Source organism: Neisseria sp. HMSC055H02 (genome assembly GCF_001813335.1).
Classification (GTDB): Bacteria; Pseudomonadota; Gammaproteobacteria; order Burkholderiales; family Neisseriaceae; genus Neisseria; species Neisseria sicca_C.
Genome location: NZ_KV812089.1, coordinates 1 through 44465, shown reverse-complemented (window position 1 = coordinate 44465; position 44465 = coordinate 1). Strand labels below are relative to the sequence as shown.

Sequence of the window (44465 nt, the reverse complement as noted above, 5' to 3'; positions counted from 1 at the left end):
GTCAGAGTTGTTGAAAGCTGATTATCCGTTTCAAGGGACTCCCAGTTTTCTTTCAAAAAGAGGGGTTGGAAATTACTTCTTAGATTTGAAAGAAGTAGATTTTACGGGAGAAAGGGCTGAAACCTATTATCGCAGATATATTATTAATAACTGTGGATTATATCTTCCCGAAAAATATTCCTCTGTAACGGGAAATTATACAAAACATATGACTACAAGTTACGGATTTCTTCTTACACAGGATTTTACAAAATCCGTATCTACCCCCCCTACTGGTTGCTGGAAATGGATTGATGGCAAACCTGATGATTCTGTAATGAACTCCCTTTCAAAATCATTTGATTATATGTTTTATTACCAAACCCTTTGGGATGGTAGTTTTTTTTACAGTTGCCCTAAGAACCCTTAAATCACACGAGGAAATGCAATAATGCCTCAAACTAAAAAATTTGTTTTGGATTTGTCTGGAAATTATACAAGTGAAGTACTGTCTTATTATTTATGGGGACAGAAAACACCTCCGTCTAAAACGGATATTTTGTCAGATAAATGGATAAAACGAGCCAATGAAGAAGCGGTTGTTTTGCATATTGACAGTAAGCAATTTTTGGATAAAACCGGATTAGAGAAATTTCATCCTTACAAATTTAGGCTAATTGAACGTTTTTTCAATACCGAACATGAATCTGGAAGTATGAATATTAAGGAGGTTATTAAACAGTTCCCCAATCAAATAAAATATCTGTCTAATGGGGAGATTTCTCTTTCATATGAAGCTGCAAGAAATTTTATTTATCTTAAAGATAGTACATTATTTAAGGACTCTGCACTTCTTTTGAAGGACTACTATTTTTATTGGGACGAAATTTTTAATGCTGAAAATATCAGCAAAAATGCTTTTGTCTTTGGTTCAGTTAAAATGACCTTAGATAAGGATAATATCCGCTTTGTTGTAGATAAAGATGGAAATCCTTTGCGCATTGAAAACTTTAAAATATTTCCCTATAGCAACATAGATACAGTAGAAGGAGATAATGAAAAAAAAGACTTTCAAGATAACTTTGATTTTAAGGGAAATGGCAGCTTAACAGATGTTGTCAACACTTTACTTGACCGTATAACTGATCCTTTCAGCATTGGTAAAAAAGTCTTGTTTCAATATATCGGTGTTGATGCACTGGAAGGTAAAACTATTCACCCTATGGAATATGATAATACTATTATTCATCCCTATATTGATCCTTATGTTCGACCTAAATTTGAGGCTTATGTCCAACCTCAAATCAATAAGATGAGGATGATATCAAGATTATTAGGTTTCTTGAAGGAGTTTCAATCTATTCAAAATTCAGGCGTAATTGATTATTTGAATGATGCTAATCAATTGGTTATCTATGGAACTCAGTCGAAGGATACTTTGAATGATTACAAGATCAAAAAGATTTTGAGTGTGGATATCGAAAAAACTGACACTCAGGAGCAGGAGTTGGATTTAAGTAAAAATATTGATTTGAATACTATCAGTACCCAGATAAATACTTTAATTAGTTCATTATTCCCTCCCAGTGTCAATATAGCGAAAGAGCTGGGACTATTTAATGAATTGATGCAACAGATAACCGAGTTAAACCATTATCAGAAATATACGAAATATGGTGCAACCTATATTGCAGGAGAAGGTAACGATACCCTTATCGGTACTGAATATTCAGACCGTTTCTTAGGCGGCAACGGCGACGATACCTACCGTATCAACGGTTTAGACAATGTCTTCGACAGCGACCACAAGGGGTCAATCGTGTTTTCAGACGACGTCCGCGCGTCCCGTTTTATCCGAAACAGCGAAAGCGACGATACTTGGTTGAGCGTGGGTGCGGACGGTAAGCCTGACGGTTTGATGACGGCGGTGCGTCCTGCTCTTTCCCATTCGCTGCTGGTGAAGCACGGCAAGGATATGGCGGTCATCCGCGGTTTCTTTGAAGGCGAAAAATCGGATGTTTCGGCTTTGGGAATCACATTGGCGACCAAAGAGAAGCCTGCCATGCCCGATTCGGAAGCCGGGGAAGGCGCTTTGGTGCGTACCGACGGGGTCGGAGCAGCGGACAAGTACAATGTGTTCTATGCGAATGCGCAAGACCGTTGGTTTAATCTGACGGGCGGCAATAAGGATGATGTGCTGTTTGCGGGCGGGGCGGGCAGGCTGACGGTGTCGGCAGGTGCGGGCAACGACCGTGTGTACGGAAGCTACGGCGCGGACGTCATCAACGGCGGCGAGGGCAACGATTTGTTGAACGGGAGCAATTTTGCGGGCAACAAAACCGAGGCGCAGAAGGCGGAAGACCGCGACATCATCATCGGCGGCGCAGGCCGGGATTTGATTTACGGCGGCGTGGGCGACGATGTGATTTATTCGGAGCTGACAGACAGCCATCTGTCGGAAACGGGTTCGTCCGAACGCGGCGACTGGGTTGCTGCGGGCGAGGGTGATGATGAGGTTTTCGGCAGCGCAAACCGCGATTTGATTACGGGCGGCGAAGGCAGCGATACGGTCTTCGGCGGCGCGGGCGACGATGTGATTCTGGGCGACGGCTTTTTGCGCGCCGGCAGCCGGGGACATTATATTTCCACGGGTGGCGGGGACATTTATTTCAATTACGGTACGGTTGCGCCCGTCATGCCGTTGGTGCCGGGCTTGGTCATGCCGCGTCCGGTGCGGATTCCTGCCGGTACGCTGAGCTACGAATATACTTGGGGCGACGGTAAATGGGATCCGAACTTTCTGAACAGCGCAAGCCGTACGCACAACGATACGGATGCTTGGGATGTTGTGATTGACGCCGAGACCGGCGATTACGCGCTGACGGCGAAAATTGCGCCTTCGGACAATGTACACCGCGTTGCTGCGGGCGGTGCGGCGGATGTGCTGCATGGCGGCGCGGGCAATGATTTGCTTGTCGGTCAGGACGGCAACGATGTGCTGTACGGCGGTTCGGGCAATGATATTTTGTGGGGCGACGACAACCGCGACGCTGCGGTATCGGGAGACGATTATCTGGACGGCGGAGAGGGCGACGACAGGCTCTACGGCGGCAAGGGACACGATACGCTGGCAGCGGGCGCAGGACGCGACCTGCTCGACGGCGGCGAGGGTTTCGATTCTTATCTCTTTGCGTCCCGCGATTTGCAGAATGCCGATGATGTGAAAACCATACGCGATGCGGGCGGGGAAGGTGCGATCTTTATCGACGGCGTTGCGCTCGACAGTACGGTTTGGACGGTGGATGCCGATAAGCCTGATGTCTGGCATTCGGCTCAAGGTTGGACGCTGGCTTTGATGGGCACAACCCTGGTTTTGACGGGCGCGACGTTCCAAGGACAGATTGCGATAGAGAATTTCCGCGATGGAATGTTTGGATTGGCGTTGCCTGCGCCCAATGCTGCGCCGCAGGCGGATAAGGCGGTTGAAACTTTGTCGGTATCGGCGGATAAGCTGTTCAGCCATCAGCTTGCGGATGATTTGTTCCGCGACGACAAGGGTGTCGTGCGCTATGAATTAACTTTGGCGGACGGCTCGCCCCTGCCCGAAGGTTTGGCGTTTGATTCGGCAAGCCGTACTTTGAGCGGCAAAGTGTCGTCTGAAACGGATAAATTGGTTCTGAAAATCAGTGCGTTCGATGACGAGGGTTTGTCGGCGTCCCAAGATTGGACGTTGGCAATCGGGGCGGAAAACCATGCGCCCGAAGTGCAGGGTCGTCTGAATACGCAATACGCACGCGCGGGACAGGAATGGAAGTTTGCATTGCCGGAGGGATTGTTTGCCGATAAAGACGGTGATGCGCTGACTTACCGCGCGACGCTTGCCGATGGTGGCAGACTACCTGAAGGCATGGATTTTGACGGTAAACGCGGCGTATTCGGCGGCAGGGTTCTGCAATCGGGCAGCTTTGATTTGAAAATTACGGCAGCCGATACGCAGGGTGCAACGGCAGAAGCCGCTATGCGCTTGGAAGTATTGGGACGTGCGTCGGGACAAGACAGGATTTTGACCGGAACGGACGGCGAAGATCTGCTGCGCGGCGGCTTGGATAGTGATGTGCTGGCAGGCGGTGCGGGCAATGATACGCTGTATGGCGGTATAAACAGCAGCGATGTTTACCTTTTTGCAGCGGGACACGGACACGATACCGTCAGGGATGCGACTTATCAGGGCGGTAAATTTACCGATACGCTGCGCTTCGATGGCGCGGTTTCCGGTTTGGTCAGATTTATCCGCAGCGGCAACGATTTGACCGTCAAGGCATACGGCGAAGACGATTCGGTAACGGTCGCCAATTATTTCCAGTCGGTTGCCAACCGTCATGTACGTTTCGAGTTCGCTGATAAAACCTTGGATGCGGAAGCCATGAAAACGGCGGCTATGGAAATATATGGCTCCGATACAGGCGCGACGCTGACGGGCTGGCACGGCAACGATACGATTCATGGCGGCGCGGGCAACGATAAAATTTACGGCGGCTACGGCAAAGACACGATTATCGGCGGGAAAGGCGATGATTATCTGGCAGGCGGTATCAACACTGCGGATACTTACGTTTTCGCGGCGGGACACGGCAAAGATACAGTAGCCGACGGCTCAACCCGCGCGGGCGTGTTTACCGACCGTTTGGTGTTTGAAGGGGGGAAACAGGCAGATGCCGTGTTCGCACGCGCCCAAGACAGCCTGCTGATCCGTGCTTTCGGTGAAGGGGATGAGGTGAAGGTTGAGCATTACTACGCTTCGGCACAATCGCGAGACCTCAGTCTGAGTTTTGCCGATCAGATGGTGAATCCTGCACAATTGTACGAACGAGTACAGCATATTGTCTGATTGAAGGCTTGGGGAATGTGTAAAGGTCGTCTGAAAACCTGGAAACGGGTTTCAGACGACCTTTTCTGTTTTTGAGATTTAGACTGGGGCTCATTCGATAATGGCGGTATTTTGTCTCATAAAGCGCCGTCTTCCGCATTAAAAATGCTCGTAAGATGTTCAATCTTGCTGTGCTTTTTGCCTTGAATCCGGCATTTTCTGTGCCCAAAACCGACTCATTTCAAATTGTCAGTCTGCCCTGAAGCAGGTCTTTGCTATAACGGAGTTTGCTTATCACGACTTATTTTTCGTATTGGAAGCCGGTCTTGATTTGTAATTTCAATATGGGGAATTATTAAAAACTATCATATCGGTTTGTTGCATTGTTAAATAAAAATACCATATCTTGTGTTCTTATGATTTAATTCACACCATATATTGTATTTATGCGTGGCAAGTCATGGCAGCGTTGAAATTCACAATCGAGCAAATTGTCTGGCAGGAAGTGCCGGGTGAAGTGTCGCTGGCGTTTCTGTTTTCCGGCTGCCCGCTGCGCTGCAAGGGCTGCCATAGTGCCGATGCGTGGAAAGAGGGTGTCGGCACGGAATTGACCGAGGATTATTTGAGAGGTCGTCTGAAACGCTATCGCGGGCTGATTAGCTGCGTGTTGTTTATGGGCGGGGAATGGCAGCCGGAAGCCTTGCAGAAAATGTTGGGCATCGTGACGCAGGCGGGGTTGAAAGCCTGTTTGTACACCGGTTTGGAGTGTGAGGAGCTGGAGGCGGTTTCAGACGGCATCCTGCCTTATCTGACGTATCTGAAAACCGGCCGTTGGCAGATGGAGCTGGGTGGCTTGGACAGCCCGACAACCAATCAGAAATTTATCGATTTGCGCACGGGCGAGGTGTTGAACCGCTTGTTTATCAAAGACAAACCCGCGCCCAAAATCATCCCGATTACGACTCAGCCGCAGGCGGCCGCTTTTCAGACGGCCTGAGGCTTTTTATCCAACCCACACAGGAGGAATTAACATGATTCGGCTGCATCCCGAACAGTTAAACGGCAAACTGCAATTCATGCACGACTACATCAGCGCGCAAAACGCGGCGGACGGCTCGAAAATGGACGCCAACGCCAACGTTACCCAGAAAAACATCGCCACGATGGAAGCGGAAATCATGAAAGACTTTTTCGTGCAGATTAACCGCGCCCAAGTGTCGCGCAAAATCGCCGAAATTTTCGACCAATCCGTCGCCGACGAATACATCCGCCAGATTGAGGCGCATGAGATTTATGTGCACGACGAAACCAGCCTCAAGCCTTATTGTGTGTCGGTTACGCTGTATCCTTTCCTGCTTGACGGCTTAAGCAAACTCGGCGGCGAATCCAAAGCGCCGCAGCATTTGGCATCGTTTTGCGGCTCATTTATCAATCTTGTGTTTGCCATCAGCGCGCAGTTTGCCGGCGCGGTGGCGACGGTGGAGTTTCTGACCTATTTCGATTACTTCGCCCGCAAAGACTACGGCGACGATTATTTGGAAACCCACGGCAAAGAAATCGCCAACCATATGCAGCAGGTGGTGTACAGCATCAACCAGCCCGCTGCCGCACGCGGCTATCAGAGCGTGTTTTGGAATATTTCCGTTTACGATCAATACTATTTCGATGCGATGTTCGGCGATTTCGTCTTTCCCGATTTCAGCAAACCGGTGTGGGCGAGCGTAGCGAAGCTGCAAAACTTCTTCCTCAAATGGTTCAATCAGGAGCGCAGCAAAGCCGTTTTGACCTTCCCCGTCGTGACCGCTGCGATGCTGACCGACGGTGGCAAATGCAAAGACACCGTGTTTGCCGATGAAATGGTGAAAGAGTTGGCGGAAGGCAATTCCTTCTTCGTCTATCTTTCCGACAACCCCGACTCGTTGGCTTCCTGCTGCCGTCTGCGCAACGCCATTGAAGACCGTACCTTCAGTTACACCCTCGGCGCGGGCGGCGTGGCAACCGGTTCCATCAATGTCATCACCATCAACATGAACCGGTTGGAACAAGACGGGCGCGACCTTGCCGTCGAAGTCGCCAAAATCCACAAATACCAATACGCCTACCGCAAACTGATGGAAGAATACCAAGCCGCCGGAATGCTGCCCGTTTACGATGCAGGTTTCATCACGCTGGACAAACAGTTCCTCACCATCGGTATCAACGGTATGGCGGAAGCCGCCGAATCGCAAGGCATCAAGGTCGGCTACAACGACGACTACATCAACTTTGTCCAAGGTCGTCTGAAAACCATATTCGAAGCCAACCAAGCCGCCAGCAAACACTACGGCGTGAAGTTCAACACTGAGTTTGTTCCCGCCGAAAACCTTGGCGTGAAAAACGCCAAATGGGACAAAGCCGACCGCTACAAAGTCAGCCGCGAATGCTACAACTCCTATTTCTACGTCGTCGAAGACGAAGAAATCAACGCGCTCGACAAATTCCTGCTGCACGGCAAAGAACTGGTGGACTGGCTCGACGGCGGCTCCGCGCTGCACCTGAACCTTGACGAAGCCCTGCCCGAATCCGGCTACCGCTCGCTCTTGGACATCGCCGCGCAAACCGGCTGCAACTACTTCTGCGTGAACGTGCGCATCACCATTTGCAACGAATGCGGCCATATCGACAAACGTACCCTGCACGCCTGTTCCGCCTGCGGTTCGCACGACATCGACTACGGCACCCGCGTTATTGGTTATCTGAAACGCGTATCCGCATTCAGTAGCGGACGGCGCAAAGAACACGCACTACGGCATTACCACCGCAAAGCGGCTTGATGGTATTGAATAGATAAAGGTCGTCTGAAAACCGGTTTGGGTTTTCAGACGACCTTTTAGGTTTTATCTATGACTTAATAAAGGATGGACAAGTTTAAACTGCGGTATTTAGAAAGTTTAAACTCAATTAGCCTATGAGGCTGAGAATAAGAAAAACGACCGATACGCTGTACCGGTCGTTTTTTACGAATACCTGCTAAATTAGAACCAAGCTTTGATCAAAGCGGCAGTACCTGCGATACCGCCAATCAGACCGACAGCACCGGCAGCGGTACCCATTGCACCGTTGATTTGGTCTCGTTTGTTGGCGCGTTTTTCACGTTCCAATGCCAGCTCTTCGGAAACGTTTGTACGTTGGCGACGGTGTTGTTCCAGGTTGTTCCGGTTCTGCGCGGGAAAGTTGGGCAGAGACGCGGTTATTTCTTGTTTTGAGGGCAGCAGAGTCCTTGCTGACAATAAAATCGCCTACGGAGCTTCTTTAAAATTAACTGCGTAAGTAATTAAGTGTCAACAGGCTTGCATACAAAGGTTTGTATCGTTTAGTCGAGCCATATTTCATAGACAAAAAGAAATTGTCCCAGCAATTGAGACAATCTGAAATAAAAATATAATTAAGCCGGAAGACAGGTAGGCTGCCCATAGCTAAGATTTCTTTGGACTGTTTAATTTATGCTGCCGAATTTGCCGCTTTTGAAATCGCTGATGGTTTGGCGGATTTCTTCGGCGGTGTTCATCACAAACGGGCCATAGCCGACGACAGGTTCGTCAATTGGGACGCCGGAGAGCAAAAGGATTTTGACTTCTTCGCTGCCGGCTTCTATGTGTACGTTGCCGCCGCTTTTCTCAAAGCCGACCAGTTGTCCTGCGCCTGCCTGCTCTTTGCCGTTTAGGGTAACGTTGCCCCGCAGGACGACCATGGACAGGTTGTGGGTTTCAGGTATTTCCAATACGGCTTTTTTACCGTCATTCAAAACGATGTCCCAGACGTTCATTTCGGTGAAGGTGTCGGCTGCGCCTTTTACGCCTTTGTATTCTCCGGCAATCAGCCGCAGGCAGCCTGCTTCGTCAGGGAACTCAACCACGGGGATACCGGCTTTGGCGAGATGCTGATAGCGCGGCGGCGTGTTTTTGTCTTTGGCGGGCAGGTTGACCCAAAGTTGGACCATTTCAAACAGTCCGCCTTTTTTGCTGAAGTTTTCGGAGTGGAATTCTTCATGGATGATGCCCGAGCCTGCGGTCATCCATTGCACGTCGCCTTCGTAAATGATGCCGCCTCCGCCGCTGGAGTCGCGGTGTGCCACTTCGCCGTGGTAGGCGATGGTAACGGTTTCAAAGCCTTTGTGCGGGTGTTGGCCGACACCGCGCGGGCTGCGGGCTTCGTTGGGGGAAAATTCATAGGGTGCGGCGTAGTCGAGCATCAGGAAAGGGTTGGTGCCGCGGTCGTCCCCCATGTGGGAGAACAAGGGTTGGACGAGGAAGCCGTCGCCGACCCAGTGTTGGCTGTTTGCACGGTAGATTTGTTTGACGTTGCGCATGATGAGGTTCCTTCTTGCGGGGTCGTCTGAAACCTTTTCAGACGACCTTTGTGTAATGAAATTAATAATGTCATGGTTGCCATACTTTGTTGCATGTATTATATGGGGTACAAACTTATTCGCAAGTACGCACAATTTTTATACTGTTATTCGGAGGTCAATAATGGCGGAAACAGAACCGACACACGGCGCCTGCTGTCCGGTCGTTAATACTTTGGATATTATCGGCGGCAAGTGGAAGGTGTTGATTTTATATTATTTACACGGGGAAACTCGACGATTCAACGAATTGCAGCGTCTGCTGGCGGGCGTTACCCAGCGGATGTTGACGTTGCAGCTGCGCGAGTTGGAGCACGACGGTATTGTCCATCGCGAAGTGTATCCGCAGGTGCCGCCGAAGGTGGAGTATTCGTTGACCGCGTTCGGACGGACATTGATGCCCGTCATCGAGGCGATGCACCGCTGGGGTGAGCAATATGCCGCAGAATGTGTGAAACACAGAAAGCAGCCGCAGGAATAAGTCGTTTCAGACGACCTTTAGTCCGTCCGAGCAGGACAAGGTCGTCTGAAAGGGGCATATATCATGCTGTTCTTTTGTTTTATAATGACAACAGCCGATGTAAATAAAGTAATCAGGGATGAATATGAAAAAAACAGTTATTGCATTGCTTCTTGCCGTATGTGCAGGTACTGCGGGGGCGGCGGATACTTATGGCTACTTGGTCATGTGGCAGAATCCTGCGGATGGCGGCAGTGCCGTACAGCTTAAAACAACCAAAGAAAATGCTTCGCAACTGGAAGCAAATGCCGAATTGGAGGCTTTCTGCCGCGCACAAGATACCCTTTCGGGCGTGCAGCAGGGGCAGGCGACGGGGTGTAAGTCGGTTATTCCGCTTCACAATACCTGTATTGCGCTCGCTTATCCGAAAGCGCAAGGCGGTCTGACGGCGGAAAATGTAGTTGCCATTACTTCTCCGCGTTTTAAAAGCGTCCATCAGACTGCGTTGAACCAATGTATTAAAAAATATGGGACGCAAGGTCAATGTGGTTTGGAAATTGCGTATTGTACGTCCGCTGATTTATATAGCGGTCAGGTCAGGGCGTTTTGGAACCGCTTGAAATCGTTGTAAGTCATTGAGTTGATTTTTATGGTGCAGCGATTTAAGACAAAAAAAGGTCGTCTGAAAAATCGGATTTCGATTTTTCAGACGACCTTTGCTATGTCCCGGTCATCTCTGCGTTTTCATTTAAGGTAGCAAGGCGCAGGCAAAACAGAACGCCATTCCCTTTGAATCTGCGCGCAGCACCATCATTGCGAATATCAAGCCGAATCATGATGCGGATGATAAAGAGAGTCGTCTGAAAGCAGAAAAGAGCAGCTCATCCTCCTTTTCAGAGGATCTTTGCTTGAAAAATGATGGTTTTACGGCTTCCTTTATCCGTTTCGGAATAAGCGTTATAAGAAAGTATTCTTTGTGTTTGCCGTAATTTCACTTAGAATGCTGCCCTTGCACACTTTTTCTTCAGGAGAGGATTATGTTGAAAAAATTCGTACTCGGCGCCATGACCGCATTGGTTTTGGCGGCCTGCGGCGGAGAGGGCGGCAGCGCGTCTTCTTCTGCTCCCGCCCAAACTGCCAGCGCTTCAGGTTCTTTAATCGAGCGTATCAACAATAAAGGGACGATTACCGTCGGCACCGAAGGCACTTACGCGCCGTTTACCTACCATGACAAAGACGGCAAGCTGACCGGCTACGATGTGGAAGTTACCCGCGCCGTTGCCGACAAACTGGGCGTAAAAGTCGAATTTAAAGAAACGCAATGGGATTCGATGATGGCAGGTTTGAAGGCAGGACGTTTCGACGTGGTGGCAAACCAAGTCGGTCTGACCAGCCCCGAACGCCAAGCGACATTCGACAAATCCGAACCTTACAGCTGGAGTGGTGCGGTTTTGGTTGCGCGTAACGATAGCAACATCAAATCCATTGACGACATCAAAGGTGTCAAAACCGCGCAATCCCTGACCAGCAACTACGGCGAAAAAGCCAAAGCTGCGGGTGCGGAACTCGTACCGGTGGACGGTTTGGCGCAATCGCTGACCCTGATTGAACAAAAACGCGCCGATGCAACGTTGAATGATGAATTGGCAGTTTTAGACTATCTGAAGAAAAACCCGAATGCCGGCGTGAAAATCGTTTGGTCTGCGCCAGCCGATGAAAAAGTCGGTTCCGGCTTGATTGTCAATAAAGGCAATGACGAAGCCGTGGCGAAATTTAGCACGGCAATTAACGAGCTGAAAGCCGACGGCACGCTGAAAAAACTGGGTGAACAATTCTTCGGAAAAGACATCAGTGTTAAATAATTTTCTTGCTTCGCTGCCGTTTATGACGGAAACACGCGCCGATATGATTGTCAGCGCGTTTTTGCCTATGGTCAAAGCCGGTTTTATGGTCTCGCTGCCGCTGGCGGTGGCGTCGTTCCTGATCGGGATGGTGATTGCCATCGCCGTGGCTTTGGTGCGGATTATGCCTTCGGGCGGCATCGTGCGGAAAATCCTGCTGAAACTGGTGGAAACTTATATTTCCATCATCAGGGGGACGCCGCTGCTGGTGCAGCTTGTGATTGTGTTTTACGGGCTGCCGTCCGTCGGTATTTTCATCGATCCGATTCCCGCCGCCATCATCGGCTTTTCGCTTAATGTCGGCGCATACGCTTCCGAGACTATACGCGCGGCGATTTTGTCCGTACCGAAAGGGCAGTGGGAGGCGGGTTTCTCCATCGGCATGACCTATATGCAGACTTTCCGCCGCATCGTCGCGCCGCAGGCATTCCGCGTTGCCGTGCCGCCTTTGAGCAACGAGTTTATCGGTTTGTTTAAAAACACCTCGCTCGCAGCGGTGGTGACGGTAACGGAATTGTTCCGCGTCGCTCAGGAAACGGCAAACCGTACCTACGACTTCCTGCCCGTCTATATTGAAGCCGCTTTGGTTTACTGGTGTTTCTGCAAGGTTCTGTTCCTGATTCAGGCGCGCTTGGAAAAACGCTTCGACCGCTATGTCGCCAAATAAGGGAAAGCCATGATTAAAATCCGTAATATCCGCAAAACCTTCGGCGAAAACACCATTTTGCGCGGCATCGATTTGGATGTCGGCAAAGGGCAGGTGGTCGTCATCCTCGGACCTTCCGGCTCGGGTAAAACGACGTTTCTGCGCTGCTTAAACGCGCTGGAAATGCCTGAAGACGGACAAATCGAGTTCGACAACGAGCGACCGCTGAAAATCGATTTTTCCAAAAAACCGACAAAGCACGACATCTTGGCTCTGCGCCGCAAATCCGGCATGGTGTTCCAACAATACAACCTTTTCCCGCACAAAACTGCGTTAGAAAACGTGATGGAAGGTCCGGTTGCCGTACAGGGTAAGCCTGCCGCCCAAGCGCGCGAAGAAGCTTTGAAATTGCTGGAAAAAGTCGGCTTGGGCGACAAGGTTAACCTTTATCCTTACCAACTTTCCGGCGGTCAGCAACAGCGTGTCGGCATCGCCCGCGCACTGGCGATTCAGCCCGAACTGATGTTGTTTGACGAACCCACTTCCGCGCTGGATCCCGAATTGGTGCAAGACGTATTGAACGCCATGAAAGAATTGGCGCAGGAAGGTTGGACGATGGTCGTCGTGACCCACGAAATCAAGTTTGCGCTGGAAGTTGCCACTACCGTTGTCGTCATGGACGGCGGCGTCATTGTAGAGCAGGGCAGTCCGAAAGAATTGTTCGAACACCCTAAACACGAACGGACGCAGAAATTCCTGCGGCAAATCCGTAAGGATTCGGCGGATTATCAAAATTAAGCCGTTTCGTTACATCAAAGGTCGTCTGAAAACGAGTACAGCGGGTTTCGCTAAAGCTTCTGCCGTTTTCAGACGACCTTTTTCCATCATGGATTCACGTTGAAACGCTACGGCACCAACGAACGGCGACATCACGCTGTTTTCGCTATAAAATACCGCCTTTCCCATTTTTCCGCCCGTCCCTTACCATCATGATTGAAATCAAGAACCTCACCCTGCAACGCGGTTTGAAAGTCCTGTTCGACAAAGCCAACGCCACCGTCAATCCCGGTCAACGCGTCGGTTTGATCGGTAAAAACGGGACGGGCAAATCCAGCCTGTTTGCCTTAATCAAGGGTGAAATCACTCAGGACGGTGGCGATATCTCGATTCCGAAAAATTGGCGGATGGCTTCCGTTTCCCAAGAAACGCCCGACTTGGACATCTCCGCGTTGGACTACGTTTTGCAGGGCGATGCCGAGTTGCAGGCTTTTCAGACGACCTTGGCGCAGGCGGAAGCACAAAATGACGGCATGAAGCAGGCGGAATACCATGCCAAATTGGAAGAAATCGACGCCTATACCGCGCCGGCCCGTGCGGCGAAATTGCTGAACGGACTGGGTTTTTCGCAAGAAGAACACAGCCGTCCCGTCAAATCCTTTTCCGGCGGCTGGCGTATGCGCCTGAACCTTGCGCAAGCCTTGATTTGCCGCGCCGATCTGCTCTTACTTGACGAACCGACCAACCACTTGGATTTGGAAACCGTTTTGTGGCTGGAAAACCATCTTGCCTCTTTACCCTGCACGCAAATCATCATTTCCCACGACCGCGATTTTCTCAATGCGGCCACCACTCAAACTATTGAATTGTCGCAGCAAAAACTCACGCAATACGGCGGCAATTACGATTTTTACCAAACCGAACGTGCGCAGCGTCTCGCGCAGCAACAAGCTGCTTATGTCAAACAGCAGGCGCAAATCAAACATCTGCAATCGTTTATCGACCGCTTCAAAGCCAAAGCCACCAAAGCCGTTCAAGCGCAAAGCCGCATGAAGGCATTGGCGAAGCTCGAGCGCATCGCTCCCGCGCATCTGGACAGCGAGTTTTCCTTCGAGTTTTACAATCCCGACCATCTGCCCAATCCCTTGCTGAAGCTGGAACACGCTGATTTGGGTTACGAAGGCAAAACCGTCCTGCACGACATTACTCTGTCGCTGGAAAGCGGTGCGCGTTACGGGCTATTGGGTGTCAACGGCAGCGGTAAATCTACATTTATCAAAGCCTTGGCAGGCAAAATCGATTTGCTCTCCGGCAGCATCGTCCGTTCCGAAAAACTCAATATCGGCTATTTTGCCCAGCACCAGCTCGACACCATCCGCGCCGACCAAAGCCCTGTTTGGCATATTCAGCAGCTTTCTCCCGAAGTACGCGAACAAGAAATCCGAAATTTCCTCGGCGGCTTCAACTTTGTCGGCGACATGGCGTTGCAGAAAACCGAGCCGTTTTCCGGCGGAGAAAAAGCCCGTCTCGCCCTTGCCATGATCATCTGGCAAAAGCCAAATCTGCTGCTGCTTGACGAGCCGACCAACCATTTGGACTTGGATATGCGCCATGCTCTGACGCTCGCGTTGCAAAGTTTTCAAGGCGCATTAATCGTCGTGTCGCACGACCGCAGCCTGCTCGAAGCTACTACCGACAGCTTCCTCCTGATTGACAAAGGTCGTCTGAAAAACTTTGACGGCGATTTAAACGATTATCGTCAATGGAGGTTGGCGCAGGAAAACGCCACCGCCGCACCTGCCGCTTCCGCGCAAAGCCAAAACCGCAAAGACACCAAGCGTATCGAAGCACAAATCCGTCAAGAAAAAGCCCGACGCGGCAAGCCGATACAGCAGAAAATCGACAAAGCCGAAAAAGAAATGGCACAGCTTTCCGAAATTCAAACGGCATGTGAAACATTTTTGGCACAAGAAGAAGCCTATTCGGACGAAAATAAAACAAAATTACAACAAACCCTCGCACAATTAACAGAAATTAAAGTAAAATTAACACAAATAGAAGAAAACTGGCTTTTGTGGCAGGAAGAGCTGGAGCAAATCCTGACGGAAATCGACGCAGAATTTACATAACTATAAATACTTCGCAGCGAGGGTTTCCGTACTTGCCTTCAGAAGCCGCCAAAAAATACAGTTCGGCATGGTCATTTCAGACCGTCGGACTGTATATAGTGGATTAACTTTAAATCAGGACAAGGCGACGAAGCCGCAGACAGTACAGATAGTACGGAACCGATTCACTTGGTGCTTCAGCACCTTAGAGAATCGTTCTCTTTGAGCTAAGGCGAGGCAACGCCGCACTGGTTTAAAGTTAATCCACTATAAAAACAAAAATAGGTCGTCTGAAAACTCAAACTACGGAAAATACATGCGTTCACGAATCAAGCAAGGGGCACTTATCGTCGCATCCTCCCTCATTTTGGGCTTATCCCTCCACACCGCAGCAGCCGTCTTCAGCTGCCATTCCGGTAACAGCAAAACCTACACATCGGAACCATCTGGAAACTGCACAGGCGCGGATCTGCCCAAAATCAGCAGCCACCAAGGCGGTGCATACCGTCTGAAAATCAACAAATTAAGCAGCGATACCGAAGAAAAGGCGGCCAAGCCCAAGAAGGCGCGTTCAAAAGAAAAATCGCGGGAAAAGGCGCAAGAGCAGGAGACAAAGAGCAAAAACGCCAAATCACGCGCCAAAAAATCGGATAAAGCCGCAAAAACGTCGTCTGAAAACGAGTGAGGCAATTTTCGCTATAACGAATGAGACGGTTTGGTTTGAAATTAAAAAAGTCAGCCGTCCTATTTGAGAGAATATGCTGGCATTGTTATACTATTACAACTGAATTCAATATCTATCGAACAATTACTTATTCCACATTACGACCTTACCATGAAACAATCATTCCACGCATTGGCAGCTTCATTGCTGATGTTTGCCGCCGCATCAGGCACACAAGCTTCCTCTAAAATCTATACCTGCACAGTCAACGGCGAAGTTGTCTATACTTCGCGCCCATCCGGAAACTGCCATTCGGCAGATTTACCGACCATAGGCAAATACAGCAGCACGCGCTACGATGCTCCCGCTTTAGAAATGCCCGAGCCTGCTGCCGAAGCTCCGTCAAAACGAGCCGGCAACGCAAAACCTGCACCTAAAAATACCGCTAAGGCAAATCCTGCACCTGCGCCCATCCGTCCGGCTCCTGAAGTCGCAGCAACGCCTGCGCCCAAGTCGCCCGGCAGCACTAGCCGCCGTTCGATTTTGGAAACAGAGTTGAGCAACGAGCGTAAAGCATTGGGCGAAGCGCAAAAATCTCTGGCGCAAGCCCGCGTAGCCAAAGGCGGTCATATCAACCAACAGGAAATCAGCAGCCTGCAAAGTACGGTGCTCGACCGCCAGCAAAACATCCAAGCCCTGCAAAGGGAGTTGGGGCGACTGTGATAATTCAGTCAACCGGGTAGAAGATTTAAACTGAATATAAGAAGGACGTTACACTTGTCCTAAATGAAGTTCTATGAAGTCAATCCACGACACAAAAGGTCGTCTGAAAACTGATTTTCCGGTTTTCAGACGACCTTTCCGATTTTTTTGCTTGTTTAAGGATAAGCAATATAAGCGTAAGCCGAGTGGTTGTGTATCGACTCGAAGTTTTCGCTCTCGACGATGAAGCTTTCGATGCGTCCGTCGGCAATCAGCGCGGTGGCTACGTCGCGCACCATGTCTTCTACGAATTTCGGGTTTTCATAGGCTTTTTCGGTAACGTATTTTTCATCGGGGCGTTTGAGCAGGCCGTAAAGCTGACAGCTTGCCTGCGCTTCCACGCAGTCAATGATTTCCTCGATACCGACTTCGGCGTTGGCGGTCAGGCTGACGGTAACGTGCGAGCGTTGGTTGTGCGCGCCGTATTGGGAAATTTCTTTGGAGCACGGGCACAACGAGGTTACGGGTACCATGACTTTCAAATTGTGGCTGTATGCGCCGTTTTCAATTTCGCCCGTCAGGGTAACGTCGTAGTCGAGCAGAGATTGGATGCCGGAAACAGGGGCGGATTTTTTGCGGAAGAAAGGGAAGGAAACGCTGATTTTGCCGGAATGAGAGTTTAAAAGGGCAACCATTTCGGCGGTCAGTTTGTGCAGCCTGTCGAAATCCAAAGCCTCGGTTTGTTGCTCCATCAACGCCACGAAGCGCGACATATGCGTGCCTTTTTGGTCGGCGGGCAGGAAAACCGTCATGGTCAGGCGGGCGACGGTGGATTGGCTGCCTTCGGCGGTATTCAAAGTAATCGGAAAGCGCAGGTCTTTAATACCAACCTGGTTAATCGGCAGATTGCGTAAATCGCGGCTGGATTGCACGTCTGCAATGGCGTTCATGCGTTGTTTGTCCTTAATTGTCGGATTGCTGGGATGTGTGTCGTTTGGAAACGGATTCATGCCGTCCGTTTTGCAAATGCGAGATTATATCACTTGCAAACCGTGTCCGCATTGATTGTTTCTATTTTTCGGATAGTGATAAAATCCTGAATTATTCATATCTTTATAAGGTTGAACCGAGATGAAATTCGCCACCAAAGCCATTCATTCCAGCTACGATTGCGACGAACACAACCGCGCGCTGATGCCGCCGATTTATCAGAACAGTATGTTCGCGCTGCACGAAATCGGCGAGCAGGTTCCCTACCGCTATTCGCGCCTGAGCAATCCGACCCGTCAGGTTTTGGAAGACACGGTTGCCGACTTGGAACGCGGGGCGGCGGGTTTTGCCTTTTCCAGCGGTATGGCGGGCATTGATGCCGTGTGGCGTACCTTCCTGCGCCCGGGCGATACCATCGTTGCCGTCGCCGACATTTACGGCGGCGCGTATGACTTGTTGGTTGACGTATATAAAGAATGGGGCGTGAACGTCGTCTTTGCCGATTTAGGCAACCCCGACCGCTTGGACGAATTGCTTGCCGCGCACAATGTGAAACTGGTTTGGCTGGAGACCCCGTCCAATCCGCTATTGAGATTGGTGGACATCAAAGCACTTGCCACCAAAGCCCACGCCGCCGGTGCATTGGTCGGCATCGACAACACCTTCGCCACGCCGTATCTGCAACAGCCGCTGGAGATGGGCTGCGACATCGTGTTCCACTCCGCCACCAAATACCTTTGCGGACACTCCGACGTATTGATGGGCATCGTCGCTGTCAAAACCAAAGAACTGGCGAAACCGCTGCACGACATGATGGTGCATACCGGCGCGATTGCCGGCCCGATGGACTGCTGGCTGGTGTTGCGCGGCATCAAAACGCTCGCCTTGCGTATGGAGGCGCACTGCAAAAACGCGCTCGACATCGCCCGCCGCCTCGAAGCCCATCCCGCCGTAGAAAAAGTGTTCTATCCCGGCCTGCCGTCGCACGAACATTACGAACTGGCGAAAACCCAAATGCCCAAAGGCATCGGCGGCGTGGTAACGGTTTACCTCAAAAACGACACGCGCGAAGCGGCAAACAGCGTGATTAAAAACATGAAATTGGTCAAAATGGCGTCCAGCCTCGGCGGCGTCGAAAGTCTGATCAACCATTGCTATTCCCAGTCCCACAGTGGCGTGCCGCATGATGTGAAAATGGAAATGGGCATCAAAGTCGGCCTGCTGCGCTTCTCCATCGGTATTGAAGACGCGGATGATATTTGGAACGATATTTCCAAGGCCTTGGATACGACGCTGTAAAGACAAATAGGTCGTCTGAAAAGTGCATGGCAGGTTTTGCTAGAGCGGTTTCAGACGACCTTTTAGCTAACCCCACGTTAGAAAGGCAAAATCATGAAAACCCTTCTCCCCTCCCTGATGACCGCAATGATGCTGACCGCCTGTACTTCGCCTGCTGAAAAACCGCAGCCGTCCCAGCCTGTCACGTCGTCTGAAAAACCATCCGAACCGCGTCAAGCGTCAACGCCGGCTTTGGCAGCGAAATGGTTTGTGGTTTCTTTCGACAAATTCACCGAAAAAGATTTGGCGGGCAGAACGGCTTTTTTGGATTTGAGCAAAATGCCCAAGGCGCATGGCAAGATGGGTTGCAATCATTTGACGCTTCAAGCGCAGGAAGCCGGAGCGGGTAAAATTGATTTTGGTCCGATTGCCACGACGATGATGCTGTGTGAAGACATGAAGCTGGAAGAGGCTTTCTTGAACATGAAAAGCGTGTGGAACTATCGTTTTGACGGCAATGATTTGATTTTGGAGCAAAACGGCAAAACCATGCGCCTGCGCCGTCAGCCGTAAATTTTGAGTTTTATAGTGGATTAAACTTTAAACCAGTACGGCGTTGCCTCGCCTTACCGTACTATCTGTACTGTCTGCGGCTTCGTCGCCTTGTCCTGATTTAAAGTTAATCCACTATAGTTCCGCTTTAAGGTCGTCTGAAAACCGGGCAATCAGGTTTTCAGACGACCTTTCGTCAAGCGAACGGGTATAATACCTCTCGTTTCCCATCCCGCACACACAAGGAATCCCATTATGGCAGCCTCGCCCGAAGCCAAGTTTACCGAAGAAAAAGTCTTGTGGATCAAACACCATACGCCCAAACTGATGACTTTTGCCATCAGCCGCCCCGAATCCTACCGCTTCTCGGCGGGGCAGTTTTCGCGACTCGGTTTTCGCGACGGCGAAGGCTTTATCTGGCGCGCGTATTCCGTCGTGTCCGCCGAATACGCCGACACGCTTGAATATTTTGCCGTTTTGATCGAAGGCGGCCCCATGTCCGCGCGGTTCGCCGCCATGAAAGAGGGCGACACCATACTGCTCGACAAAACCGCTACGGGCTTCCTCCTGCCCGAACGCTTCCCCGACGGCAAGGACTTGGTCATGCTCTGCACCGGTTCGGGCATCGCACCTTTCCTCTCCATCATCGAGCAACCCGAAATCTGGCAGCGTTTCGACCGCTTGATTTTGGCGCACTCAGTTTCTTTCGCCGATGAACTGATTTTCAGACGACGTGTTGAAGCGTTGAAAGACCATCCGCTGATTGGCGAGTATTTCCACAAATTCCGCTTCGTCCCCATTACCACGCGCGAGGAAACCGAAGGCGCGTTGAGCGGCAAGCGCATTCCCGAGCTGCTGAAAGACGGCAGCCTCGAAACATACGCGGGATTCAAGTTCACCAAAGCGGACACGCGCTTTATGGTCTGCGGTAATCCCGCCATGGTCAAAGACACGTTCCAAGCATTGATGGACTTGGGCTTCGCCATGCACCGCAACCGCATCCCAGGCGAAATCATGATGGAAAACGGGTTTTCAGCCCTTTGAAAAAGAAAGGATTTTCCTTGTCCAAACGCAACATTTTCCCCGTCGACAAATCTTTGGAGCAACCCGAACGCGTGATGCTGGTCGGGGTGATGTTGAGTGCGGATTATTCGGGCGCGAACGAAGTGCGCGAGCGGACTTTTCAGACGACCTTGGACGAGGCGGCGGAATTGGTCGCGGCAGCGGGCGGCGAGCTGGTGTTGCGGGAAACCGCCAAGCGCGACAAGGCGCATACGGCTTATTTCGTCGGCACGGGCAAGGCGGAGGAGCTGGCGGCGGCGGTGAAGCTGCACGACATCGGCTTGGCGGTGTTCAACCATGAATTGACGCCGACGCAGGAGCGCAATTTGGAAAAAATCCTGCAATGCCGCGTCCTCGACCGCGTGGGTCTGATTTTGGCGATTTTTGCCAAACGCGCCCAATCGCAGGAGGGTAAATTGCAGGTGGAGCTGGCGCAGTTGAACCATTTGAGCGGGCGGCTGGTGCGCGGCTACGGGCATTTGCAGAGCCAGAAGGGCGGTATCGGCTTGAAAGGGCCGGGCGAGACGCAGTTGGAAACCGACCGCCGCTTAATCGGGCAGAAAATCACGGCGTTGAAAAAACAGTTGGCGCAAGTGAAAAAACAACGTGCCACGCGCCGCAAATCGCGGATGGAGGGTCGTCTGAAAACCTTTGCCATCGTCGGCTACACCAACGCGGGCAAATCCAGCCTGTTCAACCGTCTGACCAAGGCGGACGTGTTGGCGAAAGACCAGCTTTTTGCCACGCTGGATACGACGGCGCGGCGTTTGTTCCTGTCGCACGAGGCGGGCGTGATTCTGACGGATACAGTCGGTTTCGTCCGCGATTTGCCGCACAAGCTGGTGTCGGCGTTTTCGGCGACGCTGGAGGAAACGGCTTTGGCGGATGTGCTGCTGCACGTTGTCGATGCGTCCAATCCCGATTTCGAGCGGCAGATAGACGATGTGAATGTGGTTTTGGAGGAAATCGGTGCGCATGAAGTGCCGCAGCTTGTCGTGTACAACAAAATCGACCTGCTGCCGGAAGGCGTACGCGGGGCGGGCGTGTTGCGGGACAATTCGGGACGCGCCGTCGGCGTGAATATTTCGGTTGCGAAAAGTCTGGGCTTGGACGCTTTGCGCGAGGCGATGATTGAACGGGCATTGGAAAACGGCGGGAAGAGGTCGTCTGAAAACTTTGAGTCCGAATAAAAACAAGGTGTTTTGACTGTCGTTGTTTCTGTATATAGTGGATTAAAATTGCAATGATACGGCGTTGCCAACGCCCTTATGTACTACCCGTACACGGCGGGCGTTGCCGCCTTGTCTCATTTTTATTTTAATCCACTATAGAAAGGGCGGCGGGTCAAATTTCGATTTCGATCATCGTTTGCCGCCGCGTGTTTCAAAAGGTCGTCTGAAAAATAAAGGCCGTTTGGAAAACAAAGATAAATCAGGGAGGGTTTATCTTTATTTCCAAACGGCCGTTTAAAAGGTTTCCCGCTTAGAGGGGGAGGAGGCGGCGTTTTTTCAAAACGTTTTCGTAAATCATCCATGCCGCCAAGCTCAGGTAGGCGACGCTGGACAGGATGCCGATAACGGCAAAAATAGGTAGCAGGCGGTCAATCATGATGTTTTCCCGAGTAAGTAGTTAATGGAAATTTTTGTGTAAAAGCGTAATGTTTTGTATTTTTTACCGCACTGTTTGTACGGAATATGCGCATAGTATGCAGCTTCAAATTGAGTCGGTCAACAAAAATGTTGTGCGTTTTTTCAAAAAAGTTCCATTTTTACATTAAAATAATCGGTAAATTCGCACGATATGCGGTATCAGAACGTAACCGTTCGTCTGTTGATGAGCGGTTATATTATTGAAAAATATAAATAAAAGCAATAAAAATATGCAAATTGTTTTAAAATAAACGTTTTGTAAAATATTTTTAAAAATCTGCTGAAAAGCGACACTTTAATAAAGTTTACATTTTTAAACATTTCAAATCCAAGTTTCAAGCGGCAAACCATCTGCCGGCACACCATCAGGCACATATTATGAATCAAACGGAAAGAACCTGTTTCCATTGCGGTCTGGAAGTCCCCGAACACCTCCATTTGACCGTCCGCTACGAAAATGAAGACCATGAAACCTGCTGCGCGGGTTGTCAGGCGGTGGCACAGAGCATTATTGATGCAGGTTTGGGCAATTATTACAAACAGCGTACCGCCGATGCGGAAAAATCCGAATTGCCGCCGCCGGAAGTGTTGTCGCAACTGAAATTGTACGATTTGCCCGAAGTGCAGGCGGATTTTGTCGAGGTCGGGGAAGGGGATGAACGCGAAGCGGTGTTGATGCTGGGCGGTATTACCTGCGCAGCGTGCGTGTGGCTGATTGAGCAGCAGCTTTTGCGGACGGCGGGCGTGGTGCGCGTGGATTTGAATTACAGTACGCACCGCTGCCGCGTGGTGTGGGACGAGGGCAAAATCGCGCTGTCGGACATTCTTTTGAAAATCCGCAAAACGGGTTATACCGCCGCGCCTTACGATGCGCAAAAAGTCGAGGCGCAGGCGCAGAAAGAGCGCAAACAGTTTATCGTCAGGCTGGCGGTGGCGGGTTTGGGCATGATGCAGACGATGATGTTTGCCGTGCCGACTTATCTTTACGGCGGCGATATCGAGCCGCTGTTTTTGGAAATCCTGCACTGGGGCGGCTTTTTGATGGTGCTGCCCGTCGTGTTTTACAGCGCGTTGCCGTTTTACCGCGGCGCGTGGCGCGATTGGAAAAACCGCCGCGTCGGCATGGATACGCCGATTGCGATTGCGGTCGTAATGACTTTTGTCGCGGGCATTTACAGCCTTGCCGTCAATGCAGGGCAGGGGATGTATTTCGAATCCATCGCCATGCTGCTGTTTTTCCTGTTGGGCGGGCGGTTTATGGAACAAATCGCAAGGCGCCGGGCGGGGGATGCGGCGGAACGGCTGGTGAAACTCGTTCCCGCGTTCTGCCACCGCCTTCCGTCTTATCCCGACAGCGAGGAAATCGAAGAAGCGGCGGTTGTACAGCTTCAGGCGGGCGACGTGATCGTCGTCAAACCCGGCGAAGTCATCCCTGTGGACGGCACGGTGTTGTCCGGCGAGAGCGAAGTGGATGAAGCCATGTTGACGGGCGAGAGCCTGCCTGTCGTCAAAAGGTCGTCTGAAAACGTTACCGCAGGCACGCTCAATACAGGCAGCCCGCTTGTTATCCGAACCGACCGCACCGGCAACAACACGCGCCTGTCGCACATCGTCAAACTGCTCGACCGCGCGCTCGCCCAAAAACCGCGCGCCGCCGAGCTTGCTGAGAAATACGCCTCCAGCTTCGTGTTCGGCGAATTGCTGCTTGCTATCCCCGTCTTCATCGGCTGGACATGGTATGCTGACGCGCAAACCGCCTTGTGGATTACCGTCGCGCTGCTCGTTATCACTTGCCCCTGCGCACTTTCGCTTGCCACGCCGACCGCACTTGCCGCCTCCACAGGCGCGCTTGCCGACGAAGGCGTGTTAATCAGCGGCAAACAAAGCCTCGAAACACTCGCCCAAATCGACGATGTCGTGTTCGACAAAACCGGTACGCTGACCAAAGGACAGCTTTCCGTCAGCCGAATCATCAACTTAGGTCGTCTGAAAACAGCAGAAGCGCTTGCCGCCGCACAAGCCTTGGAACATCAATCCGAACACCCCATCGCCCGCGCCATCTTGAACCACACGCTTTCAGACGACCCCGCCCCTGCGCCCGAATACACAGTTTCCCAACGCGTCAACCGCATCGGACAAGGCGTCAGCGCGCAAATGACCTATAAAGGCGAAACCCAAGTCTGGGCATTGGGACGCGCCGATTTCGTCGCGGGAATAGCCGGCGTGTTGCCTGACGAAGCCGCCGACATCGAACACGCAGGCAGCATGGTATTCCTCGGCAACCAAAGCGGTTTCCAAGCCGTCTTCCTGCTCGAAGACCAAATCAAAGACAGCGCCGCCGCCATGCTCGACACCCTCAAACAACAAGGCATCCGCACCCACCTACTCAGCGGCGACCGCACAAATGCCGTCGCACAAGTCGCGCAGGCACTCGGTTTGGACACCTACCGCGCCGAAGCCGCGCCCGAAGACAAGCTCGCCTATGTTGAAGAATTGCAGAAACAAGGCAGAAAAGTTTTGATGGTCGGCGACGGCATTAACGACGCCCCCGTCCTCGCCCAAGCCGACGTATCCGCCGCCGTCGCAGCAGGCGCTGATGTCGCCCGCGACGGCGCCGATTTGGTCTTGCTCAACGACGACTTGAACATCCTGCCCGCCACCATCGCCCAAGCCCGCCGCACACGCGAAATCATCCGTCAAAACCTCGCCTGGGCAAGCGCATACAACATCATCGCCGTCCCACTCGCCGTCTTGGGTTACGTCAAACCCTGGATCGCCGCATTGGGCATGAGCCTCAGCTCGCTGTTCGTAGTGGGCAACGCGTTGAGGCTGCTGAAGAAGAGGAAATAGGTGGTGTAGAGAAGGAATAGGTCGTCTGAAAAACCGGATTTTGAGTTTTCAGACGAAGTTTTTATTTGGGTGTCGGATTCGGATTTGAGTGTAACTTTCCTGTAAGAAATATTGCTATGGGCGACACATAGCTGACCCAAGACGAACGATACCCTATCCAATACCTGTCCCGCTACTGCAACATCGACGAAATCACCAAACAGCTCAACCGACACGAAAAAACCATCAGCCGCGAAATAAAACGCCACTCCGCCCAAGGGCAGCAATACGGCGCCGAGAAAGCCCAACGACAAAACCGGCTGACCAAACAACGCCGGCGAAAACCCTATAAGCTGATTTGCAGCTGATTCGGCGCATCGACACCTTTATCCGCTACAAGCCCAGAGGCAAAGTGCCCAACCGTGTCGGCATAGAAACGACCAAAAAATCCGCATCGGCGATTGGGAGACCGACACCATCATCGGAAAAGATCAGAAAAAGCGCATTATTGACCTTGGTAGAACGTGTTACCCGCTGCACCATCATCTGCAAATTGAAGAACCTCAAAGCCGAAGACACTGCCCGGGCAGCCCGTTAGGGCATTAAAGGAACATAAGTCGGAGTCCACACCACCACCATGGTTAACGGCAAAGAGTTCTGCCAACATACCAAAATAGCCAAAGCATTAAAGGCGGAAACCTATTTTTGCCGCCCTTACCATTCGTGGGAGAAAGGGCTGAATGAAAACACCAACGGACTCATCCGGCAATATTTCCCCAAACGGACCGATTTCCGAAACATCGGCAATCGGGAGATACGCAGGGTTCGAGATGAGTTGAACCATCGGCCAAGAAAAATACTTGGCTGCGAAACGCCAAGTGTTTTATTTTTGACCTGTTCCAACGACCTGTACCCTAGTGTTGCACTTGAAATCCGAATTCAAGGACCTTTTTAGTTAAGGACTTCAAGGTTTGACAGGTTTGCCGTTGATGCTGACGGAAGTCAGTTTCAAATCGTAGGTTTTGCCGTCGTCGGTATAGCTGATTTGGGCGGGGATGTTGCCCAAGGAGGTGGCGAAGGAATAGGTTACAGTGTCGTCGCCGCGTTGTACGCGGTATTTTTCGACGGGTATGGCTTTGCCGTTCAGGGTATAGCTGCCGCTGCCGATTTTGCTCATACCGCTGACGGGATAGATTTTTTTGCCGTTGGTGATGCTCAGGCGGGCGGGCAGTTTCGCATCGTTGGCGGCAAGCTGCCATGCCAGCGTGAATAAATCACTGATGTTGCCGCCGACGGTTTCGGTTTGCAGCTCGCCTGTTTTACCGTAGGTAACCTGATTGCCTCGGAATTTGGCTTCGGCATAGGTTTTGCCGCCGCGGACATCTTTATAGTAACTCGGGCGGATGGTGTTGCCGCTGATGCTGCCGCCGGATTCGAAACGGATATGGTAGAGCGGGACTTTGATGGTTGAGACGACTTTGTAGCCTTTACCGTTGCGGGTAAAGGTCATGGTCGCGGGCAGGGTGAGTCCGTTGTAGTGTCCGGCATATTGCAGGGAGACGGATTGCGGTAAGTTGGCGGCATGAGCGCTAGAGATAAATACGGGTGATGCAAATGCAGCTATCGTTAGGTTTAGGGATAAAGCTCGAAGATAGGGTTTCATGGCATATCTCTATATATCTGATGTCGTGAAAATACGTTGTTTCCGAATCGGTGAAATTAGCTATTATAAAGTTTGGTTTGTTAGGATATGAATAATTATTTATAGAAATGCAAAAGAACATTATAAAAAAGGCCGGAGTTTATCCGGCCTTTTAAGGGTTTTAAGCCAAGAGGGTTTGTCCTTCGGCGTTGCGTTCTGAGTTGAACACGCGGTTACCTTCGATTTTCAGACGACCTGCGACAAAATCGGCAACGGCTTGCGGGAAAAGGCGGTGTTCGACGGTCAGGACGCGTGCGGCAATGTCGTCGGGCGTGTCGCCGTCGAGGATCGGGACGATGCCTTGCGAGATAATCGGACCGCAGTCCAGCTCGGGGGTTACAAAATGGATGGTGCAACCTGCGACGCGGCAGCCGGCTTCCAGGGCGCGTTCGTGGGTGTGCAGGCCGGTAAATGAGGGGAGGATGGACGGGTGGATGTTGATCAGGCGGTTTGGGTAATGGGCGCAGAATTCGGGCGTGAGGATGCGCATAAAGCCTGCGAGGACGACCAAATCGGGTTGATAGACGTCGATTTTTTCCATCATGGTTTGGTCGAAAGCGAGGCGGCTGGGGAAGTCTTTGTGGTTGAGGCTTTCGGTGGCGATGCCGCGTTCGGCTGCCCAAGCCAGTCCGGCGGCGGTTGTGCTGTTGCTGAGGACGGCGGCGATGCGGGCGTCTGGAATGGCGGCATTGACGATGGCCTGCATATTGCTGCCGCGGCCGGAGATGAGGATAACGATGTTTTTCATGGTGTCGGGCTTTCGGGTTTTTCAGGCAGCCATTGTATAGCAAAATAAAATCGGAATGCTATGCATGATACGGATGGGAATCGGATTTGCGAAGGTCGTCTGAAACGGATAAACCGTACCATTGCTGCCTGAGAACAGATAACGGCAGTTGGTGTGGATTCGTAATGAAAAATGCCCGAAACGGATTGTGTTCGGGCATTGGGTTAAAGCGCGGGCTTATTGGACTTTTTTGATGTCAACTTGACCGGGGGCAGGTTGGAAGTCTTCGGGTTTGCCGATTTTAACCAGCTTCACGTCGAATACCAAAGTGGAATTCGGACCGATTTTCCCACCGGGAACTGTCTGATCGCGGTAGGCAAGTTTGGACGGGATATAGAAGGTGGCTTCGCCGCCTTCTTTCAAAAGCTGGATACCCTCGGTCCAGCCGGGGATGACTTGGCTGACAGGGAAGGTAACAGGACCACCATTGGCTTTGCTGCTGTCGAAGACGGTACCGTCAATCAGGCGGCCTTCGTATTCAACGACGACGATGTCGTCTTTCTTAGGCTGTTTGCCGTCCCCTTCTTTGGTGATTTTGTATTGCAGGCCGGAGGCGGTGGTTTTCACGCCTTCTTTAGTCGCATTTTCTTTGAGGAACGCTTCGCCTTTTTCCAGGTTGGCTTTGGCGTCAGCTTGAAGTTTTTCTGCGGCTTTGGTTTGTTGTTCGGTCAGGAATTTCATCATGACTTCCTGCGCCTGGGCTTCGGTCATTTTGTTTTCTTTGCCTTCATAAGAAGCCTGCATGGCTTCGATGAAGACTTTCATATCAATTTCCGCACCTTGATCTTTCATTTGTTTTAAAGATCTGCCGATGTCCATACCCATTGCGTAGCTGGCTTGTTGGGCCGGTGTACCGATAGAAGATGCGTCTGTTGCGGCAGAAGCTGCGGATGCGGGAGCAGAGCCAGCCGCAGGTGTATTGGCGTCTTTTTTGTCGCAGGCGGTCAGTGCCAATGCGGCGGCGATTGCCAATGCGCTGAATTTGAAAGTTTTGTTCATGGTGTTTTCGTCTTTTAAAAGGGTCAGTAAAAGAAAGTCGGGATTATAGCCCAGTTTGATTCAAAAGGAATCAAAGCTGTTTAAATTTTTGGCTTGAATTGTAAAGCTGTTTTCAGACGACCTTCGTTTTCAGGCTTTTCCGGTCATATTGTGGTGTTCGATGGTAAAGCCGCTTTTTTTGTATGCGCTGAAGCGTTCGCGGGCGTCAGCGAGTGCTTCCAAACTGCTGCCTACGATTTCGAGTACGCGGGCGGGAATGACAGGGGCTTCGTTCCAAAAGTCGGGCGAGAGATTGAGGATGGTAGCGTTTTCAGGGACGGTGGGCAAAGTATCGCCGAACGCGAGCCATACGGGTATTTCAGACGACATGGGTTGGTCGGGTTGCCAAATTTCGTGCGGAATGAAACTTTCAGGGATTTGCTGCCAAAGGTCGCGGTCGAGGCGGCGGATTGTCTCGGCAGAATCCGACCACACCAATATTTGTCCGCCGTCGCGTATGGCGCGCGCAATCAGGCGGCAGGCGAAGGCGGCGGGATCGGCGGCGTGGGTGTAAAAGGTGGCTTTGGGCATGGCGCGGGAGTGGGGCGGGAAAATAGGGATTATAGTGAAAACGGGTTGAAAGGGCTATCGGGCTTCCTGTATTGGATTTCAAACCTTTTATCTTTGTTTTTTCAGACGACCTTTTTTGCGGCAGTCAGCCCCGTTCCAACACCTTCCTCGCCGCTTCCACGCCCCAATACAAAGCTTCTTCAAATACCGAATATCCGCTCAAATCGCTGTGGGCAAACAGCAATCCTGACGCTCGGTTTCTGATTTTTAACAAAGATTCGTCGTTCAGATAACCCACTTTCGGTACGCTCATGCCGTGTCCGCGCACCGTAACATCAACGTGGGAAACGTGTTGCCAGAAGCCTTCTCCGTAGGCGGCGATCAAGTCTTTGGCGGCGAAGTCGCGCAGTGCTTCGTCGGAGGCGTCGAGCAGTTGGCGGCGGACGGCTTGCGGGGTGTCGTGGTTGAGTGCGGCATAGGCGGTGAAGATGGTACGTTCGGGGCGGGCGACGCGGATGAGCTGGTTGGTGGCAACGACGTAGCCGAGTCCTTGAGTGCCGTAGATGACGTTATCCCACGCGGTTTCGCTGTTGTTTTTTTCTTTCGGGAAGCTGTGCAGCTCAAAATTGGCGACCAACCACGGCGCGTATTCGGGAATGTTCAAAGCGTATTGCGCGGGATTTTCGACGATGCGGGCAGCAACCATCAGCGGCATGGCGGAGATAACGTGTTGCGCAGTCAGGGCAACAGTTTCGCCGCTTGAATTGTCGCGCAGCCAAACTTCGATACGGTCGTCTGAAAGAGGCTTGATTTTGACGGCAGATGCGTTGACGGAAGCGGGTTTGTCGAAGTGGATGCGGTTTTCAAACGACCATTGCCAACCTTCCTGCAAACCGGCATGGCGGCGCAGGTTTTCGGAAAGGTGCGCCAAACCTTCGGGCCAGGTCAGGACAGTTTCCGCGCTGTTGCGGGCGGCGAAGTAATGCAGTCCGGCAAAGGCGGATACTTGCGCTATGCCCTGCCCATAATCGTCGCGGCAGCAGTAATCGAGATACCACAAAAGTTCGGGCGAGGAATAGCCCTCTTGCGCAAGCCATTGTTTGAACGTCAGTTTATCAAGTTTGCGCCACGTTTCGTCCGCCGATGACAGGGCTATCGGAATGGCGAAAATCTTTTTGCCGTCGCTGCCGTAAGCCTGTTTCAGACGACCGATTAAATCAAAAAAGCGTTTGGAATCAGCATCTTCTTTCGGCAACAGGTGTTCCTGCCATTTATCCTGATACAAAAGGCGCGACTCGGGCGCGTAAACCAAATCGGTTTCCCTGAAACTGCCGTCCGATTGCAAAATACCAAAATCCGCCAGCATCTCGCGCACATACGCACTCTCTTTCGACGGCAACGCAAGATAATGCGCACCACTCGGCGCTTGCAGGCCGTCTGAAGCGGCGTAGGCGGCATTGTTGCCGTTGCGCTCGAACCCTTCCGCCAGCAATACATCACGATGACCGTGTTTCGCCAAATACCACAACGCCCCCAAACCCGCCGCGCCGCCGCCGAGTATCAGCGTATTGCATTCGTAACGTCGAGTCGGCGAGCTGAGCAATTTCCCGTCGCGCAACAAATGCCCCAACGGCAGCCCGACGCGGTTGACGGAAACCGGCGGTTTGCGGTTGAGGCGGTTGTAAGTCAGCCAAGAGAAAGAGGAAGCGGCGGCAAGCGCGGCGGTGTAACTGAGGAATTGACGGCGTGTCGGCATGGGGTTGGATGTCGGTTTAGGGTTCTGACAGGTCGTCTGAAACATCAAGACGGTTTCAGACGACCTTTACAGGTTTTGTTGTTCTACTGGCGGCTGCGTATCGTCCAATATTCCTTCGCCACGTTGCGCTACCGTCCAAACCGCACGTTCCGCCGCCAAGTTCCTGCACAATACTTCCTTTACTCTTTCCAACTTCATGCCGCCGCAGATAAATGCGTCTATGGCGGCGAAGCGGTGTTCCGGCCAAGTGTGGATGCTGATGTGGGATTCGGCGAGCAGTAACACGCCGGTAATGCCGCCTGCCCCGCCGAAGGTGTGGAAATGCTCGGCGAGGATAGTGGCTTCTGCGGATTGGGCGGCGGCTTTGAGGGCGGTTTTCAGACGACCCTCGTTTTTTAAGACAGCTTCATCACAGCCATATAAATCTAAAAGACCGTGGTTGCCGGGGATATGGGTCATTTATGGCCTCCGGAATAACCGCTACCGCCGTAATAACCGCCGCCGTAATAGCCGCCGGAGTGCATACGCGAACCTTCGGAATCGGAAGAACCGTAGCTGATGATCATGGAGATGACGATGATGATGGTGCTGAAAATGATGTAAGTGGTTCTCGACATGGTTTAATCCTCGTCCTCGTCTTTTTTGCCCATAGTCCACATTAACCAGGCTCCTATGAAGATGACGGAGGGGGTGGCAGGATTGTCGCTGATTATCAGAGCAGGGAGGTTGACGACAACCAAAATGGCGGTCATTACGATTCTCAGTGATTTATCAATACCGTCTGCCGCCATTTTTGCGGTGTAATGCGGTGCGCGGCTGCTCAGGCTAAATGACTCGGCAACTTCGCTGTAATCAATTGGCACGCTTTTGCTCCATGCCATTTCGTGCGTGTTCAATTCGGCAGAAAGTTTGCGGTTTTGTCCGTCACGGTAGTCGCTGTAATAGTTCAAATCGCCCCTTCGGATGCGCCAGTAGAACGCGCCGGCCGCGACTTCGACCCTGCCGCCGTAGTCGTAAAGTTTGCCGCAGCCTTGCGGTTGGCGGTTGCGGTCGAGGCGCGGCCATGTATTTTGGGTTTGGGAAAGGCTCCAGCCGTCATCGGATTCGACCAGCCACAGGAAACCTTGCGTCGGGTTGTAAAGCAGATATTCCGACCATTGGCCTTCGGGCGTGAGCACGCGGTTGGCGCCGTTAAACAGGTTGTCGAATGTTTCCTGTGCGTCGGTTTCGGCGTATCTGACTGCGCCCATAACGTAAAATTCGCGGTTTTTCAGACGACCTTGTCTGCCGACGGGCAGGGTAAACAGGCTTTGCTGCGACGTGCGCATGGCGTTGGCGGTAATGAGTTCGGCTTTGTCTTTGCCGATTGCCAATTCGCTGCCGCAGCTTGGGCAGTTGAGATGGGAGGTGAGGCCGTTGACCCAGTGGACGGACGAGCCGCAGTTGGGACAGTTTTCTGAGGAAATACTGCCTTTCAGACGGCCTGCGCTTTCTTTGATTTCGTCTTCGCTGCGGGTGTTTTCCAGCTTCAAATCATCCAAGTTCACCATGCGGCCGAAGAAGGTTTCGGGGGTGTCGCCGCTGTAATCGAGCGTGATGAAAAGGTCTTCGCAACGCCAGTCGGCGACTTTGTTCTGACGGTCTCCGTTCAAAACAAACGGCAGCTCGCCCTGCGCGGCAGCGCGTTTCAAGCTGATGTGGCGCACGTCTGAGGCGACATAGCGTTTGTTTTGGAAAGTCAGTTCGCTAAATCCCGCCCGAATGTCCTCAAAGCGCGGCGGGTTGTCGGTTTCGACGGGCATGGTCATCACATACAAATCGCCTGCTTCCGAAAGCCAGCCCGTCCTGCCGTCGTCAAACAGCGTGTACCATTCGTTCCATGCGCCGTCTTCGTATTGCACCTGAAGCCGTCCGACCAGGGTGAAGCGTTGCGTAACGAATGTGCCGGCCGTGCCGATTTGCAGCGGGCTGAAATCTTCCAGCAATGCGGAATCGCGGCCGGAATCGACGATGCCGTCATCCTGCCGCACCAGCATGCTGTTGCAGTAGCCGCACACCAGCGTAACGGCTGAAGCGGAATGCGCTTCGACAGGCGCACCGCAGCTCGGGCAGTCGGTTTTGAAGAAGGGGGTGTTTGACATGTTTGCTTTTTCGAGTGGAGAGGAAGGTTTCAGACGACCTTTTTTACAGCAGATTTGAATAAACACTTACCGTGTCGTCATTCCCGCGCAGGTAGGAATCCATTTTGGAGATTCAGAAACGGTTTTTCAAATCAGGGTTTCTTAAGTTTGACGATGGATTCCCACCTGCGCGGGAATGACGACACTGAGTTTTGATGTAAAAACGAATTTTCAAAACCACCGACAGGCCGTCTGAAAACCCGCAATCTGTTTTCAGACGACCTTCTTAATATCAGCCGATCAACTGCTTCAACACTTCCGCTTTGGCTTTATCGTAATCCTCTTGAGAAATCAAACCGCCGTCCAGCAAAGATTTGAGTTTCGCCAATTTTGCCTGCGGGTCTTCAGAGGTCGTCTGAACGTTTTGCGCTGGTTGTGCCGCCGGCTGCATCATGCCCGCCATCGCGCCTGCCATTGCCTGACCGACGCCTGCGCCCACGCCCAAGCCTGCGCCGATTCCGGCAAGTCCGCCTTCGTTTTGCGCGGCGAGCGGGATGGATTCGGCGGTTTGGTATTGGGTGTAGCGTCCCAAGTCGCCGATGACGCCCATGGAAATTTTCTTATCCAAGGCTTCTTGGATGGCGGCAGGCAGAGTGATGCTTTCAACGGTGAAGTTTTCCAGCGTCAAGCCGAGTTTGGCAAATTCCGCGCCGAGCAATTCGCCGATTTTTTGCGACAGCAAAACTTGGTTTGCCGCCATATCTAGAAACGGAATGCCTGAGCTACCGAACGCCGCCGCAAGTTGGGTAACGGCGATATTGCGCAACTGGGTTTCCAACTCGACGCCGCTGTATTCCGCCGCTACGCCGCTGACTTCTTTGAAGAATTTTGCCGGATCGCTGATGCGGTAGGCGTACATGCCGAACGAGCGCAACTGCACCGCGCCGAACTCGGCATCGCGCACGGTAACGGGTTGCGACGTCCCCCATTTCCGAGCAAGCTGTTGTTTGGTATTGAAAAAGTAAACGTCGGATTTAAACGGGGATTCAAAGAGTTTGTCCCAGTTTTTCAGGTTGGTCAGCAGCGGCAGCGTTTGTGTGTTGAGCGTGTAACGCCCCGGTCCGAACACGTCGGCGGTTACGCCCTCGTCAACAAACATCGCCATCTGCGCCTCGCGCACGGTCAGGCTCGCGCCGTTTTGGATTTCCTCGTCGGCAATCGGGAAACGCCACATCAGCAGGCTGTCGTCGGGATTCGGCCATTGGATGACGTCGATAAACTGTTTCTTGATAAAGTTGAACATTGCGGTTCCTTATTTTGAAGAATGGGAGAATACGGAGCGGGGAGGAAATGCGGCCAGCCGTAAATTTTGCAAACTGTTTATAAAAATCAGGTCAAACAAGCGGCATTCAAGATACCTATGGACACGGACACCGCGCCAAACAGCGCGCCGACGGCGACGTTGTTGCCGATAAGTTCTTCCGTTGCGCCTTTAATCATCATCGTGGCGGCAAAATACACCAAAATCTGAATCACTGCCGCGGCAAGGGCCCACAGGATAAAATCGACGAAACTGACGCTGTGGGCAATGCTGGACGCGAGCGTCAGACAAAATCCGACCAGCGCGCCGCCGAACGACAAGGCGCAGGCAAGGTTGCCGTTTTTAATCAGCCGCAACTCTTCCGCAGGCGTAATACGCAGATACACCGCGCCGAAAACGGCAGTCATCGCTACACCCGCAAGCATATATTGCAGGTAAAGCAGGTATTGGGGCAGGGAAATACTCACGATAGGGATTCCTTGTCAGATAATTTTGATGTTTTTGATTATGCCATATTTCAATAGCAAAGGTCGTTTGAAAAGGGTTTCAGACGACCTTTTACTGTTTTTTGCTTTGTTTTGGGTTATCAGGCCGGCGGAGGCAGAAGAGGAAATGAGACTATAGTGGATTAACTTTAAACCAGTACGGCGTTGCCTTGCCTTACCTTAGCTCAAAGAGAACGATTCTCTAAGGTGCTGAAGCACCAAGTGAATCGGTACCGTACTATCTGTACTGTCTGCGGCTTCGTCGCCTTGTCCTGATTTAAATTTAATCCACTATATAACCTGTCCCGCACCATTCTCGATAAGGCCTCAAAAAGCTCTAAAAATCGTCTGAAAAAATGCGCGGAGTTTTCCGCGCATTTTGCTTAAAACATACTCTCGTTTTCAGACGACCTTTTACAAAGCGGCGAGTACCGCGTCGCCCATTTCGGAGCAGGAAACGAGTTTTGTGCCTTCTTCGTAAATATCGCCGGTGCGCAAGCCTTGTTGCAGCACTTTTTGGACGGCGCTTTCAACTTGTTGCGCGCGGGCTTCGTCGTTCAGGCTGTAACGCAGCAGCATGGCGAGCGAGAGGATGGTGGCAAGTGGGTTGGCTTTGTTTTGTCCGGCGATGTCGGGTGCGGAGCCGTGTGACGGTTCGTACAGGCCTTTGCCGTTATCGTCCAGCGAGGCGGAGGGCAGCATACCGATGGATCCGGTTAGCATGGAGGCTTCGTCGGAGAGGATGTCGCCGAAGATATTGCCGGTGGCGATGACGTCGAATTGTTTGGGCGCGCGCACGAGTTGCATGGCGGCGTTGTCCACATACATGTGGGAGAGTTCGACGTCGGGGTATTGTTTGCCGATTTCTTCAAAGATTTCGCGCCAGAGTTCGGTGGTTTCCAAGACGTTGGCTTTGCCGACGGAGCAGACTTTTTTGCTGCGTTTTTGGGCGGATTGGAAGGCGACGTGGGCGATTCGGCGGATTTCGCTTTCGCTGTATTTCATGGTGTTGTAGCCTTCGCGTTCGCCGTTTTCCAAAACGCGGATGCCGCGCGGTTCGCCGAAGTAGATGTCGCCGGTGAGTTCGCGCACGATGAGGATGTCGAGGCCTGCGACGATTTCGGGTTTTAGCGTGGAGGCGTTGGCAAGCTCGGGATAGAGGATGGCGGGGCGCAGGTTGGCAAACAGGTTCAGGTCTTTGCGGATGGCCAATAGGCCGCGTTCGGGGCGCAGCGGGCGGTCAAGGTTGTCGTATTGCGGGCTGCCGACCGCGCCGAGCAGGACGGCATCGGCTTTGCGGCAGAGGTTTTGCGTGAATTCGGGATAGGGATGGCCGTATTCGTCGTAGGCTTCGCCGCCTAATGGGGCGTATTCGTAGCCGGCGTCCAAGCCTTGGGCGATGAGTTTGTCGAGTACGCGGACGGTTTCGGCGACGATTTCGGGACCGATGCCGTCGCCTCGGAGGATGGCGATATGTTTGGTCATGGCAAAATCCTTATGAGGGTTTGGAAAAGGGAAGGTCGTCTGAAAACGGCGAAGCGTTTTCCATTTTTTAGGATGGTGTTTTCAGACGACCTTTTGTGTCTGTTTGCAGGTCGGTTTGCTTGAACGAGGCTGATTGTACCATTGCGGCATCGAGAAAGCTGCGTGGAAATCATGCAGGCGGATTCGTTGGGAACGCGATGGGCGATATAGCCGAGTTTTACAGTATTTCCGAAGGATTGAAGGAAATCAGTAGCGTTCTGCTTCGATACGGATTTTAAATACGGCTTTGCGTATGGACTTTTCTTCGCCCACCAATGGGGCGTGCGCGTCGTTGGGAAAGAAGAGGGCGAACTCGCCCGGTTGGAGCGTGAGCCAAGTTTCCGGTTCGCAGTCGAAAAATTCGATGTCGCGCTTTTCGTCGTAGCCCAAACCGTTTTTCAGACGACCTCTGTCTATCCAGCCGTAGGTTTCTTCCCCGCTGATGGGGGCTTGGATGTCGATATGTTTCAAATGCGCTTCCGGCTTGGCATCGGCTTTGCTCCTCATCAGTTCGCTGCCGATAAAGAGGCGGATGTTTGGGTTTGCGCACGGCACTTGTCCGTCGGGCAGGGCGGCGAAATCCAGCGTTTGCAACAGCCGGACGGCGTCGGCGAAGTCGGGGTGCAGTGCGGCGTAGCGGGTGGCGTTGGTGAGGGTGTCGGTAATCATGTTTTGAAGGAAGAGATGAAAAAAGGTCGTCTGAAAACTGTTTTTCCGTTTTAGCGAAACTCGCTACGCTCGTTTTCAGACGACCTTTTTGTGTATCAACCGTTAAACAGCCAAGGCTGGCTTTGGCGGCGTTTTTCTTCGAAATCGCGGATTTCTTCGGCGTGTTGCAGGGTCAGGCCGATTTCATCCAAACCGTTTAAAAGGCAGTGTTTGCGGTGTTCGGTAATGTCGAATTTAAATGTCTCGCCGCTTGGTGTGGTCAGGGTTTGTTCGGCAAGGTCGATGGAGAGCTGATAGCCTTCGTTTGCTTCGACTTCTTTGAAAAGTTGGTCGACTTGTTCTTCGGTCAATACGATGGGCAGGAGGCCGTTTTTGTAGCAGTTGTTGAAGAAGATGTCGGCGAAGCTGGGGGCGATGACGGCGCGGAAACCGTAGTCGTCCAATGCCCAAGGGGCGTGTTCGCGCGAGGAGCCGCAGCCGAAGTTTTTGCGCGTCAGTAGGATTTGCGCGCCTTGGTAACGCGACCGGTTCAGCGAGAAATCGGGGTTCAGCGGGCGTTTGCTGTTGTCCATGCCCGGTTCGCCGTGGTCGAGGTAACGCCATTCGTCAAAGGCATTGGGACCGAAGCCGCTTCGTTTGATGGATTTTAAAAACTGTTTGGGGATGATGGCGTCGGTATCGACGTTGCTGCGGTCGAGTGGGGCGACGATGGCGGTGATTTTGGTAAAGGCTTTCATGTTCTGTACTTTTCTGTTTGTCGGATGATTACAAAATGCCCCGTCATACGGGGCATTTGGGATTGAATCAAGACAATTTAGTAAGTTTTGTCTTTTTCAGCGGTATCACTAACGGCAGTGCCGGCAGCTTTGACATCTTTGCCCATACCGGAAATAGTGTTGCATGCTGACAAAAGGGTTATAGCGGTCAAGGCAATAAGTGCGAATTTTTTCATAATCATAGTTCCTTACGGGTGGTCAATGTTCAATTAGTAGCTTTTTACAGACTCGGCAGAACCGCTGACGGCAGATCCGGCGGCGCTGACATCTTTACCTACACCGGAAACGGTGTTGCACGCTGACAGCAGGGTCATAGCGGTCAAAGCAATAAGTGCGAATTTTTTCATTTGAAGCTCCTAAATTAATCAATCAATCAAAAAGTACAGTATGTTTTGCTGCGTTGTTAATAATATGCTGCATCCGGATAAAAGGCAATAGGCCGACTGATTCGAAATTTTGATGTTTAAGATGTAAACAGTATTAAATCAATTTCACAAGCCGCGGATATCGGTAAATTTACCCTCTACCGCGGCAGCGGCAGCCATAGCGGGGCTGACCAAATGTGTGCGCCCGCCGTTGCCTTGGCGGCCTTCGAAGTTGCGGTTGGAAGTGGAGGCGCAGCGTTGGCCCGGAGTGAGGCGGTCGGCGTTCATGGCGAGGCACATTGAGCAGCCTGGTTCGCGCCATTCGAAACCGGCGTCGATGAAGATTTTGTCCAAGCCTTCCTGTTCCGCCTGCCGTTTAACCAGACCGGAACCGGGAACGATTAACACGCGCTGTACGTTGTCGGCTTTTTTACGGCCTTTGGCGACGGCGGCGGCTTCGCGCAAATCTTCGATGCGGCTGTTGGTGCAGGAGCCGATGAATACGATGTCGACGGGGATTTCGTTCAGCGGCGTACCGGCTTCCAAGCCCATGTATTCGAGCGCGCGTTCCATGCCGCTGCGTTTGACGGGATCGGTTTCTTCGGCAGGATTCGGTACTTTGCCGCTGATGTCCAAAACCATTTCGGGCGATGTACCCCATGTTACTTGCGGTTCGATGTCTTCGGCTTTGAAACGGTATTCTTTGTCGAATACCGCGCCCTCGTCGGAAACCAGCGTGCGCCAGTATTCGACGGCTTTGTCCCATGCTTCGCCTTTGGGTGCGAAGGGTTTGTCTTTGACATAGTCGATGGTGGTTTGATCGACGGCAACCATGCCGGAGCGCGCACCTGCTTCAATCGCCATGTTGCACAGGGTCATGCGGCCTTCCATAGAGAGGCTGCGGATGGCTTCGCCGCCGAACTCGATGGCATAGCCCGTGCCGCCTGCCGTGCCGATTTGTCCGATGATGTAGAGGGCGACGTCTTTGGCGGTAACGCCCGGTTTCAGACGACCTTCAACGGCAATCAGCATGGATTTGGATTTTTTCGCGGTAATACACTGGGTTGCCATAGTATGTTCGACTTCGGAAGTGCCGATACCGTGTGCCAGCGCGCCGAACGCGCCGTGGGTAGAGGTGTGCGAGTCGCCGCAGACGACGGTCATGCCGGGCAGGGTTGCGCCTTGTTCCGGCCCCATAACATGAACGATGCCTTGACCTTTATCCATGAACGGGAAGTAGGCGAGTGCGCCGAACTCTTTGATATTTTTGTCCAAAGTATCGACTTGAAGCTTGGAAATCGGGTCTTGGATGCCTTTGTCCCAATCGCCGGTCGGGGTGTTGTGGTCGGCGGTGGAGACGACGCTGTCGATACGCCACAGCTTGCGTCCCGCCATTTTCAGGCCTTCAAACGCTTGCGGGCTGGTGACTTCGTGCACTAAATGGCGGTCGATGTAGAGCAGGACAGTGCCGTCTTCTTCTTCGCGGACGACGTGGCTGTTCCAGAGTTTGTCGTAGAGGGTTTGTGCGCTCATGATGGGTTATCTTTGCTTATTAATAATAGGAGTAGATGGTTTGTTTTGATGGGCGGATTTTAGGCTTTTTGCAGGGGTAGCGCAATAGAAATTTGTCTAATTTCTACATTTCCCCGTAAAAATCTAAAAATAACTTTCAAAAATTAGACAAATTGTAGAATTGTTGACAAAAAGAGGTATTTTATTTGAAACAATGCTTGTCGTACCGCCTAAAAAAGCACTATCATTTCCATCCGTATCCCACATCCGACAACAGAGGTATAGAGAATGAAATTACCGGTTATGGCTGCCGAACATCTGTCGCAACTTCAGGCGTTTGAAGCGAAAATCTTGTGCAACCACGCCAAAATCGAAGCATGGTTCCGTTCGCAATGGAACGCGCACCGCCCGCCGTTTTACGGTTCGGTCGACATCCGTAATGCCGGTTACAAAATTTCGTCTATTGATATGAACCTGTTTCCCGGCGGTTTCAACAATCTGAATCCGAATTTCATCCCGCTGGCGGCAGTCGCGGCGCAAGATGCGGTTCAGCGTGCTTGCGAAACGGCAAAATCCGTATTGATTATTCCCGAAAACCATACCCGCAACACGTTTTACCTGCAAAACGTTTACGCACTCAGCGAGATTTTGCGTTCGGCAGGGTATGAAGTCCGTTTGGGCAGCCTGAATCCGGAAGTTACCGAGCTGACCGAGTTTGAAACCGCGCTGGGCGATAAAATCCTGCTGGAACCTTTATTGCGTACCCGCGAGCGCGTCCATCTTGCCGACGGCTTCTCGCCTTGCGTAGTCTTGTTGAACAACGACTTGTCCGCGGGTGTTCCCGACATTCTCAAAGGCATCAGCCAAACCGTATTGCCTCCGCTGCACGGCGGTTGGACGACGCGCCGTAAAACAGAACATTTCAGCGCATACAATCAAGTCGCCGCCGAATTTGCCAAGCTGATTGACATCGACGAATGGCAGATTAACCCGTATTTCGAAAAAATCGGCGGTTTGGACTTCCAAGAACGCGAAGGCGAAGACGCGTTGGCGGAAGCGGTAGAGCGCGTGCTGGCGAGAATTCAAGCCAAATACGACGAATTGGGCATTACCGACCAGCCTTTCGTGATTGTCAAAGCCGACGCAGGTACTTACGGCATGGGCGTGATGAGCGTCAAATCCGCTGACGAAGTGCGCGGGTTGAACCGCAAAAACCGCAACAAAATGGCGAAGGTGAAAGAAGGCTTGGAAGTCAGCGAAGTGATTGTCCAAGAAGGCATTTATACCTATGAAACCATGAACGGCGCCGTGTGCGAACCCGTCGTTTATATGATGGACCGTTTCGTTATCGGTGGCTTCTTCCGCGTACACGAAGGACGCGGCGCGGACGAAAACCTCAACGCCGGCGGCATGGTGTTCGTCCCACTGTCCAACAGCATCCCCACCGGCAGCGGCGACAATTCCCAAGAAGCCCCCGAAGCCTGCAAGCGCGTATTCGAAGAATGGGATTCGCTCGGCATGCCACGCTCTGAAAAAGATTGCGATGTGGACAACGAACACAACCGCCTCTACGTTTACGGCGTAATGGCTCGCCTGTCGCTGCTTGCCGCCGCGCTTGAGTTGGAGCAAACCGCTCCGTAAAGCGTGTTTGGTCTGATTATTTAAAATAGTAAAGGTCGTCTGAAAGCCATAGTTTAGGTTTTCAGACGACCTTTTTCATGACGTTTATAGGAAATTCAATTATTATCTCCACCTAATTTCAAAGCTAATAATAAAAAGGGAAACAGTTTTGCTGAAATATTATGGATTGCCGTTTTGGGTCGTCGGCGTCATCGCCTCGTTCGCTTTGTCGTCCGTACCGCATTGGGCTGCGTGGCTGGCGGCGGCATTGGTTTTGCTGGCGGCTTCGCGGCGGTTTGCGGTGGCGGGAATGATGCTGTGCGTCCTGCTCGGCGCGGCTTACGGCGTGTTTCGGACGGAAGCGGCTTTGTCGGCGCAATGGCCGCTGAACGGGTCTTCGGAGTCGGTGTTGATGGTTGAAGTCGCAGATATGCCGCGCGGCGACGGGCGGCGGGTGCAGTTTGCGGCGAAGGCGTGGACAGAGGATGGGCGGCAATTTGATTTATTGCTGTCGGATTATCAGAAACGCGATTGGGCGGTGGGCAGCCGCTGGAAAGTGTCGGCACGGCTCAAGCCGGTTATCGGCGAAGTGAACCTGCGCGGGCTGAACCGCGAGGCTTGGGCGTTGGCAAACGGTTTGGATGGCGCGGGTACGCTGGGTAAAGGCAGGAGCTTGGTTCGCGAGGGCGGCGGTATCGGCTTGGCGGTGTGGCGCGATGCGGTCAGCCGCCGTTGGCAGGCTGTTGGGGCGGACAGTCCGGATTTTTCGGACGGTATCGGTCTGATGCGGGCTTTGAGCATAGGCGAACAATCGGCGTTGAGACCCGAACTGTGGCAGGCGTTCCGACCTTTGGGTTTGACGCACTTGGTCAGTATTTCGGGGCTGCACGTTACGATGGTGGCGGTGTTGGCGGGGTGGCTGGTCAAACTGATTTTCAGACGACTGCCTTGGATACCGGCAAAACCGCGCGTGTGGATTTTGGCAGGCGGCGCGGCAGGGGCTTTGTTTTATGCGCTGCTGGCGGGCTTTCAGTGCCGACGCAGCGCAGCGTTTTGATGTTGGCGGCGTTTGCCTGGGCTTGGTGGCGCGGCAGTCTGTCTTCGGGTTGGGCGGCGTGGTGGCAGGCTTTAGCAGTGGTGTTGCTGCTTGATCCATTGGCGGTTTTGGGTGTCGGCACTTGGCTGTCGTTCGGCTTGGTTGCCGCCTTGATTTGGGCTTCGGCAGGTCGTCTGAAAGAACGCGGCTGGCGTTTGGCTGTACGCGGACAATGGGCGGCGACGGTGTTGTCGGTGGTATTGTTGGGCTATATTTTTGCGTCCTTGCCCATCATCAGCCCTTTGGTCAATGCGGCGATGATTCCTTGGTTTTCTTGGGTGCTGACGCCGTTGGCGCTGCTGGGGTCGGTGTTGCCGTTCGCGCCTTTGCAATGGGCGGCGGCAGGTTTGGCGGAATACACTTTGCGCGGCTTGGTTTGGCTGGCGGAGGTGTCGCCTGAATTTGCCGTGGCCGCCGCGCCTGTACCGCTGTTGGTTTTGACTTTTGCAGCGGCTTTACTGTGGCTTTTGCCGCGCGGTCTGGGACTGCGGCCTTGGGCGTGTTTGGTGTTGGCTGGATTTGTGTTTTACCGCCCCGACCGTTTGGACGACGGGTTGGCGCGGATTACTGTAATGGATGCGGGACAGGGTTTATCAGTGTTGGTACAGACGCGCAACCGCAACCTGCTGTTTGACACGGGTACGGCGCAGGCGGCGCAAACGGGTATCGTGCCAAGCCTGAACGCCATGGGCGTGCGCCGTTTGGACACGCTGATTCTGTCGCATCACGACAGCGACCACGACGGCGGTTTGGATGCTGTTTCCGATATTGAAATCGGCGAAACGCTGGCGGGGCAGCCTGAGTTTTATCCGAATGCAAAATTTTGCGCCGAAGCGCAATGGCAATGGGACGGCGTAGATTTCGAGTTATTGAGGTCGTCTGAAAACCCGGGCGGCGAAGACAATGACCGAAGCTGCGTCTTGCGCGTCGTTTCCGACGGACAGGCTTTGCTGGTTACGGGCGATTTGGGCGTGAAGGGCGAGGCGGGGCTGGTAGAACGCTACGGCAGCTCGCTGTACAGCCAAGTTTTGATATTGGGACACCACGGCAGCAATACAGCTTCTTCAGGCGGCTTCCTCAACACAGTCGCACCCAAATACGCCGTTGCCTCCAGCGGCTACACCAATGCTTACAAACACCCCACTCCCGCTGTCCAAACCCGAGTCCGCGCACACGGCGCGACTTTGCTGCGGACGGATTTGTCAGGTGCATTAGTATTTGAGCTGGGCGGCGATGAAGTGTTTAAAGGTCGTCTGAGAAGGGGTAAGTTTTATTGGCAGAAAAAGCCGTTTGGGTAAAGCGGTTTGTTGTATGAACGAAGCCGTCTTTCAGACGGTTTTTTTATTTCTGTATAATGGGTAGGCCTTCAGTAAATCTTATTGATTTTATGATACAATTTCGCCTCGTTTTTATTAACGGTAGGACTTTTGCAACGTGGACTGGATGAACAATCTGTTTTAGCTCGGCGGGGCGTTATTGTTTTTAAGCGTGGTTTCGACCACTTTGTCGGCAAGGCTGGGGATGCCGCTTTTGTTGGTGTTTCTGGCGGTTGGAATGTTGGCGGGTGAGGACGGTATCGGGCGCATCGATTTTGACAATTTCGTTTTGGCCAACGTCATCAGCCAGCTTGCGTTAGCCGTCATTTTGCTTGACGGCGGGTTGCGGACCCAGCTTTCAAGTTTCCGAATTGCATTGAAGCCTTCTGCGGTATTGGCGACATGGGGCGTGTTTGCCACCGTGTTGCCTTTGGGATTGTTCGCCACGTTTTATTTGGGTTTGGATTGGAAATTCGGCGTACTGATGGCGGCGATTGTCGGCTCGACCGATGCGGGGGCCGTGTTCAGCCTGCTGCGCCACAGCGGCGTGCGCCTGAATGACAGGGTACAGGCGACTTTGGAAATCGAATCCGGTGCGAACGATCCGATGGCGATTTTTTTAGTTACCGCCCTGATTACCATGATTACCAACCCCGAACAATCAGGTGTGTTGGCGTTTTTATGGATGCTGCTGCTCCAAATCGGCTTCGGCCTGCTGATGGGGTGGGCGGGCGGAATGGTGTTGGCGAAACTCGTACGTCGTTTGAACCTTGCGGAAGGATTGTACGCGCTGATGATTGTGTCAGGCGGCCTGTGGGTATTCGCATTTACCAATACCATCGGTGGCAGCGGCTTCTTGGCGGTTTATCTGGCGGGGATTATCGTCGGCAACCAGCATACCCGCGCAACCGAACACGTTTGGCGCGTGATGGACGGCCTGGCGTGGCTGGCGCAGGCGACTTTGTTCGTCGTGCTGGGTTTGTTGGTTAAGGAACCGATTCACTTGGTGCTTCAGCA

General features: G+C 52.3%; 39 protein-coding genes and 3 pseudogenes. 21 read left to right on the top strand and 21 right to left on the bottom strand.

Annotated features, from left to right (window positions below; all coding sequences use genetic code 11):
- The 4 genes from HMPREF2907_RS12935 to nrdD all read left to right on the top strand — a co-directional run.
- On the top strand, nt 1-409 hold a 409-nt coding region (locus HMPREF2907_RS12935; RefSeq protein WP_168165200.1), incomplete at its 5' end, for a hypothetical protein.
- Nucleotides 410-1606: 1197 nt separating this feature from the next.
- Nucleotides 1607-4867 (top strand): putative Ig domain-containing protein, encoded by a 3261-nt coding sequence (locus HMPREF2907_RS13190; protein ID WP_070681012.1) that lies wholly within the window; start codon nt 1607-1609, stop codon nt 4865-4867.
- A 439-nt stretch (nt 4868-5306) separates the two neighbouring features.
- On the top strand, nt 5307-5843 hold the full coding sequence (gene nrdG, locus HMPREF2907_RS05630; RefSeq protein ID WP_070681009.1) for an anaerobic ribonucleoside-triphosphate reductase activating protein: 537 nt from the start codon (nt 5307-5309) through the stop codon (nt 5841-5843).
- A 34-nt stretch (nt 5844-5877) separates the two neighbouring features.
- On the top strand, nt 5878-7659 hold the full coding sequence (nrdD, locus tag HMPREF2907_RS05625) for an anaerobic ribonucleoside-triphosphate reductase (protein ID WP_070681006.1): 1782 nt from the start codon (nt 5878-5880) through the stop codon (nt 7657-7659).
- A gap of 201 nt (nt 7660-7860) precedes the next feature.
- Here the strand turns inward: nrdD and HMPREF2907_RS05620 are convergent.
- Both HMPREF2907_RS05620 and HMPREF2907_RS05615 read right to left on the bottom strand, forming a co-directional pair.
- Nucleotides 7861-8131: pseudogene (locus tag HMPREF2907_RS05620) on the bottom strand (NGK_0946 family protein); the annotation flags it as partial.
- A 190-nt stretch (nt 8132-8321) separates the two neighbouring features.
- Nucleotides 8322-9194 (bottom strand): pirin family protein, encoded by an 873-nt coding sequence (locus HMPREF2907_RS05615; protein WP_070681003.1) that lies wholly within the window; start codon nt 9192-9194, stop codon nt 8322-8324.
- Nucleotides 9195-9357: 163 nt separating this feature from the next.
- Here HMPREF2907_RS05615 and HMPREF2907_RS05610 point away from each other — a divergent pair, with 163 nt between their 5' ends.
- The 5 genes from HMPREF2907_RS05610 (at nt 9358) to HMPREF2907_RS05590 (ending at nt 13038) form a co-directional block, all read left to right on the top strand.
- A complete protein-coding gene (locus HMPREF2907_RS05610) occupies nt 9358-9714 on the top strand; it encodes a winged helix-turn-helix transcriptional regulator (RefSeq protein ID WP_009311490.1) in 357 nt (118 codons plus the stop codon).
- A 124-nt stretch (nt 9715-9838) separates the two neighbouring features.
- Entirely contained in the window at nt 9839-10324 is a 486-nt protein-coding gene (locus tag HMPREF2907_RS05605; RefSeq protein WP_039855981.1) for a DUF4189 domain-containing protein, read from the top strand.
- Between the two features lie 406 nt (nt 10325-10730).
- Entirely contained in the window at nt 10731-11555 is an 825-nt protein-coding gene (locus HMPREF2907_RS05600; RefSeq protein WP_070681000.1) for an amino acid ABC transporter substrate-binding protein, read from the top strand.
- Nucleotides 11545-12261, top strand: coding sequence for an amino acid ABC transporter permease (locus tag HMPREF2907_RS05595; protein ID WP_003765700.1), 717 nt, complete (start codon nt 11545-11547; stop codon nt 12259-12261). Before HMPREF2907_RS05600 ends, HMPREF2907_RS05595 begins: the two co-directional genes overlap by 11 nt.
- Nucleotides 12262-12270: 9 nt before the next feature.
- Complete coding sequence (locus HMPREF2907_RS05590) at nt 12271-13038, top strand: amino acid ABC transporter ATP-binding protein (protein ID WP_070680997.1); 768 nt, start codon at nt 12271-12273, stop codon at nt 13036-13038.
- Nucleotides 13039-13047: 9 nt separating this feature from the next.
- Here HMPREF2907_RS05590 and HMPREF2907_RS12900 read toward each other — a convergent pair whose 3' ends face one another.
- Nucleotides 13048-13206, bottom strand: a complete 159-nt coding sequence (locus HMPREF2907_RS12900) for a hypothetical protein (RefSeq protein ID WP_168165199.1) — start codon at nt 13204-13206, stop codon at nt 13048-13050.
- Nucleotides 13207-13229: 23 nt separating this feature from the next.
- On the opposite strand from HMPREF2907_RS12900, the gene HMPREF2907_RS05585 reads away from it, so the two are divergent.
- From HMPREF2907_RS05585 to HMPREF2907_RS05575, 3 genes are all read left to right on the top strand, one after another.
- A complete protein-coding gene (locus tag HMPREF2907_RS05585; RefSeq protein ID WP_070680993.1) occupies nt 13230-15146 on the top strand; it encodes an ATP-binding cassette domain-containing protein in 1917 nt (638 codons plus the stop codon).
- Between the two features lie 295 nt (nt 15147-15441).
- Nucleotides 15442-15810, top strand: coding sequence for a nucleolar protein (locus tag HMPREF2907_RS05580; RefSeq protein WP_070601934.1), 369 nt, complete (start codon nt 15442-15444; stop codon nt 15808-15810).
- 150 nt (nt 15811-15960) lie between these two features.
- The gene (locus tag HMPREF2907_RS05575) at nt 15961-16512 is read left to right on the top strand and encodes a hypothetical protein (RefSeq protein WP_070680991.1); all 552 of its coding nucleotides are present in this window, start codon (nt 15961-15963) and stop codon (nt 16510-16512) included.
- Nucleotides 16513-16667: 155 nt separating this feature from the next.
- Here the strand turns inward: HMPREF2907_RS05575 and folE2 are convergent, their stop codons facing one another.
- On the bottom strand, nt 16668-17441 hold the full coding sequence (gene folE2, locus HMPREF2907_RS05570) for a GTP cyclohydrolase FolE2 (protein ID WP_070680988.1): 774 nt from the start codon (nt 17439-17441) through the stop codon (nt 16668-16670).
- A gap of 181 nt (nt 17442-17622) precedes the next feature.
- On the opposite strand from folE2, the gene HMPREF2907_RS05565 reads away from it, so the two are divergent.
- The 4 genes from HMPREF2907_RS05565 (at nt 17623) to hflX (ending at nt 21563) form a co-directional block, all read left to right on the top strand.
- Nucleotides 17623-18780 carry a trans-sulfuration enzyme family protein gene (locus tag HMPREF2907_RS05565; RefSeq protein WP_070680985.1) on the top strand — a complete coding sequence of 386 codons (1158 nt, stop codon included), beginning with the start codon at nt 17623-17625 and terminating at the stop codon, nt 18778-18780.
- 93 nt (nt 18781-18873) lie between these two features.
- Nucleotides 18874-19332 carry an META domain-containing protein gene (locus HMPREF2907_RS05560; RefSeq protein ID WP_070491754.1) on the top strand — a complete coding sequence of 153 codons (459 nt, stop codon included), beginning with the start codon at nt 18874-18876 and terminating at the stop codon, nt 19330-19332.
- A gap of 234 nt (nt 19333-19566) precedes the next feature.
- Nucleotides 19567-20355 carry a ferredoxin--NADP reductase gene (locus tag HMPREF2907_RS05555; protein WP_070680982.1) on the top strand — a complete coding sequence of 263 codons (789 nt, stop codon included), beginning with the start codon at nt 19567-19569 and terminating at the stop codon, nt 20353-20355.
- Nucleotides 20356-20372: 17 nt separating this feature from the next.
- The gene (gene hflX, locus HMPREF2907_RS05550; protein WP_070680977.1) at nt 20373-21563 is read left to right on the top strand and encodes a GTPase HflX; all 1191 of its coding nucleotides are present in this window, start codon (nt 20373-20375) and stop codon (nt 21561-21563) included.
- Between the two features lie 292 nt (nt 21564-21855).
- Here hflX and HMPREF2907_RS13535 read toward each other — a convergent pair whose 3' ends face one another.
- Nucleotides 21856-21981 carry a hypothetical protein gene (locus HMPREF2907_RS13535; RefSeq protein WP_003757417.1) on the bottom strand — a complete coding sequence of 42 codons (126 nt, stop codon included), beginning with the start codon at nt 21979-21981 and terminating at the stop codon, nt 21856-21858.
- A gap of 419 nt (nt 21982-22400) precedes the next feature.
- On the opposite strand from HMPREF2907_RS13535, the gene HMPREF2907_RS05545 reads away from it, so the two are divergent.
- Together HMPREF2907_RS05545 and HMPREF2907_RS11785 are read left to right on the top strand one after the other, a co-directional pair.
- Entirely contained in the window at nt 22401-24872 is a 2472-nt protein-coding gene (locus HMPREF2907_RS05545) for a heavy metal translocating P-type ATPase (protein WP_070680974.1), read from the top strand.
- Nucleotides 24873-25003: 131 nt separating this feature from the next.
- Nucleotides 25004-25806, top strand: a pseudogene (locus tag HMPREF2907_RS11785) (IS30 family transposase).
- A gap of 9 nt (nt 25807-25815) precedes the next feature.
- Here the strand turns inward: HMPREF2907_RS11785 and HMPREF2907_RS05535 are convergent.
- From HMPREF2907_RS05535 to leuC, 16 genes are all read right to left on the bottom strand, one after another.
- Complete coding sequence (locus tag HMPREF2907_RS05535; protein WP_070680971.1) at nt 25816-26514, bottom strand: DUF3108 domain-containing protein; 699 nt, start codon at nt 26512-26514, stop codon at nt 25816-25818.
- A gap of 160 nt (nt 26515-26674) precedes the next feature.
- Complete coding sequence (gene purN, locus HMPREF2907_RS05530; RefSeq protein ID WP_070680967.1) at nt 26675-27301, bottom strand: phosphoribosylglycinamide formyltransferase; 627 nt, start codon at nt 27299-27301, stop codon at nt 26675-26677.
- 216 nt (nt 27302-27517) lie between these two features.
- Entirely contained in the window at nt 27518-28339 is an 822-nt protein-coding gene (locus HMPREF2907_RS05525) for an FKBP-type peptidyl-prolyl cis-trans isomerase (protein WP_070680964.1), read from the bottom strand.
- Nucleotides 28340-28468: 129 nt separating this feature from the next.
- On the bottom strand, nt 28469-28909 hold the full coding sequence (locus HMPREF2907_RS05520; protein ID WP_070680960.1) for a DNA polymerase III subunit chi: 441 nt from the start codon (nt 28907-28909) through the stop codon (nt 28469-28471).
- A 124-nt stretch (nt 28910-29033) separates the two neighbouring features.
- On the bottom strand, nt 29034-30644 hold the full coding sequence (locus tag HMPREF2907_RS05515; protein WP_070680957.1) for an NAD(P)-binding protein: 1611 nt from the start codon (nt 30642-30644) through the stop codon (nt 29034-29036).
- 66 nt (nt 30645-30710) lie between these two features.
- Nucleotides 30711-31103, bottom strand: a complete 393-nt coding sequence (speD, locus tag HMPREF2907_RS05510; RefSeq protein WP_070680954.1) for an adenosylmethionine decarboxylase — start codon at nt 31101-31103, stop codon at nt 30711-30713.
- Nucleotides 31100-31261, bottom strand: coding sequence for a hypothetical protein (locus HMPREF2907_RS12895; RefSeq protein ID WP_168165198.1), 162 nt, complete (start codon nt 31259-31261; stop codon nt 31100-31102). The genes speD and HMPREF2907_RS12895 overlap by 4 nt, the downstream gene beginning before the upstream one ends.
- A 3-nt stretch (nt 31262-31264) precedes the next feature.
- On the bottom strand, nt 31265-32785 hold the full coding sequence (locus HMPREF2907_RS05505) for a DUF4178 domain-containing protein (RefSeq protein WP_210388590.1): 1521 nt from the start codon (nt 32783-32785) through the stop codon (nt 31265-31267).
- A gap of 271 nt (nt 32786-33056) precedes the next feature.
- Nucleotides 33057-34067 (bottom strand): SPFH domain-containing protein, encoded by a 1011-nt coding sequence (locus tag HMPREF2907_RS05500; RefSeq protein WP_070680950.1) that lies wholly within the window; start codon nt 34065-34067, stop codon nt 33057-33059.
- 86 nt (nt 34068-34153) lie between these two features.
- The gene (locus tag HMPREF2907_RS05495) at nt 34154-34552 is read right to left on the bottom strand and encodes a DUF350 domain-containing protein (protein ID WP_210388589.1); all 399 of its coding nucleotides are present in this window, start codon (nt 34550-34552) and stop codon (nt 34154-34156) included.
- 432 nt (nt 34553-34984) lie between these two features.
- Complete coding sequence (leuB, locus tag HMPREF2907_RS05490; protein ID WP_070680946.1) at nt 34985-36055, bottom strand: 3-isopropylmalate dehydrogenase; 1071 nt, start codon at nt 36053-36055, stop codon at nt 34985-34987.
- Nucleotides 36056-36301: 246 nt separating this feature from the next.
- A complete protein-coding gene (locus tag HMPREF2907_RS05485; RefSeq protein ID WP_070680943.1) occupies nt 36302-36763 on the bottom strand; it encodes a NanQ anomerase/TabA/YiaL family protein in 462 nt (153 codons plus the stop codon).
- A 95-nt stretch (nt 36764-36858) separates the two neighbouring features.
- Nucleotides 36859-37500 (bottom strand): 3-isopropylmalate dehydratase small subunit, encoded by a 642-nt coding sequence (gene leuD / locus HMPREF2907_RS05480; RefSeq protein ID WP_070680939.1) that lies wholly within the window; start codon nt 37498-37500, stop codon nt 36859-36861.
- A gap of 77 nt (nt 37501-37577) precedes the next feature.
- On the bottom strand, nt 37578-37715 hold the full coding sequence (locus HMPREF2907_RS05475) for an entericidin A/B family lipoprotein (protein WP_070680935.1): 138 nt from the start codon (nt 37713-37715) through the stop codon (nt 37578-37580).
- Nucleotides 37716-37748: 33 nt separating this feature from the next.
- Nucleotides 37749-37886, bottom strand: coding sequence for an entericidin A/B family lipoprotein (locus tag HMPREF2907_RS05470; RefSeq protein WP_016687934.1), 138 nt, complete (start codon nt 37884-37886; stop codon nt 37749-37751).
- A gap of 144 nt (nt 37887-38030) precedes the next feature.
- On the bottom strand, nt 38031-39437 hold the full coding sequence (leuC, locus tag HMPREF2907_RS05465; RefSeq protein WP_070680932.1) for a 3-isopropylmalate dehydratase large subunit: 1407 nt from the start codon (nt 39435-39437) through the stop codon (nt 38031-38033).
- A 267-nt stretch (nt 39438-39704) separates the two neighbouring features.
- Between leuC and gshA the strand changes: the two genes are divergently transcribed.
- The 3 genes and pseudogenes from gshA to HMPREF2907_RS05450 all read left to right on the top strand — a co-directional run.
- A complete protein-coding gene (gshA, locus tag HMPREF2907_RS05460) occupies nt 39705-41057 on the top strand; it encodes a glutamate--cysteine ligase (protein WP_070680929.1) in 1353 nt (450 codons plus the stop codon).
- Nucleotides 41058-41205: 148 nt separating this feature from the next.
- Nucleotides 41206-43430, top strand: a pseudogene (locus HMPREF2907_RS05455) (DNA internalization-related competence protein ComEC/Rec2).
- Nucleotides 43431-43608: 178 nt separating this feature from the next.
- The coding region (locus tag HMPREF2907_RS05450) for a potassium/proton antiporter (RefSeq protein WP_318259020.1) at nt 43609-44465 on the top strand (857 nt) is incomplete at its 3' end.

What these genes read in the sequence shown, in the direction of transcription:
- HMPREF2907_RS05525 (WP_070680964.1), bottom strand. Translation starts at nt 28,339, where the DNA reads ATGAACAAAACTTTCAAATTCAGCGCATTGGCAATCGCCGCCGCATTG.
- nrdG (WP_070681009.1), top strand. Translation starts at nt 5,307, where the DNA reads ATGGCAGCGTTGAAATTCACAATCGAGCAAATTGTCTGGCAGGAAGTG.
- leuC (WP_070680932.1), bottom strand. Translation starts at nt 39,437, where the DNA reads ATGAGCGCACAAACCCTCTACGACAAACTCTGGAACAGCCACGTCGTC.
- HMPREF2907_RS05560 (WP_070491754.1), top strand. Translation starts at nt 18,874, where the DNA reads ATGAAAACCCTTCTCCCCTCCCTGATGACCGCAATGATGCTGACCGCC.
- speD (WP_070680954.1), bottom strand. Translation starts at nt 31,103, where the DNA reads ATGACCCATATCCCCGGCAACCACGGTCTTTTAGATTTATATGGCTGT.
- HMPREF2907_RS05505 (WP_210388590.1), bottom strand. Translation starts at nt 32,785, where the DNA reads ATGTCAAACACCCCCTTCTTCAAAACCGACTGCCCGAGCTGCGGTGCG.
- leuD (WP_070680939.1), bottom strand. Translation starts at nt 37,500, where the DNA reads ATGAAAGCCTTTACCAAAATCACCGCCATCGTCGCCCCACTCGACCGC.
- nrdD (WP_070681006.1), top strand. Translation starts at nt 5,878, where the DNA reads ATGATTCGGCTGCATCCCGAACAGTTAAACGGCAAACTGCAATTCATG.
- HMPREF2907_RS05610 (WP_009311490.1), top strand. Translation starts at nt 9,358, where the DNA reads ATGGCGGAAACAGAACCGACACACGGCGCCTGCTGTCCGGTCGTTAAT.
- HMPREF2907_RS13535 (WP_003757417.1), bottom strand. Translation starts at nt 21,981, where the DNA reads ATGATTGACCGCCTGCTACCTATTTTTGCCGTTATCGGCATCCTGTCC.
- HMPREF2907_RS05485 (WP_070680943.1), bottom strand. Translation starts at nt 36,763, where the DNA reads ATGATTACCGACACCCTCACCAACGCCACCCGCTACGCCGCACTGCAC.
- HMPREF2907_RS05580 (WP_070601934.1), top strand. Translation starts at nt 15,442, where the DNA reads ATGCGTTCACGAATCAAGCAAGGGGCACTTATCGTCGCATCCTCCCTC.
- leuB (WP_070680946.1), bottom strand. Translation starts at nt 36,055, where the DNA reads ATGACCAAACATATCGCCATCCTCCGAGGCGACGGCATCGGTCCCGAA.
- HMPREF2907_RS05600 (WP_070681000.1), top strand. Translation starts at nt 10,731, where the DNA reads ATGTTGAAAAAATTCGTACTCGGCGCCATGACCGCATTGGTTTTGGCG.
- HMPREF2907_RS05555 (WP_070680982.1), top strand. Translation starts at nt 19,567, where the DNA reads ATGGCAGCCTCGCCCGAAGCCAAGTTTACCGAAGAAAAAGTCTTGTGG.
- folE2 (WP_070680988.1), bottom strand. Translation starts at nt 17,441, where the DNA reads ATGAACGCCATTGCAGACGTGCAATCCAGCCGCGATTTACGCAATCTG.
- HMPREF2907_RS05585 (WP_070680993.1), top strand. Translation starts at nt 13,230, where the DNA reads ATGATTGAAATCAAGAACCTCACCCTGCAACGCGGTTTGAAAGTCCTG.
- HMPREF2907_RS05605 (WP_039855981.1), top strand. Translation starts at nt 9,839, where the DNA reads ATGAAAAAAACAGTTATTGCATTGCTTCTTGCCGTATGTGCAGGTACT.
- HMPREF2907_RS05575 (WP_070680991.1), top strand. Translation starts at nt 15,961, where the DNA reads ATGAAACAATCATTCCACGCATTGGCAGCTTCATTGCTGATGTTTGCC.
- HMPREF2907_RS05475 (WP_070680935.1), bottom strand. Translation starts at nt 37,715, where the DNA reads ATGAAAAAATTCGCACTTATTGCCTTGACCGCTATAACCCTTTTGTCA.
- HMPREF2907_RS05615 (WP_070681003.1), bottom strand. Translation starts at nt 9,194, where the DNA reads ATGCGCAACGTCAAACAAATCTACCGTGCAAACAGCCAACACTGGGTC.
- HMPREF2907_RS05535 (WP_070680971.1), bottom strand. Translation starts at nt 26,514, where the DNA reads ATGAAACCCTATCTTCGAGCTTTATCCCTAAACCTAACGATAGCTGCA.
- HMPREF2907_RS05545 (WP_070680974.1), top strand. Translation starts at nt 22,401, where the DNA reads ATGAATCAAACGGAAAGAACCTGTTTCCATTGCGGTCTGGAAGTCCCC.
- purN (WP_070680967.1), bottom strand. Translation starts at nt 27,301, where the DNA reads ATGAAAAACATCGTTATCCTCATCTCCGGCCGCGGCAGCAATATGCAG.
- gshA (WP_070680929.1), top strand. Translation starts at nt 39,705, where the DNA reads ATGAAATTACCGGTTATGGCTGCCGAACATCTGTCGCAACTTCAGGCG.
- HMPREF2907_RS05520 (WP_070680960.1), bottom strand. Translation starts at nt 28,909, where the DNA reads ATGCCCAAAGCCACCTTTTACACCCACGCCGCCGATCCCGCCGCCTTC.
- HMPREF2907_RS05590 (WP_070680997.1), top strand. Translation starts at nt 12,271, where the DNA reads ATGATTAAAATCCGTAATATCCGCAAAACCTTCGGCGAAAACACCATT.
- HMPREF2907_RS12895 (WP_168165198.1), bottom strand. Translation starts at nt 31,261, where the DNA reads ATGTCGAGAACCACTTACATCATTTTCAGCACCATCATCATCGTCATC.
- HMPREF2907_RS05565 (WP_070680985.1), top strand. Translation starts at nt 17,623, where the DNA reads ATGAAATTCGCCACCAAAGCCATTCATTCCAGCTACGATTGCGACGAA.
- HMPREF2907_RS05515 (WP_070680957.1), bottom strand. Translation starts at nt 30,644, where the DNA reads ATGCCGACACGCCGTCAATTCCTCAGTTACACCGCCGCGCTTGCCGCC.
- HMPREF2907_RS12900 (WP_168165199.1), bottom strand. Translation starts at nt 13,206, where the DNA reads ATGGGAAAGGCGGTATTTTATAGCGAAAACAGCGTGATGTCGCCGTTC.
- HMPREF2907_RS05470 (WP_016687934.1), bottom strand. Translation starts at nt 37,886, where the DNA reads ATGAAAAAATTCGCACTTATTGCTTTGACCGCTATGACCCTGCTGTCA.
- HMPREF2907_RS13190 (WP_070681012.1), top strand. Translation starts at nt 1,607, where the DNA reads ATGCAACAGATAACCGAGTTAAACCATTATCAGAAATATACGAAATAT.
- HMPREF2907_RS05500 (WP_070680950.1), bottom strand. Translation starts at nt 34,067, where the DNA reads ATGTTCAACTTTATCAAGAAACAGTTTATCGACGTCATCCAATGGCCG.